The following is a 56,914-nucleotide window of genomic DNA, read 5'->3' on the forward strand; positions in this document are numbered from 1 at the left end:
TGAGCGTTGTCATCGACGGTGTCGAGGTCAGTGTTCCCAAGGGCACGTTGGTGATTCGTGCCGCGGAGATGATCGGTATTCAGATCCCGCGGTTCTGCGACCACCCGTTGCTCGATCCGGTCGGCGCCTGCCGTCAGTGCCTCGTCGACGTGGAGGGGCAGCGCAAGCCGCTCGCTTCCTGCACCACGACGGTCACCGACGGCATGGTCGTCCGCACCCAGCTCACGTCGCCCGTCGCCGACAAGGCGCAGAAGGGTGTGATGGAGTTGCTGCTGATCAACCATCCCCTGGACTGCCCGGTGTGCGACAAGGGCGGCGAGTGCCCGCTGCAGAATCAGGCGATGTCCAACGGGCGCGCGGAGTCGCGCTTCGGGGAGGTCAAACGCACGTTCCCCAAACCGATTCCGCTGTCCACGGAGGTCCTGCTGGACCGCGAGCGGTGTGTGTTGTGCGCGCGGTGTACCCGGTTCTCCCAGCAGGTCGCCGGCGACCCGTTCATCGAACTCATGGAACGGGGCGCGCTGCAGCAGGTCGGGATCTACGCGAAGGAACCGTTCGAGTCGTACTTCTCCGGTAACACCGTCCAGATCTGCCCGGTGGGTGCGCTGACCGGTTCGGCGTACCGGTTCCGGGCCCGCCCGTTCGACCTGGTCTCCAGCCCCAGCGTCTGCGAGCACTGTGCGAGCGGGTGCGCCCAGCGCACCGACCACCGGCGGGGGAAGGTGCTGCGCCGGCTGGCGGGCGACGATCCCGAGGTCAACGAGGAGTGGAATTGCGACAAGGGGAGGTGGGCGTTCGCCTACGCCACCGAGCGGGACCGGATCACCGCCCCGCTGGTCCGCGGCGACGACGGCACGCTGGCACCCGCCTCCTGGTCCGAGGCCCTGGCCGTCGCGGCGCGGGGATTGGCCGCCGCGCGGGGCAACGCCGGTGTTCTCGTCGGGGGGCGGTCCACGTGGGAGGACGCCTACGCCTACGCGAAGTTCGCGCGAACAGCGCTCGGCACCAACGACATCGACTTCCGCAGTCGCGCGCACTCCGGCGAGGAGTCCGAATTCCTGGCGGCCCGGGTGGCGGGGCAGCGATTCGCGGTCACGTACGAGGATCTCGACGCCGCGCCGGTCGTCCTTCTCGCGGCGTTCGAGCCGGAGGAGGAATCACCGATCGTCTTTCTGCGGCTGCGCAAGGCCGTGCGGGCGAAGGCCGTTCCGGTCTACTCGATCGCGCCGTACACGTCCCGTGGCCTGGAGAAGATGTCCGGCCGGCTGCTGCGGTCCGCCCCGAATGCGGAGGCGGAAGTGCTCGACGGTCTCCGCACGGGTGATCTGGAGCCCGGTGTCACCGAGCTGCTGCGCAGGCCGGGTGCGGTCATCGTGGTCGGGGAGAGACTCGCCGGGGTGCCGGGGGCGCTGTCCGCGGCGGTGCGGCTGGCCGACGAGACCGGGGCCCGGCTGGCCTGGGTGCCGCGCCGGGCCGGCGAACGCGGCGCACTGGAGGCGGGCGCGCTGCCCGGACTGCTCCCGGGTGGCCGACCGGTGGCCGATCCGGAGGCGCGGCGGCAGGTCGCGTCCGTGTGGAACATCGCGGATCTGCCGGAGACGGCAGGCCGGGATACCGCGGGCATCCTCGCCGCGGCCGAGGCGAAGACGCTCGGGGCGCTCGTGATCGGCGGTGTCGAGGCCGACGATCTCCCCGACCCGCAGGCCGCGTTGGCCGCCGTCGAGTCGGCAGGTTTCGTGGTGAGTCTGGAACTGCGGCACAGTGCGATCAGCGAGCGCGCGGACGTGGTGTTCCCCATCGCACCGGTCATGGAGAAGCCGGGCACCTTCCTCGACTGGGAAGGGCGCGCACGCGATTTCGACGCCGCCCTCCGCGCCACCGGGTCGATGCCCGATCAGCGGGTGCTGCACGCGATCGCCGGCGAAATGGGTGTCTCGCTCGGTCTTCCGGACGCCGCGACCGCACGGCGCGAACTGGAGAGGCTCGGCGCCTGGGACGGAGAATTCCCGGATCCGCCCGGCCACCCGCACCCGCCGCGGCGGGAACCCGGGCCGGGGGAGGCGGTGCTCGCCACCTGGCGGATGCTGCTCGACTCGGGACGACTGCAGGACGGGGAACCGCACCTGGCGGGCACTGCCCGGACGCCGGTCGTGCGGATGTCCGCGGTCTCGGCGGCCGAGTCGGGTGCCGGTGACGGAGATCCGGTCACCGTGACGACGGAACGGGGCGCCGTCACGCTGCCGTTGGTGATCACCGACATGCCGGATCGAGTGGTGTGGCTGCCGCTCAACTCGCCCGGATCCGCTGTCTACCCGCAACTGGCTGCCCGGGCGGGGAGCGTCGTGAACGTCCGCCGCGCGGCCGGCACCAACGGGATCGTCCCGGGAGGTGCGCTGTGACGATCGAGGGCGTCTACCCCGACCCGGCTCTGTTCGGGCACGACCCGTGGTGGCTGGTGCTCGGCAAGGCCCTGGCCATCTTCGTGTTCCTCGTCCTCACCCCGCTTCTGACGATCCTGGCCGAACGCAAGGTCATGGCGTGGATGCAGATGCGCGTCGGCCCGAACCGGGTCGGCCCGCGGGGCATGCTGCAGAGCCTCGCCGACGGCATCAAGCTCGCACTGAAAGAGGGGATCGTCCCGAAGGGTGTGGACAAGCCGATCTACATCCTGGCGCCGGTCATCGCCGCGGTACCTGCGTTCATGGCGTTCGCCGTGATCCCGTTCGGGCCGGCGGTGTCGATCTTCGGGCACTACACGCCATTGCAGTTGACGGACCTCCCGGTGGCCGTCCTCTACGTCCTCGCGGCCACGTCGATCGGCGTCTACGGCATCGTGCTCGCCGGCTGGGCGTCCGGTTCCACGTACCCGTTGCTGGGAGGGCTGCGCTCGACGGCGCAGGTGATCTCGTACGAGATCGCGATGGCGTTGTCGTTCGCGGCAGTCTTCCTGGACGCCGGAACGATGTCCACGTCGGGCATCGTCGCCGCCCAGGAACACACCTGGTACGTCTTCCTGCTGCTGCCGTCGTTTCTCATCTACGTCACGTCGATGGTCGGCGAGACCAACCGGGCGCCGTTCGATCTGCCCGAGGCGGAAGGCGAACTGGTCGGCGGGTTCCACACCGAGTACTCCTCGCTAAGCTTCGCCATGTTCATGCTCGCCGAGTACGTGAACATGGTGACGGTCTCGGCGCTCGCCACCACGCTGTTCCTCGGCGGCTGGCATGCCCCGTTCCCGCTGAGCCTGTGGGACGGCGCGAATTCCGGCTGGTGGCCGGTGCTGTGGTTCACGCTGAAGGTCTGGGGCTTCCTGTTCGTGTTCGTCTGGCTGCGCGCCACGTTGCCCAGGCTGCGGTACGACCAGTTCATGGGTCTCGGCTGGAAGATCCTGATCCCGATCTCGCTGGTGTGGGTCATGATCGTCGCCACCGTCCGGGCCTTCCGCAACGAGGGATACGACGCCCGCTCGATCGCGCTCGTCGTCGCGGGCCTCGTCGTGGCCCTCGTCGTGGTGGTGCTGTTGTGGAAGCGGCTGCGCCCGGGCCGCGTCCCCGCGCCCGAGAAGCCGGTCGAGCCGCGGGGACGCGCCGAACTGTCCCCGGAGACACTCGAACCGTTCGACCCCATGGCCGGTGGATACCCGGTTCCGCCGATGCCGGGTCAGACGCTGCCTGCGTTCCGGCGCACCCCCGTCTCCGTCACCGGCGCACACTCCACCGGTCCCACCCAGGAGAACAGCGATGACTAAATTCCTCGGCCCCATAGCGGGTTTCGGCGTGACCTTCTCGACGATGTTCAAGAAATCGAATACGGAGTTCTACCCCGAGGAGAAGGTGCCGACGGCGCCCCGCTACCACGGCAGGCATCAGCTCAACCGTTACGCGGACGGACTGGAGAAGTGCATCGGGTGCGAACTGTGTGCCTGGGCGTGCCCCGCCGACGCCATCTACGTGGAGGGCGCCGACAACACCGACGAGGAACGCTTCTCGCCCGGCGAGCGGTACGGCCAGGTGTACCAGATCAACTACCTGCGCTGCATCGGGTGCGGGCTGTGCATCGAGGCGTGCCCGACGCGGGCGCTGACCATGACCAACGAGTACGAGATGGCCGACGACAACCGGGCCGGCCTGATCTACGAGAAGGACCGGCTGCTGGCCCCGCTCGAGCCCGGCATGGTCGAGTCGCCGCACCCGATGGCCCCGGGCGCCACCGCCGAGGACTATTACCGCGGCACCGTGACCGGGGGAGCGGCGGCTGCGGCGCAGGACGAGTCCGAGGTCGACGACACGGCGGGGGACAGGCCGTGATCGAGGGAGGAGAGCCGACGTGGTGAACACGATGCCGTCCGCGGTCCAACTGGTCGCGGAACCCTTCACCCAGACCTCGACGGGCGAGGGTGTGCAGTTCTGGGTCCTCGCGACCGTGGCGGTGATCGGCGCGCTCGGAGTGGTCAGCGCAACCAAGGCCGTCTACTCGGCGATCTTCCTAGCGACGACCATGATCATCCTCGCCGTGTTCTACATCGCCCAGGGCGCACTCTTCCTCGGCGTCGTACAGATCGTGGTGTACACCGGCGCGGTCATGATGCTGTTCCTGTTCGTGCTCATGCTCATCGGTGTCGATTCCTCCGAATCCCTCGTCGAGAACCTCCGCGGTCAGCGGGTAGCCGCGATCGCGGCCGGGCTGGGATTCGGTCTCCTGCTGATCGGCGGCATCGGCAGCGCGTCCGTCTCCGCGTTCACCGGTCTCGATCAGGCCAACGCCGCGGGCAACGTCGAGGGGCTGGCCGAACTCGTGTTCGTCCGGTACGTGTGGGCTTTCGAACTGACCGGTGCGTTGCTGATCACCGCGACCATCGGTGCGATGGTGCTGGCCCACCGGGAGCGTTTCGAGCGGCGGAAGGACCAGCGCGAGCTGTCCCAGGACCGCGTCCGGGAGGGGGCCCGGGTCACGCCGCTGCCCAGTCCGGGTGTGTACGCGCGGCACAACGCGGTCGACATACCGGCGTTGCTGCCCGACGGCACGTTCTCCGAGCTGTCCGTCAGCCGGTCGCTCGAACGGCGGCCGAGCCTGCCCGCTCGGGCGCTGGGCACCGCGGACGTCGCGACCCCCGACCCCGGTGCGACCGACGAGGGGGATCGGCGATGAACCCCGAGAACTACCTCTACCTGTCGGCGCTGCTGTTCACGATCGGCGCGGCCGGGGTGCTGATCCGGCGCAACGCGATCATCGTGTTCATGTGCATCGAACTGATGCTCAACGCCTCGAACCTGGCGTTCGTGACGTTCGCCCGGATGCACGGCAACCTCGACGGCCAGGTCTTCGCGTTCTTCACGATGGTCGTCGCGGCCGCCGAGGTCGTCGTCGGTCTGGCGATCATCATGACCATATTCCGTTCCCGCCGTTCGGCTTCCGTCGACGACGCCAACCTCCTCAAGAACTGACGGGTCCCCGATGACGCACATCCTCGAGAAGGTGACTTTGCCCGACGACGACGCCCCGATCGGCGGTGCGGCATGAGCGGAACGCTCTCGTCGGCCGTGTGGCTGCTGCCGGTTCTGCCCCTCCTCGGCGCCGCCGTGCTCCTGCTCGCGGGCCGCCGCAGCGACGCGTGGGGCCATCTCCTCGGCTGCGCGACGGCATTGGTCTCCTTCGCGCTCGGCGTCGTCTTCTTCGTCGACATGCTGGGCAGGGACGCCGCCGAGCGGGTCGTGCACCAGACCCTGTTCAGCTGGGTGCCGATAGGCGAACTCCAGGTGGATTTCGGTCTCCAACTCGACCAGCTGTCCGTGTGCTTCGTGCTGCTGATCACCGGGGTGGGTTCGCTGATCCACATCTACTCGGTCGGCTACATGGCGCACGATCCGGAGCGTAGGCGATTCTTCGCCTACCTCAACCTGTTCCTCGCGGCGATGCTGCTGCTGGTGCTGGCCGACAACTTCCTGGGCCTGTACGTCGGATGGGAGGGCGTCGGTCTCGCCTCGTACCTGCTCATCGGGTTCTGGCAGTACAAGCCGTCCGCGGCGGCGGCCGCGAAGAAGGCGTTCGTGGTCAACCGCGTCGGCGACATGGGCCTGGTCCTCGCGATCATGATCATGTTCTCGACTTTCGGCTCGATCGAATTCGCCGACGTGTTCACGCGTGCCGACGCCGCGAGCGAGGGGGTGCTCACCGCGATCGGGCTCGCGCTGCTGCTCGCCGCCTGCGGCAAATCGGCGCAGGTCCCGTTGCAGTCCTGGCTCGGTGACGCGATGGAGGGCCCGACACCGGTGTCGGCGCTCATCCACGCCGCGACGATGGTCACGGCGGGTGTGTATCTGATCGTCCGGTCCAACGCGATCTTCGACCTGGCCCCGAATGCCCAGCTCGCCGTCGTGATCGTCGGTGCGGTGACCCTGCTGTTCGGCGCGATCATCGGCTGCGCGAAAGACGACATCAAGAAGGCGCTGGCGGCATCCACGATGAGCCAGATCGGGTACATGGTGCTGGCCGCCGGTCTGGGACCGGCCGGATACGCGTTCGCGATCATGCTGCTGCTCACCCACGGCTTCTTCAAAGCCGGCCTGTTCCTCGGCGCAGGCTCGGTGATGCACGGCATGAACGACGAGGTGAACATGCGCCGCTACGGCGGTCTGCGCACCGTCATGCCGATCACGTTCGTCACGTTCGGGCTGGGATACCTGGCCATCATCGGGATTCCGCCGTTCTCCGGCTTCTTCTCCAAGGACAAGATCATCGAAGCGGCGTTCGCCGCCGAGGGCGTTCAGGGCGTCGTCCTCGGAACGGTCACGCTGCTCGGCGCGGGACTCACCGCCTTCTACATGACCAGGGTGATGCTGATGACCTTCTTCGGACAACCGCGGTGGGCTTCCGGGGCGGGCGAGGGGAAGGGGGATGTTCCCGTCGCCGACCCACACGAATCGCCAGGGGTGATGACGGTACCGATGATCCTGCTGGCGGTGGGCTCGGTCGCCGCCGGCGCCCTACTCGCCGTCGGCTCCTCCCTGCAGCACTGGCTGGAACCGGTGGTCGGCGCCCACCACGGCGAGCCCGTCCTGCCCGTGTGGGCGATCACCGCACTCACGCTGGTGGTGGTGCTCGCGGGAGTCGCGGTGGCCTACCGGCAGTACGCCCGGCAGCCGATCCCCGAGGTCGCGCCGGCCGACGTCACCGCGTTCACTGTCGCGGCCAGGAAGGACCTGTACGGCGACGCGTTCAACGAGGCGGCGCTGATGCGTCCCGGGCAGGAACTGACGCGAACACTCGTCACCGTCGACGGAAGCGGAGTCGACGGTGCCGTCAACGGGTTCGCCGCGCTCGTCGGCGGAACGTCGATGCGGGTGCGGCGTCTGCAGACCGGGTTCGTCCGGTCGTACGCGCTGTTCATGTTCGCGGGGGCGGCCCTTCTGGTCGCCACGATGCTGGTGAGGCTGTGGTGAGCGGCTTCCCGTGGCTGACCGCCCTCTGGGTGCTGCCACTCGTCGGCGCCGGTGTGGTCCTGGCATTGCCCGTCCACAAGCGCGCGCTCGCGAAATCCGTCGCCGTGGGCGTGTCCGTGGTGGTGCTGTGCCTGGCCGTCGTGCTGGCGATCCGGTTCGATCCGACCGGCGAGCAGTACCAGTTCGTGGAATCCCACGCGTGGATCCCGGCGTTCGGCACCCGGTACATCCTGGGCCTGGACGGCATCGCGCTCGTCCTGGTGCTCCTCACCACCATTCTGGTGCCGCTGCTGCTGCTGGCGGGGTGGAACGACGGTGACACCGCACCCGACTACGGGCAGCGGCGGATGGCACACACGTACGTGGCGCTGACGCTGATGGTCGAGGCGATGGTGATCGTGTCGTTCGCCGCCCTCGACGTCCTGCTCTTCTACATCTTCTTCGAGGCCATGCTCATCCCGATGTACTTCCTGATCGGAGGATTCGGCGGGGTGGGGAGGACGTACGCCGCGGTGAAGTTCCTGCTCTACAACCTGTTCGGCGGCCTGATCATGCTGGCCGCGGTCATCGGGGTGTACGTGGTGACGGCGCGCCAGGACGCCTTCGGCGGCGGCACCTTCGACTTCCGGGTGATCGTCGCCGAAGGGCTGGACGCGGACCCCGGCGTGCTGAAGGCACTGTTCCTCGGTTTCATGTTCGCGTTCGCGGTCAAGGCGCCGTTGTGGCCGTTCCACACGTGGCTGCCGGGCGCCGCGGTGGAAGCCACCCCTGCGAGCGCGGTGCTCATGATGGCCGTCGTCGACAAGGTCGGGACGTTCGGCATGCTGCGGTACTGCCTTCAGATGTTCCCCGAGGCGTCCGCGTACTTCGCGCCGTTCGTCACGGTGCTGGCGGTGATCGGAATCATCTACGGCGCGGTACTGGCCATCGGTCAGACCGACGTGATGCGACTGATCGCCTACACGTCGATCTCGCACTTCGGGTTCATCATTCTCGGCATCTTCGCCATGACGAGCCAGGGACAGGCCGGTTCGACGCTGTACATGGTCAACCACGGCATCTCGACCGCGGCGCTGTTCCTGATCGCCGGGTTCCTGGTGTCGCGGCGCGGCACCCGCCTCATCGCCGACTACGGCGGCGTGCAGAAGGTCGCGCCGGTGATGGCAGGGACGTTCCTCGTGGCGGGCCTCGCGACGCTGTCGCTGCCGGGCCTGGCACCGTTCATCAGCGAGTTCCTCGTCCTGGTCGGCACGTTCTCGCGCTACCAGATCGCCGCCGTGGTCGCGACTTTCGCGCTCGTCCTCGCCGCGATCTACGTGCTGTGGCTCTACCAGCGGATGATGACCGGGCCGCTGAAGGAGGGCAACGAGACCGTCCGCGACCTCGTGCGCCGTGAGATCGCGGTCGTGGCGCCGCTGATCGCCCTGCTGCTCGTCCTCGGCGTCTACCCCAAACCCGTGCTGGATGTCATCACCCCCGCGGTGAGCCACGTCCTCGTCACCGTCGGTCAGCACGATCCTGCACCTACCGTCGCCGGGCAGGACCCACAGGGAGGCACACACCGATGAGTACCTCCGACTTCGTACTCGCCCAGTCCACGACGCTGCGCGCGCCGGACATCGAATACGGTCAGCTGGCACCCATGTTGATCGTGTTCGGCGTGGCTGTCGCCGGTGTGCTCGTCGAGGCGTTCCTGCCCCGGCGTGGCCGCTACTCGAGCCATCTCGTCCTCGCGCTCGGAGGACTCACCGCCGCGTTCGTGGCCGTCGTCATGCTCGCCGGGACCCGCGACTCCACCGTCGCGGGCGCGGTGGCCGTCGACGGTCCGACGCTGTTCCTCCAGGGAACGATCCTGCTGATCTCGATACCCGCGATCCTGCTGATCGCCGAGCGGAGCGTCGACAGTGGGGTCCGAGTGGCGACCGCGGAGGTCACGGCCGCGACCGCCGAGCCGGAAGGCGGAACCGACGCCTTCACCCCGCAGGCGTTCGCCGTCCCCGGCAGCGTCGCCGAACGGGAGGCCACCAAGAACGCCCCCGGGCATACCGAGGTCTTTCCCCTCGCCCTGTTCGCGGTCGGCGGGATGCTCCTGTTCCCGGCGTCCAACGATCTCCTCACCATGTTCGTGGCACTCGAAGTGCTCTCGCTGCCGCTGTACCTGCTGTGCGGGCTGGCGCGGCGTCGCCGTCTCCTGTCGCAGGAGGCGGCCCTCAAATACTTTCTGCTCGGGGCGTTCTCGTCGGCGTTCTTCCTGTTCGGTGTGGCGTTGCTGTACGGCTACGCGGGCACCGTCGAGTTGCCGCGGATCGCGGACGCGCTCGCCCGGGGCACCGACGACAAGACGCTGGCGCTGATCGGTACCGCGCTCCTGTCGGTGGGCTTGTTGTTCAAGATCGGCGCCGTCCCGTTCCACTCGTGGATTCCCGACGTCTATCAGGGTGCGCCCACTCCGATCACCGCCTTCATGGCGGCGGCCACCAAGGTCGCGGCTGTCGGTGCGATGCTGCGCATCTTCTACGTGGCTCTGCCCGACCTGCGCGCGGACTGGCGGCCCGTGATGTGGGGCGTCGCCATCCTCACCATGGTGGTCGGTGCGGTCATGGCGGTCACGCAGAACGACGTCAAGCGGATGCTCGCGTACTCGTCGGTCGCGCACGCCGGGTTCATCCTCACCGGTCTGATCGCGGCCAACCGGGCGGGTCTGTCGTCCACGATGTTCTACCTCCTGGCGTACGGATTCAGCACGCTCGGCGCATTCGCCGTCGTCACCCTGGTGCGGGACAGCCGGGGCGAGGCGACGGACCTGTCGCGCTGGGCGGGGCTGGGGCGGCGTTCGCCACTGGTCGGCGGGGTCTTTGCACTGTTCCTGCTCGCATTCGCCGGAATCCCGCTGACGAGTGGGTTCGTCAGCAAGTTCGCGGTCTTCCAGGCCGCCATCGAGGGCGGTGCCGTTCCGCTCGTCCTCGTCGGTGTCGTCAGCAGCGCGATCGCGGCGTTTTTCTACGTCCGCGTCATCGTCCTGATGTTCTTCTCGGAGCCGCAGAGCGACGCCCCGACGATCGTGGTGCCCAGCATGTTCACCGCCGCGGCCATCGCGGTCGGTGTGGTGGTGACGGTGGTGCTCGGAATACTGCCGCAGGGGGCACTCGATCTGGCGGACCAGGCTGCGGTGTTCTTCCGCTGACGGGTTGCGCCGCCCGGTTCGGCGCGGGTCACGAGTGTCCGATGTGACGGATGTCGTCCAAGTGGCTGGCGGGACCCGTGTGAGTGTGGTGGAATGCAAACCGGACAACATACCGACTGAGCGAGAGTGAATGTCGGAGACACGCCGGAGCGCGACCGATCGGATATGGGGGCCACAGTGCAGATTTCTCGGAGAGACCTGTTCCGGTACGCGGCAGCGGGATCCGCCGTGGCCGGGATCGCGGCGCTCACGTCCACCACGTCCTCGGTCGCCGTCGCGAAGGCGGACAGTCTCGGCATCCTGATCGATTACGCCGGTGGGGTGCCGTCGGCGGACGCCATCCTCGAGGCCGGTTATGCCGGTGCCATCCGCTACGTGTCCGACCGCCGTCCCGGCGCCGAGTGGATGGAAGGCAAGCCGATGCTCGCCGACGAGGCGCAGGCGTTGCTCGACGCGGGACTGTCGGTCGTCTCGTGCTATCAGTTCGGCAAGGGGCCGACGGCCGATTGGCGTGGCGGTCTCGAGGCGGGTAAGCGGCACGCGGAGCGCGGGCTCGAATTGCATCTCGCCGCAGGCGGTTCCGAGGATCGACCCATCTACGCGTCCATCGACGACAATCCCACGCCGGCCGATTTCCTCACCATGATCGCCCCGTACCTCGCCGGGTGGGAGTCGGTGGTCGGCAAGGCGAACACCGGCATCTACGCCAACTCGAAGACGCTGGATCTGGCGGTGCTCGCCGGGCTCGGGTCGTGGTACTGGCAGCACGACTGGGGCACCCCCGAGGGGTATGTCCACCCGTCGGCGCACCTGCACCAGTACGAGATCGACGCGAGCAGCGTCGACGGGGTCGGCATCGATCTCAATGACATCCTCGAGCCCGACTATGGCCAGTGGTGACCGGCTAGGCCGCCGGTTGCCCGCCCATCCGGGTGAGCCATTCCCGGGCGTCGTCGGGTAGTGTGCCGGCGGCTTCCGCTGCGCGGCACCACTTCTTGGCCGCGGCGAGGAAATTCATCGGGTTGTACGCGTCTTCCTCGCGTGACCACAGGTTGTCGCCGGCGTAGTGCAGGATCGTGATGTTCGCTGCGGCGTGCTCCGAACCGTCGCCGGGATCCTCCATGGGGTTGTCGATCTCGCAGATGACCCATCCGCGGTCCTCGTCGATCACGTACCAGTTCGCCGGGAATGCGGTCATCCGGCTTCCGGGGAAGGCCGACATGGTGCGCGTGACCCATTTCCGAATGGCCTCGCGTCCGTCGAAGTCTCCGAAGGCGTGCTCGACGTACGTGGCGTCTTCCGTGAAGAGGTCGGCGAAGCCGTTCCAGTCTCCGAGTTCGACGCAGCGGCTGACGGTTCGCTGGTAGTGCGCGAAGGCCTCTTCGAGCTCGGCACGACTCCACGGCATGTGTGCATCCCCTTCTCTCGCCCGGCACCCGAGTGAGCGCCTCCGGAAATAAGAACACGTTTCAGTTCGTGGGTGGGGCATTTTCCGGTGGGTGGGACGGCGTGAAACGCTCCTCGGCGCAACTCCGATTACCTGTTGTCACTCTTTTCACTCTGGAACCTGGAGGTTTTCCCATGGAGCTGCTCGTCAATTTCGTGTACACCGTCGCCTCGGTCCTCTATACCGCGCTGTTCGTGAACGGATCCTGATCTGGATGTGCACACTACACACCTTGTGTATGGCGCACAGTAATGCCTCGGGCAGAATGACGGTAACTAGTGGAGGTGTCGGTGTCCGAACGCGACGAGGTGGCGGCTGCTGTCGAGAACGAATTGACATTGCTGTCGCGCTATCACGCCCATGCGCAACGGGCGGGATTCCAACTCGACCGTTCCGCCTACCTCCTCCTCGGGCGCCTGGAACTGGAACATCCGCTCAGCCTGAAACAGCTCGCCGAAGCCTTCCGGCTCGACATCTCGACGATCAACCGGCAGATCGGCGCCTTGCTGAAGCGTGGCCTCGTCGAACGCGTCCCCGACCCGGACGGGGGAATGGCCCGCAAGGTCGAGGCCACCGCGCTGGGGCTCGAACAGCTTCACGCCGACCGGGCGCTGGGCCGAAAAGGCGTAGAGCGCATCATCGCCGAGTGGAGCGACCACGACCGGGGCGAGCTGCGCCGGTTGCTGACGAAGTTCAACGGCGAAATCGAGAAGTACGACGGCAACTCCTGGCCGCGCACCGGGCGGACGCCCTGATCTGACATCGTCAGGACTGGACGTGCGCGGTCGCGTCCCGGGCGAGGTCCGGTTCCTCGGCGATGACTGTGAGGTGAGGGTGTTCCGGCGGCGAGTCGTGCCACCCCTTCCAGGACATCAGGGACCACCGCGACAGTCCCGACAGCGCAGACCCGAGGCTGGCGAACGAGGCGGTGCTCAGTGCCGAGCCCGCCGACCCGACCGACCCGATCGAGAGCACCGAGCCGACACTCCCGATGGACAGGATCGAGTAGGCGGAGCCGATCGAGAGAATCGACCCCTCCGAACGGATCGACAGTATCGAACGCCGGGCGTGTCGCGATCGCAGTGAGTGATCTGGTGTGTGATGCGTCGAGGGCATTCCTCGGTCTACCACGGTGGTGCCGTCGGCAAACAGAGAAGCGGTGCAGACATGAGTGAAGGGCCCTTCCGGATCTTCCGGAGGGCCCTTCGCTCGTCAGCTGTGAAGAGTTACGCGACCTGGAACATGCCGACCGTAGGGAGGAAGCTGCACGTGATCGGCGCGGCGCCCTCTTTCTGCGTGGTCAGTCCACCCGACACGACTGCGAGGACGCGGCCGGGGCCGGTGTCCGCGATCGCCGACAGGGTTGCCGGTCCGTCGGGGTTGATCTTGGCCTCGTTGGTGAGGTTCTGGGTGGCGCGGCGCTGGTTGTCCAGGTTGATCCACGTCACGGTCAGCGGCTCGGGCTGTTCGGCGGCAACGGAACTGGTTCCGAGGGCGGTGAACACGAAACCGGCCTGACCTGCCTTGGGTCCGGGCGGGGGCAGCTGGGCCGGACCGGGGACCGCGAGTGCGGTGCCCACGGAGTCGGCGCCCTCTCCGATGCAGCCCTTGCCGATGGTCGGGTAGAGGAACTGCGCGATGACGGGTGCGTTCTCCTGCGGGATCTCGGGGCCGCCGCCGCCGCTGCCGTCGAGGAACGTGATGACGCGCTCGAGAGTGGACTTGAGCTCCGGCGGGATGCCGGGGGACTCGAGGAGGATGCGGGCCTGGTCCAGGATCGCGTCCTGAGGTCCTGCGGCGATGTCTTCGGTACCAGCGGCTGCGCCGATGATCGCGGGTGCGAACGAGGCGAGCATCTCCACAGGGACGCCTTCGGGCACGGGCGGCGGCGTCGGCTGCGCATTCGCCTGGGCCGGCACTGCCATAGCGGCTGCTGCGGCAACAGCGAGAGCAGTTACTGCTCTGCGCATACCTCGGGTTCGAAGCACGGTCTCCCCATCCTTAGTCATAACAGCGTGGACGACAACTCAATCCACGTCTGACGGCTCGGGGGGTCACTCTATGTACAGCGCCCCCGGGTTGTACAGCTCACGAGTTCGTTCACCGATAGCTGCGGCATCCCGGTGGGAGTGTATGGCATACAGACCCCGACGGTGATCTTCCGGTGACCATAGCTTGTGGCACGTGTGATTCGTGTGATTGGTGATGCAACTGTTACGCGCGGCTACGGACACCTCGGGGCCCGCGGCGGGCGCCGTCTACGCTGTGCGGGACCGTTTCGGGATCGGCTGAGACATCTACACACCTCACGGGGAGAGCACCACACTGTGTCCGACCATGCAGCGTCCGACGACGGAGCAGCCTCCGACGACCCGTCATCCGAGCGTTCTCCCACGTCGTCCCGGGGAGCGTCCGCCCTGCACGGCCTGTTGCGGTGCGCGCCTGTGCTTCTCGTGCTGTCGGTGCTCGGGCGCATGGCGTGGACGCTGTTGAGTCCCAACGGGATGAACCTCGTCGACCTGCACGTCTACGTCGACGGTTCCGAGGCGCTCCGCGGTGGCAGTCTCTACGACTTCACCTATTCGAAAGTGACACCGGACTTTCCGCTGCCGTTCACCTACCCGCCGTTCGCCGCGCTGGTCTTCTTTCCGCTGCACTACCTGCCGTTCCCGCTGGTCGGGGTCGGCTGGCAACTGCTCACCATCCTCGCCCTGTACGCGCTGGCGCGCATGAGCCTCGGGCTGGTGCTCGGTGACGCCGCGCGCAGCCCGCACTGGCGGGCGGTCGCGGTGCTGTGGACCACAGTGGGGGTGTGGGTGGAACCGGTGCGCACCACGCTGGACTACGGCCAGATCAACGTGTTCCTCGCGCTGCTCGTGATGACCGCGGTCCGCAGCTCCCGGTGGTGGCTGTCCGGTGCGCTCGTCGGTTTCGCCGCCGGGATCAAATTGACCCCGGCGATCACCGGCCTCTACTTCCTGATGCAGCGCCGGTGGAAGGCCGCGGTCTTCTCGGGCGTCGCGTTCGCCGCGACCGTCGGAGTCAGCTATCTCCTGATCGGTTCGGAGGCGCGGGAGTACTTCACCCACCTGCTCGGTGACGCCGATCGCATCGGGCCGGTCGGCTCGGTGTGGAACCAGTCCCTGCGCGGCGCGTTGTCGCGGCTGCTCGGGTACGACGTCGAGACGGGCGCCCTCTGGCTGCTGGCCGTGACGGTCACGGTGGTCCTCGCCGCCCTGGCCTGGCGGGCGATCGCCCGGGACGATCGGCTCGGCACCCTCGTCATCGTCGAGTTGCTGGGGCTGCTCGTCTCACCGATCTCGTGGTCACACCACTGGGTGTGGGTCATTCCGATGCTGATCTGGCTGCTGCACGGCCCCTACGGATCGATGCTGGGCACCCGGATCCTCGCCGGGTACTGGCTCGTCACGACCCTCATCGGCGTGCCGTGGGTGCTCAGCTTCTTCCAGGACTCGATCTGGCTGATCTCCCGGCCCGCGGTACTCGCGTGGCTGGGCACGGTCGACGTGGTCGGCGCGTTCGGTGTCTACGCCTGGGTGGCCTACGCCGGGCGCCGCACGAAGCGTGCCGTGGCCGCCGCCCCGGTCAGCCCGCCAGTGAGTCGATCTGCGCAGCAAGATCCAGATCCAACTGCGTGAGCCCGCCCGCGGAATGCGTCGACAGGGTGTAGGTGACCTTGCGCCACCTGATGTCGATGTCCGGATGATGGTTGGCGGCCTCCGCCGCCTCCGCGACCTTCCGGACCAGCTCGACGGCTTCGGGGAAGGTCGGCGACTCGACGGTGCGGACGAGGGAATCACCCGCCCGCCGCCACCCGGGCAGTTCTGCGAGCGCGGTGTCGATCTCTCCGTCTGACAGCAACTCGGCCATACCCCATGATGGTGCGGTGCCAGTGGAACGTGCAAGGCCTGTCGACCACGCCGGAGAGGTGGTGGCGGCCGCGATCATCGTCGACGGCCGGCTGTTGCTCGCGCAGCGGACGCGGCCCCCGGAACTCGCGGGACTGTGGGAGCTGCCCGGCGGCAAGGCGGAGCCGGGGGAGACCGCCGAGGACGCGCTGCGCCGCGAACTGCGGGAAGAACTCGGGATCGAGGTGTCGGGCGGCGACCGGATCGGCGACGACGTGCCGCTACCCGACGGCCGGGTGCTCCGCGCGTACCGGGTGGAACTGGTGTCGGGAACACCCGTCGCGCTCGACCACGCGGAACTGCGGTGGGTGGACGGACGGGAACTGGGGGAGATCGACCTCGTCGGCAACGACCGCGGGTGGGTGCCGGACCTACGGCTGCACCTGAACGGTTGGGGCTGACCTCAGGCCGCGCGGGCCTTCTTGAGCCCCTTCTTCAGTTCCTTCTTGGACGCGCCCTCGTTCTCGAGTTTCTTCATGCGCATGATGACCACCGGGCACTTGATGCAGCGCGTCTTGCTGCGGCAGCACTTCTTCTTCGGCTTGAGACCCGAGACCTTGCTGGCCTTCACCTTGCCCATACGCGGCTCGGCCTTCCTACTACGGGGAACACCGGTATCACCGGCTCCACCCAGGTTAGCTTCCCCTCAGCTTTCGGCCCCGACCCACGCGCGAGACAGGGCGAATTCGACGTGGCGCAGATCACTTTACGCTGGTCGGGCAGGGCTCCCGCAGCCGGCGATGCGCGAAGTAGCCGCTCGGGCGGGTAGTATTCACGTGGCCGCGATGCCTGCACTGGGCGATTTACCATCGCCTCGACGAGGATTCTGAATCGAGATGACAAGGCGGCCGCCAGAAAGCCGTGCGAGGGAACTTTCGCGTGGCCGAATCAACTCAGCCAGGAGAGCCACCGCGTGACCATCACCAGCTTCCGTAACGTTGCCATCGTCGCACACGTCGACCACGGCAAGACCACTCTCGTCGACGCCATGTTGCGTCAGTCGGGGGCATTCGAGGAGCGCGCCGAACTGGTCGATCGCGTCATGGACTCCGGCGACCTCGAACGCGAGAAGGGCATCACCATCCTCGCGAAGAACACCGCCGTCCACAAGCATCACGCCGACGGCAGCGTCACGGTCATCAACGTCATCGATACCCCCGGTCACGCCGACTTCGGTGGCGAGGTCGAGCGCGGCCTGTCCATGGTCGACGGTGTCGTCCTGCTCGTCGACGCGTCCGAGGGCCCGCTGCCGCAGACCCGCTTCGTGCTGCGCAAGGCGCTCGCCGCGTCGCTGCCCGTCATCCTCGTGGTCAACAAGACCGACCGTCCTGACGCCCGCATCGAAGAGGTCGTCTCCGAGAGCCACGACCTGCTGCTCGACCTGGCGTCCGACCTCGACGACGAGGCCGCGGAAGCCGCCGAGCTCGCCCTCGACCTCCCGGTCCTGTACGCCTCCGGCCGCGAGGGCAAGGCGTCCAAGGTTCAGCCCGAGAACGGTCACGCACCGGACGCCGAGAACCTCGACGCCCTGTTCGAGGTGCTCCTCAACTACGTGCCCGCACCCAAGGGCAACGTCGACGCGCCGCTGCAGGCTCACGTCACGAACCTCGACGCCTCCGCGTTCCTCGGCCGCCTCGCGCTGGTCCGTATCCACAACGGCGAGCTGACCAAGGGCCAGACCGTCTCCTGGTGTCGCGAGGTGGACGGCGAGCCCGTCGTCACCAAGGCCAAGATCACCGAACTGCTCGCCACCAAGGGCGTCGAGCGTCAGCCCGCCGAGAAGGCCGTCGCCGGTGACATCGTCGCCGTCGCCGGTTTCCCCGACATCATGATCGGCGACACCCTCGCCGACCTGGAGAACCCGGTCCCGCTGCCGCGGATCACCGTCGACCAGCCCGCCATCTCGGTGACCATCGGCACCAACACCTCGCCGCTCGTCGGCCGGGTCAGCGGACACAAGCTGACCGCCCGCATGGTGAAGTCGCGTCTCGACCAGGAACTCGTCGGCAACGTCTCGCTCAAGGTCCTCGACATCGGTCGCCCCGACGCCTGGGAGGTTCAGGGCCGTGGTGAGCTCGCGCTCGCCATCCTGGTCGAGCAGATGCGCCGCGAGGGCTTCGAGCTGACCGTCGGCAAGCCGCAGGTGGTCACCCGTCAGGTCGACGGCAAGGTGCACGAGCCCTTCGAAGAGCTCACCATCGACAGCCCCGAGGAGTACCTCGGCGCCATCACCCAGCTCCTCGCCAACCGCAAGGGCAAGATGGTGCAGATGGCCAACCACGGCGCGGGGTGGGTCCGGATGGAGTTCATCGTCCCGTCGCGCGGCCTGATCGGCTTCCGTACCGACTTCCTCACCGAGACCCGCGGCACCGGCATCGCGAACGCCGTGTTCCACGGCTACGCGCCGTGGGCCGGCGAGATCCGCGCCCGCCACACCGGCTCGCTCGTCTCGGACCGCACCGGTTCGGTCACCCCGTTCGCGATGATCCAGCTCGCCGATCGCGGAACGTTCTTCGTCGAGCCCGGCGCCGACACCTACGAGGGCATGGTCGTGGGCATCAACCCGCGCCAGGAGGACCTCGACATCAACGTCACCCGCGAGAAGAAGCTGACCAACATGCGTCAGTCCTCCGCCGACGTGATGGAGACCCTCGCCAAGCCCATCAAGCTCGAGCTCGAAGGTGCGATGGAGTTCTGCGCCGGCGACGAGTGCGTGGAGGTCACCCCGGAGGTCGTGCGCGTGCGCAAGGTGCACCTGTCGGCCACCGACCGTGCCCGTGAGCGTTCACGCTCCAAGGCCCGCGACAAGGCGGCCCTGTAGTCGGCACGTCCGACCACGTCATACACAACCGGGCGAATGTACCTTCGGTCGATCGTCGGCCGAAGGTACATTCGCTCGTGGGTTTCCGGAGCCTTCCGGTATCTCTGAGGAAAGGCGGCGCGGTGGTTGCTGGGGGTCGACTCGCGAGAGTTCGAGGAGTTCGGGGCCGTAGGCGCGGGAACGGTGCGGCGGTGACCGCGCTCCTGCTGGCAGTGTCGACGGCGATGCTCACGTCGTGCACCGCCGATCCGCCCCCGCCGGTCGAGAGCACCGACAGCCCCAAGCCGACGGTGTCGCCGACCGAGAAGCAGCCCGTCGTCGTCGCCATCGACGACGTGGGCAGCGGATTCAACCCGCACCTCCTGTCGGACCAGTCGCCGGCGAATTCCGCGGTCAGCGCCCTCGTGCTGCCGAGCCCGTTCCGGCCGGTGCCCGATCCCGCCCGCCCGGGCGGCAACACCTGGATTCCCGACTCCTCGCTCGTGATCTCCGCGGACGTCACGTCGCAGGAACCGTTCACCGTCACGTACCAGCTGCGGAACGAGGCGCAATGGTCCGACGGCGCGCCCATCGCCGCCGAGGACTTCCGCTACCTGTGGCAGCAGATGATCAGTGCCCCCGGCGTGGTCGACCCCGCCGGCTACGAGCTGATCGAGGACGTCAGGTCGTCCGGTGGCGGCAAGACGGTCAGCGTCGTCATGAAGGCCGCCTACCCGGCGTGGCGTGAACTCTTCACCGACCTGCTGCCGTCGCATCTCATCAAGGATTCCCCCGGTGGCTTCGCGACCGGACTGTCCGAGAACATCCCGGTGTCCGGCGGGCACTTTCACATCAAGTCGATCGACCGCGGACGCGACGAGATCCTGCTCGAACGCAACGACCGGTTCTGGGACAAACCGGCGACGCCCGACCAGATCCTGATGCGCCGCGACGGCACCCCGTCGCAGCTCGCCGGCTCGATGCGCAACAACGACACGCACATCGTCCAGATTCACGGGGGGACAGCCACTTCCGCCCAGCTGGCGGCGATCCCGACGGTGCGGACGGGTTCGTCTTTCCAGCCGCGCGGACTCGACCTCACGCTGAACGGCCGGGTTCCCGAACTCGCGGACGTCCGGGTGCGGAAGAGTCTTCTGGAGCTGCTGGACACCGAACTGCTCGCCGTCGTCGGCGCCGGCAGTGAGTCGGCGGCGGTCCCGGCGCGCTCGCAGGTCTACGCCCCCTCCGATCCCGGTTACACCGCGACCGCAACCGCACGGCCGGGTCGCGAACAGGTGCTCGCGCAGCTGGCCGAGTACGGATACGTCGCCGAAACACCCACGGGCACCGTCGTTCCCGCAGGCGCGGCGCCGTCGACCCGGCTCGTCCGCGACGGCGTCCCGCTGACGCTCGTCATCGGGACACCCGAGGGTGACGACACCGCCAGCGCGGTCGCCAACACGGCCGCCGACCAGTTGCGCGGTGCCGGCGTCGACGCCACCGTGACGTCGCTGCCCGCCGAGGAGTTGTACGGGGAGTCGCTGAGCAAGGGCGAGATCGGGGCGGTCGTGGGTTGGTCGCGCGCCGGATCCGACCCGGCGACGGCACTGGCCTCCCGTCACAGTTGCCCGCCCGCAGTGGTCGCGGCGACCCAGCCGAACACCGAAACCACCGACCCCGAACGTGATTCGGTTGCGGAGGCCGAGGCCCCGTCGAATCTGTCGGGAGTGTGCGACCCCACCCTTCAGCCGTCCATCGACGCCGCGCTGCGGGGGGTCGGTGATGTGCCGCAAACTCTCGCCGACGCCGACCGCAAACTCTGGGATCTGGCCGCGGTGCTGCCGATCATGCAGGACCGCACACTCGTCGCGGCGGGACCCGGCGTCGACGGGGTGTCGCTGTCGGGGGCCGTGCCGGTCGGAATATTCAGTGACGCAGCGGACTGGAGCAGGATCAAGGAATGAGTGAGCGGCGACTTCTGCTGGTTCATGCCCACCCCGACGACGAGACGCTCACCACCGGCGGCACCATCGCGCGCTACGCCGCCGACGGCGCCGACGTTCACGTCCTGACGTGCACGCTCGGCGAGGAAGGCGAGGTGATCGGCGAGGAGTGGGCGCAGCTGGTCGCCGACGCCGCCGATCAGCTCGGCGGTTTCCGGATCGGCGAACTGACGTCCGCGCTGTCGTGTCTCGGTGCGGGAAGGCCGCGGTTCCTTCTGGGGGCGGGGCACTTCCGTGATTCCGGCATGGCGGGCACGGCGTCGGCGGCCGACCCGCGCGCGTTCGTCAACGCCGACCGCGACTCCCTGACCGCCGCGATAGTGGCGGTCATCCGGGAACTGCGGCCACACGTCGTGGTCACCTACGACCCGGACGGCGGGTACGGGCACCCCGACCACATCCAGGTGCACACGGTCACCACCGCGGCCGTCGAGGCGGCGGGTTCGGCGCAGTACCCGGACTGCGGCGAACCGTGGGAGGTCGCGAAGCTGTACTGGACGGTGACCGAGGCGAGCGCGCTCGAGTCGGGAATCTGCCGTATCGGCGACATCCCCGACGGCTGGCGGTTGCCGGAGCCCGGCGAATTGCCGAGCGTTCCGGACGCCGACGTGACGACGGTGATCGACGTGCGGGCCGTGCTCGACGCGAAGAGGGAAGCGCTGTCGGCGCACGCCACCCAGGTGACGGTGGCGCCGAGCGGCACCGAGTACGCGCTCTCCAACGACATCGCACAGCCGATTCTGGCGGAGGAGCATTTCGTGCTGGTCCGTGGCGCCGCCGGGGAGCGGGACGCCGACGGCCGGGAGCGGGACCTCTTCGGTGGCATCGGTCACTGACCGTAGGTATCTGTGACGAGAGTTACGTATTACACTGTGTCCCACGTCACGCAGCGGCCCCGGTCGAGTCCGCGTGACACCCGTCAGGAGAGGCGATAGATGTACAACTGGGATGTTCAGAACGCCATCGTCGCGTTCGTCGATACGCTCCGGCCGTCGTGGCCGGCCCAGCACGACCTGTACTACAGCGTGCTGTACGGATTCGCCGACATGCAGAGCCATTTGCTGACCCTGCTGGGCTACCCGCCCGTCGCCTGATCCACTATTGACACATGACCGTCGGCACCGCAGCGAAACCCGGGCACCTCGATGTTCTGGGGAGGGTCACCCTCACGCTGCTGGTGTTCGACGGTTTCCTGTGCGCCGTCCTCTCGGTGCTCTTCCTGCCCACCTACCTCGGCGCCACCCCGTTCCCGATCAGCATCCTCGCCGCCGCGGTCGCCAACCTGGCGCTGGTGATCGCAGCCCGGTCGACGACCGGCCGGGTGGGCACGGGAGTGCTGCCGCTCGCGGGGTGGGGGTTCGGTTTCCTGCTCTGCATGTTCGGCGGTCCGGGCGGCGACGTGCTCATGCTCGCGTCCGTCTGGACGCTCCTGCTCCTGTTCGGATCGCTGGTCCCGGCAGCGGTCTACCTGTGGAAAGTCAGCGCGAAGGCGGCCTTCGGATCTGTTTCGCCGACGGTGCGCGAGGGTACGCGATAGCCACCAGCAGCCTGCTGAAGGAGCATCGCGATGGCAGATCAGAACTTCACGACCGACGACGCCGGCATCCCGGTATCGAGTGACGAACATTCGCTCACCGTCGGGACGGACGGGCCCATCCTCCTCCAGGATCATTACCTGATCGAGAAGATGGCGCAGTTCAACCGCGAACGCGTCGCGGAGCGGCAACCGCACGCGAAGGGAGGCGGGGCGTTCGGACGGTTCGAAGTCACCGAAGACGTTTCCGCCTACACGAAAGCCGACCTCTTCCAGCCCGGAAAGAAGACGGATCTGCTGATCAGGTTCTCGTCCGTGGCCGGCGAGCGCGGCAGCCCGGACACCTGGCGCGACCCACGCGGATTCGCCCTCAAGTTCTACACCGACCAGGGCAACTACGACATGGTCGGAAACAACACACCCGTCTTCTTCATGCGCGACCCGATGAAGTTCCAGGACTTCATCCGTTCGCAGAAGCGGCGTGCCGACAACAACCTCCGCGACCACGACATGCAGTGGGACTTCTGGACGTTGTCCCCGGAGTCGGCGCACCAGGTCACGTGGCTCATGGGCGACCGCGGCATCCCGCGCACCTGGCGGCACATGAACGGGTACTCCAGCCACACGTACATGTGGGTGAACGCCGCGGGCGACAAGTTCTGGGTGAAGTACCACTTCAAGACCGACCAGGGCATCGAGTTCTTCACGCAGCACGAGGGCGACCAGATGGCGTCCATGGACACCGATTACCACACGCGGGACCTGTGGGAGCACATCGAAGGCGGCGAGTACCCGAGCTGGACCTTGAACATGCAGATCATGCCGTTCGAGGATGCCGACGACTACCGGTTCAACCCGTTCGACCTCACCAAGGTGTGGCCGCACGGCGACTACCCGCTGATCCCCGTCGGCAGGATGACACTCGACCGCAACCCCACGGACTACCACTGCGAGATCGAGCAGGCCGCGTTCGAGCCCAGCAACCTGGTCCCCGGCATCGGCCCGAGCCCGGACAAGATGCTCATCGGCCGGCTGTTCTCCTACCCGGACGCCCACCGCTACCGCATCGGCGCCAACTACAAGGAGCTGCCCGTCAACAGGCCGCACGTACCCGTCCGCTCGTACTCGAAGGACGGCAACATGCGGCACCACAACCCCGGGGATCCGGTCTACGTGCCGAACTCCAAGGGCGGCCCGCATGCCGACCCGTCGCAGGTCGGGGCGACCGCCACCTGGTACAGCGCCGGCGACATGGTCCGCTCTCCGTACGCGCTCCACAGGGAGGACGACGACTGGGGTCAGGCCGGGACGATGGTCCGTGAGGTACTCGACGACGCCGCCCGGGACCGCCTGGTGGACAACATCGTCGGGCACCTGCTGAACGGGGTCACCGAACCGGTCCTGGCGAAGGCGTTCGAGTACTGGCGCAACGTCGACAAGACCCTCGGCGATCGAATCGCCGACGGTGTCGGGAAGAAACAGTCGGAGACCGACCCCAAGGCGGGCGAACAGGCCAATGCGGCGCGCAGCAGCGCGCAGGCGAAGGCCTAACTCTCGAACGCCACCGGGTGCCGGGGCTGATACAGCATCATCTCGCCCGCACCGGGAATCTGCAGCGACGTGGTGAGGCCGTACCCGTCGTCGCGGATCCCGCGGGTGAACCCGGCGCCCTTGGCCTCGAGTTCCGCGACGGTCAATTCGATGTCGTCGCACATCAGCGAGATCTCGTGGTGCGGCCGAGTGGACCACGGCTCACCGCCCCGCTCGTCCGAGGTGGGGTGCACACCCAGCTCGGACGGTCCGGTGCGGAAAATCAGCCACCCGCCGCCCGCATCGACATGTGACCAGCCGAGCACGTCGCGGAAGAAGTCGCGGGCCGCCTCGGCGTCGTCGGCGTAGACCAATGTGTGCACAGCAGTGATCATGTGGGCAGCTTAGTGCGATTCGTCCGTCACACTGGGAGAATGTCGAATGACGAACTTTCCGGACTGACCATCGCCGTTACCGCCGAACGCCGGGCCGCCGAGTTCATCACGCTCCTCGAACGGCACGGGGCCGCCATCGTCCACACACCGGCCATCCACGTGCTGCCAGTCGTCGACGACACCGATCTGCGGTCCCGCACCGCCGACATCATCGCGTCGCCGCCGGACCTCCTCGTCGTCAGCACCGCCGTCGGATTCCGCGGATGGCTGGACGCGGCGCGGGCCTGGGACGAGGAGGACGCACTGCTCGCCGCCCTGCAATCGGCGCGGATCATCACCCGCGGTCCCAAGGCGAAGGGCGCCGTCCGCGGCGTCGGCCTGCGCGAGGAGTGGTCGCCGGAAACCGAATCGTCCGAAGAGGTGCACGAACACCTCGTCGCCGAGGGCGTGCGCGGTCTACGAGTCGCGGTCCAGTTGCACGGCACCATCACCGAATGGGAACCGATGACCGACCTGAGCGTCTCCCTCGCCGGCGCCGGGGCCGAAACGGCGGCCGTGTCGGTGTACCGGTGGATCAGACCCGAGAACCAGCAGCCGCTGCTCACACTGCTCGATCAGATCATCCGAGCCGAGGTCGACGCCGTCACCTTCACCAGCGCACCCGCCGTGTCGTCGCTCCTCAGCACCGCGAAGGACACCGACCGCGTCGAGGCCCTCCTGCACGCTTTCGCAGGTCCGGTCGCACCCGTCTGCGTCGGCTCGGTGACCGCCTCGCCCCTCACCGCCCTCGGCGTCGACACCATGCAACCCGCCCGCCCCCGGCTCGGCAGCATGGCCAAATACATCATCGAGGAACTCCCGAATCGGCAACATGTGGGGTGAACGGCACTGTCGGCGTTTCCGACAGGTCGGATGTACCGTTCGCCCCCGGAGGGGTGGTCACCCGATCAGCCCGGCCACGCGGGCGGCGTCGGACAACACAGATTCGAGCATGGCGGGGGTGAGGCGGCCGGTGAAGGTGTTCTGCTGGCTGACGTGGTAGCAGCCGAACAGGTGCAGGGGACGTTCGGCGCCGGGGAGTTCGACGTGCGCGCCGTGCCCGAACTTGGGGCGCGGCCGGGGGACGGCCCAGCCGGCATCGTCGAGGACGGGGAGCAGCGACTGCCAGCCGAAGCCGCCGAGCACGATCACCGACCGCAGGTGAGGTTGCAGGATGCGTAGTTCGGCGTCGAGCCAGTGGCGGCAGTTGTCGCGTTCCACCGGGGTGGGCTTGTTCGCGGGCGGTGCGCAGTGCACCGGGGACGTGATGCGGACGCCGAACAGTTCGAGGCCGTCGCCGATGTGGGTGGCGGTGGGCTGGCTCGCCAGTCCCACGGCGTGGAGTGCGGCGTAGAGGAAGTCGCCGCTGCGGTCGCCGGTGAACATGCGCCCGGTGCGGTTCGCGCCGTGGGCGGCGGGGGCGAGACCGACGATCAGCAGGGACGCATCGGGTGGGCCGAATCCGGGAACCGGACGTCCCCAATAAGTTTCGTCGCGGAACGACGCACGCTTCTCGCGTGCGACCGTCTCCCGCCACTCGACGAGGCGGGGGCAGGCTCGGCATTCGATCAGCTGGGCGTCGAGACCGGCGATGTCGGTCAGCGCCGCGCCCACACGTCACCTCCGCCGGGTGTCACCGACTCGACGAGCGACCACGCCTGGTCGGCAGGCAGATCGATCACCAGATATTTTCCGGTGCCTGCGGGTGTGGCGGCGATGATGGTCGCCACCCCGGCCCGCCGCTGGAAGAATGACTGCCGGACAGTCCACCCGATGATCCCGTCGGCTTCGAGGCTGTCCCGGGCGCGGTCGAGGGAGCCGCTGCGGGTGATCAGCCACCCGGGGAGCACCGCATGTCCGAGGCCGCGGTACCGATCCCACGCCAGCACCACCCCGCCGACGGCGAGCGCGACGATCGCGGCCCACGCGGCCCAGAACACGGGCCGATCGAGGATCACGAAGACCAGGGCGACGGCGAGCGCGATCTCGGCGGGGATCAGGGCCCGTGTGTAGCGCCGCCGCTGCGCGACCGGCCCGTGCGAAGTGAGCGGTGCTGCGGCCTGACGGTGGTCGCCGATGACGGTGGCCATCACCCGTTCCGCTTCCGCGCGCGGTGCCTGGGGGAGCAGGAGTGACGACTCCCGTCTCGCGGCGCTGACGCCGGTCATGACGGCATCCAGCCGGGCGCCGCCGGCGAGCCGGAGGAGGAGCGGTTCCTCGAGGGTCGTCCCGCGCAGGCGGGCGCGGTCCAGGGTGGTCTGGCGGGTCTTCAGCAGGCCGTGGCTGACGTGCAGGGTGCGGCCGGTGTCCGTCAGCGTCATGTTGCCGTACGTCAGGAGGTACCGGATGCAGGCCAGGGCGCTGGCGGCGATCAGGAGGACGACGATCCCGACGACGACGGCGATGGCGACCCCGACGCGCTCAGCGGATTCGATACCCTCGGCCACCGTCGACGAGCGGGCGATCTTCGCGCCGATCCCGTACTGGAACGCGAGACCGACGATCGCCGCGATCGTCACCACGCCGGTCACCGAGAACGGGGCGTAGCGGACCCAGGCCGGTGTCCAGTGGCCGATCTCGGTGACCGCGGGCTCCTGCGCGACCGCGGTCGGCTCGACATCGGGGGAGGGTTGCCGGGCGAGGAGTGTGGCCCGCAGGTCGGGAACCAGCCCGGTGGAGAGGGCGTTGAGTTCGAACTTCGCCGCGTCGGGTTTGGAACCCACCTGCTGGCCGGTGCCGATGCGCACGATCGACAGCCCGAGCAGGCGATGCAGGACCCCCGCCTCCACGTCGACGGACCGGATGCGGTTGCGCGGTACCGACAGCAGGCGTTTGCGGAACAGGCCCTGCCGCAGTTGCACGTGGACCGGGCCGATGCGGTAGCTCGTCGTGAACCAGCGCGAGATGCCGAACACCACGAACACGACGATGGCGACGAGACTCCACACGTGGTTGCCGCTCTGGGTGCCGATCACCAGCGAAATCAGCAACACGGGCAGCAGTTTGACGATCTCGTCGACCGGGTGGACGAGTAGCATCCGGCGGTCCAGGCGCAACCAGGGCTGTTCCTCCTCGGCGGCGACCGCGGCCTCGCCGTGCGCGATGGGAGGAGCGATTCCCGGTTCCGGTGCCACACTCATGTGGCGTCACCGACATTGGTACCCGCGATCTCGGTGAGCCGCGTGACGGTGCGGTCGGCGGTGTCCTGATCGAGGGCGGAGATCTTGACGGCACCGGCGGACGACGCCGTCGTGACGGTGACGGTCGCCAGCCCGAGCATGCGGTCGATGGGTCCGCGTTCGGTGTCGACGGTCTGGATGCGGGAGATAGGCGCGATGCGACGTTCCTGAGTGAACCAGCCGCTGCGGGTGTACACCGCGGTGTCGCTGATCTCCCAGCGGTGCACCCGGTACCGCCAGAGCGGGACGACGGCGACGTGGAGGACCGCGAGCACGACGGTGATCGCAAGGACCGTGACGTGCACCCACACCGGCCACCAGTGGAAGACGAGAGCGACCGCTTGCACGACGAAGAGCGGAAGCCAGAGCAGGGCGGCGTTGATCGCCCACAGTTGCTTGGCCTTGGGGCTGGGCCGCCACAGCGGGTCCGCCATCGCGACGGTGGTGGGCACACTCATGACCCTACTTTGGCCGTGCCCCGGCATTCTGTCGAGAACCGACCTATCGTGGGAGAACCCCCCCGAAGTGAAAGGAGCGCAGACATGACGTCATTCGATGCGGCCGATTCTCCGGAGGTACCCGAGGCAGACCGGCTGGAGCAGGAACTCGCCGTGGACGACGACAGTTCCGACGAGGTCGAAGAAGTGTCGTCACTGGAGGTGAACGAGGCGGACGTGGCCGAACAGAGCCGGGCGGTTCCGGTCGACGAGGACTACCCCCGCGGGTAGCGATCCGCACGTTCGCGGGAGTCTGGGTGGCAGTGGTCGTCGTCGATGGCGCATGATCGCTGGGTGACCCATTCAGGTGAAGAATCCGGCCGGCCCACGATGCTTCCCATGCCCGGTGTTCCGGCACCAGCTCCGTCCGGCGCGTCTGCGCAGGAAGTGGCTCCCTCCGCCTCCGCCATGCGGCGGGTGCTGCGACGTGCCCGCGACGGCGCCACTCTGAACGTGGACGAGGCGACGACCCTGCTGCAGGCCCGCGGCGACGACCTGGCCGACCTGTGTTCGTCGGCGGCGAAGGTTCGGGATGCCGGGTTGCTGGCGGCGGGCAGACCCAGGGCCGTCACGTATTCGCGCAAGGTGTTCATTCCGCTGACGCGGTTGTGCCGGGACAAGTGCCACTACTGCACGTTCGTGACCGTGCCCGGCAAGTTGCGGGCCGAGGGGCGCGGCGCGTATCTGGAACCGGACGAGGTGCTGGAGATCGCCCGGCAGGGCGCCGAATTGGGCTGCAAGGAAGCCCTCTTCACCCTCGGTGACCGTCCCGAGGATCGGTGGCCGGAGGCCAAGCAGTGGCTGGACGAGCGCGGCTACGATTCGACGCTGGACTACCTGCGGGCGATGTCGATCCGGGTGCTCGAGGAGACCGGGCTGCTGCCGCACCTGAACCCGGGTGTGATGAGCTGGGAGGAGATCTCCCGCCTCAAGCCGGTGGCCCCGTCGATGGGCATGATGCTCGAGACGACGTCCACCCGGTTGTTCACCGACAAGGGCGAGTGCCACTACGGCAGCCCCGACAAGGATCCGGCGGTGCGGTTGCGCACGCTCACCGACGCCGGGCGGTTGAGTGTGCCGTTCACGACGGGCATCCTGGTGGGCATCGGCGAGACCGTGCGGGAACGGGCGGAATCGATCATGGCGATCCGCAAGTCGCACAAGGCGTTCGGGCACGTTCAGGAAGTGATCGTCCAGAACTTCCTCGCCAAGCCCGACACCGCGATGCGCGACGCCCCGGACGCGGGTCTCGAGGAGTTCGCCGCGACCATCGCCGTGTCCCGGCTGCTGCTCGGCCCGGGGATGCGCATCCAGTCACCGCCCAACCTGGTGTCGAACACCGAATGCCTGGCGTTGCTGGGTGCGGGTGTCGACGACTGGGGCGGCGTGTCGCCGCTGACCCCGGACCACGTGAACCCGGAGCGGCCGTGGCCGAACCTGGACACCCTGGCCGCGATCACCGCCGAGGCCGGGTTCGAGCTCACCGAGCGCACGGCGGCGCAGCCGCAGTTCGTGCTGGCCGGCTCGCCGTGGATCGATCCGCGGATCACCGGGCACGTGCAGGCCCTCGCGGACCCGCACACCGGGCTGGCCAAGCTCGACACGAAGCCGGTCGGGTTGCCGTGGCAGGAGCCGGACGAGTCCTGGGAGTCGACGGGCCGGGTGGATCTGAACACCGAGATCGACACCGACGGCCGCAACACCGAGACGCGCAGCGACCTCGGCAGCGCGTTCGGGGACTGGGAGACCGTCCGCGAGCAGGTGCTGGAGTTGAGCGGCCCGGTCCGGGTGGACACCGACGTCCTCGCGGCGCTGCGCAGCGCCGAGCGCGATCCGGCGGGCTGCACCGACGACGAATACCTGGCGTTGGCGACGGCCGAGGGTCCGGGGCTCGAGGCGATGGTGGCGCTGGCGGATGCCCTCCGCAAGGACGCCGTCGGCGACGAGGTGACCTATGTGGTGAACCGGAACATCAACTTCACCAACATCTGCTACACCGGCTGCCGCTTCTGCGCGTTCGCGCAGCGCAAGGGTGACGCGGACGCGTTCACCCTGTCCACCGACGAGGTCGCGGACCGCGCCTGGGAGGCCCACGTCGCGGGCGCGACCGAGGTCTGCATGCAGGGCGGCATCGACCCGGAACTCCCGGTCACCGGGTACGCCGATCTGGTGCGCGCGGTGAAGGCGCGGGTGCCGTCGATGCACGTGCACGCGTTCTCCCCGATGGAGATCGTCAACGGCGCCTCCCGCGGCGGGCAGAGCATCCGGGACTGGCTGACGGAACTGCGCGAGGCCGGTCTGGACACCATTCCCGGCACGGCCGCGGAAATCCTCGACGACGAGGTGCGCTGGGTGCTCACCAAGGGCAAGCTGCCCACCGCCACCTGGATCGAGGTGGTGACCACGGCGCACGAGCTGGGTCTGCGGTCGAGTTCGACGATGATGTACGGGCACGTCGACAACCCGACTCACTGGGTCGGGCATCTGCGGGTGCTGTCCGGAATCCAGGACCGGACAGGCGGATTCACCGAGTTCGTTCCGCTGCCCTTCGTGCATCAGAGCGCGCCGCTGTATCTGGCGGGCGCGTCGCGTCCGGGCCCGACCAACCGTGACAACCGGGCCGTCCACGCCCTGGCCCGGATCATGCTGCACGGGCGGATCCCGAACATCCAGACCAGCTGGGTCAAGCTGGGGGTCACGGGCACCCAGGTGATGTTGCAGGGCGGCGCCAACGACCTCGGCGGCACCCTGATGGAGGAGACCATCTCCCGGATGGCGGGTTCGGAGCACGGCTCCGAGAAGACCGTCGCCGAACTGCGGGCCATCGCCGAGGGAATCGGCCGCCCGGCACGCGAACGCACCACCACACACGCCCGACGCGAGGGAAGGACACCGGCCGCATGAGCGAGACGGATCGGCTGGGCGACGACACGGTCGTCGGCATCCTGGATCGCGCCGCCCGGGGCATCAATCCCGTGCTCGATCTGGCCCTCACGGATCCGTTCGGTATCAAGCGCCGGACGTTCACCTTGACAGCGGAGGACAGGGGCGCCGCGGAGGCGCTGCTCGACGGGATCGCCTGGGTTCTCGACACCGTGCAGTTCCCGGGGACGGCGTCGTGGGAGAAGGCGAGCGACGACGAGCGGGCACGGTGGTGGGTGACGAGGATCGGCGCGCTGAACACGATCGCGGTCGCATTCCCGGGCATGTTCGGGGTGCTTCTCAATCGACTCCCGATCCAGGACGTGCTCGGGTTCGCGAATCAGGCCGTCGTTCTCGTCGCCGTCGCCCGGGAATACGGCATGACGAACCGATCCGACCAGGTGGACCTGCTGGCGTCCGTGCTCTGCCGGCGTGACACCGACGCGTCTGCGGTGCTCGCCGATACGACGCGATCCGATTCGGCGGACGGCGAGTCCGTGTGGCGCCCGTTCGGGCTCATCGGCGCGCTGTGGCGTACCGGGCGCACGGTGCGCGCGCTCAGTGACGAACTCGACAAGCGTCCTGCGCCGGGCTCGACCTACTCGCTGCTGGGCAATATCCCGGTGGTCGGTGTGGTGGCCGGGTATCTCGGTGAACGGGGAGCGCTGGTGAGAGCCGCGAAGCAGGGCGAGCAGTGGATCGCGTCCCGCGCGCCGCTGCCCGCGACGGTACGTTTGGTCAGGTAACCCTCACCGCAGAGGGGTCCGCCGGGCAGGCGATAATAGTTTCTTCCGCGGGGTACAAGCAGCCCGTACCTCGCGTTTACTCGTGTCAGAAAGGCAGGGAGAGCGGCAGTGCCCTACACGATTGCTGAACCGTGCGTGGATGTGTTGGACAAGGCGTGTATCGAGGAATGCCCCGTCGACTGCATCTACGAGGGCGGGCGGATGCTCTACATCCATCCGGACGAATGCGTGGACTGCGGCGCCTGTGAACCCGTCTGCCCCGTCGAAGCCATCTTCTACGAAGACGACGTCCCGGACCAGTGGAACGGCTACATCGCCGCGAACGTCGACTTCTTCGACGACCTCGGTTCTCCCGGCGGCGCGGCGAAGCTGGGCAAGGTCGACTACGACCCGCCGTTCGTCAAGGCTCTGCCCCCCATGGGCGAGGACTAGATGTGCCTCGTATCCCGGTAGCCACAGCACTTCCCGACTTTCCGTGGGACTCGCTCGAATCGGCGAAGGCGAAAGCCTTCGCCCACCCGGGTGGCATCGTCAACCTGTCGGTGGGGACCCCCGTCGATCCGGTCGCCCCGATCATCCAGGACGCGCTGACCGCGGTCGCCGAGGTTCCGGGATATCCGACGACGCACGGCACCGAGGAGCTGCGGAACGCCGCGGTGGAGGCGCTGCGCCGCCGCTACGGCATCACCGGCATCGATCCGGCTGCGGTGCTGCCCGCGATCGGCACGAAGGAGCTCATCGCCTGGCTGCCACGCCTTCTCGGGCTCGGCGCAGACGACCTGGTGGTCATTCCGGAACTGGCGTACCCGACCTACGAGGTCGGTGCGCTCCTCGCGGGTGCGCGGGTGATCCGGGCCGACGGTCTCAACCGGCTCGGTCCGGAGGGTGCGTCGCTGATCTTCGTGAACTCGCCGTCCAACCCCACCGGCAAGGTGCTCGGTCTCGGGCATCTGCGCAAGGTGGTCGACTGGGCGCGCAGCCGGGGCGCCATCGTGGCGTCCGACGAGTGCTACCTGGGGTTGACCTGGGAAGGTGAAGCCCTCTCGATCCTCGACGAGCGGGTGAACGACGGCGATCTCACCGGGCTCCTCGCGGTGCACTCACTGTCGAAGACGTCCAACCTCGCGAGTTACCGCGCGGGGTTCGTCACCGGTGACCCGGCGTTGGTGGCCGAACTTCTCGAGGTCCGCAAGCACGCGGGCATGATGGTGCCGTTGCCGATCCAGTCGGCGATGACCGCCGCGCTCAGCGACGACGACCACGAGAACGAGCAGCGTGAGCGGTACCGCCGTCGCCGCGAGATCCTTCTCGCAGCGGTGCGCGGCGCCGGATTCACCGTCGACAACTCCGAAGCCGGGCTGTACCTGTGGGCGACCCGCGGCGAAGCCTGCCGGGACACCGTCGAGTGGTTCGCCGAGCGGGGCATTCTCGTGGCGCCGGGGGAGTTCTACGGTCCCGGTGGCGGCACCCACGTGCGCATCGCCCTCACGGCCAGCGACGAACGAATCGCGGCCGCGGCCGAACGACTGGTCTGACCCGAGTCGGCACGTACGGAGCGGTCACGGTGAAAGTATTGGGCCGTGACCCTCGACGACGTCGCCGACGAACTGTACGGCCTCGACCCCGGTGAGTTCGTCGAGGCGCGCACCGCGCGGGTGACCGCGGCGCGGGAGAACAAGGACCGCGCACTGGCGACCGAGATCGGGAAACTGCGGAAGCCGACGGTCGTCGGCTGGCTCGTCAACCTGCTGGCCCGCGAGCTACCCGACGAGGTCGGCGCGCTCCTCACCCTCGGTGACGCCCTCCGCGACGCGCAGCGACACCTGTCCGGCCCGGACCTTCGGCGGCTGAACACGCAGCGGCAGCAGGTGGTGCGGGCGTTGGCGCGCAAGGCCGGTGAACTCGCCGCCGAGCGAGGCCGGACGGTCGGGGAGGACGCACTGCGGGATGTCGGTCAGACCCTGCACGCCGCACTCGCCGACGCCGAGACCGCCGAACAGGTGCGGCGTGGCCGGGTGGTGACGGCGGCGAGCTACAGCGGTTTCGGTCCGGCCGGACTCTCCGTCGTCCAGGGAAAGACGGCGAAGAAGACCTCGACGTCCGAACCCGCCACCACGCCCCCGGCCGACAAGCCGGGGAAGAAGTCGAAGAAGAAGCCGGTGGAGCGGGACCGCGACGCCGAACGCGCAGCGGCCGAGGCCGAACTGGCGGACGTCACGTCCCGGGCCGAGGAGGTCCGCGGTGAACTGACCGACGCGAGAACGGAACTGGAGAACGCGCGGTCGACGCTGACGGAGATCGACCACCGGATCGAGGAACTGCGCGCCGAACTCGAACACGCCGAGCAGGAGCGGCAGTTCACCCGGAACGCGGAGAAAGCGTCGGCGGAGGCGGTGCACCGGGGGGAACGAGACCTCGACGCGGCGGAGCGGCGCGTCGAGGAAGCCCGGCGTGCAGTCGACGGTCTCGGCTAGGACGTCCGGAACTTGACCTGCAGCGCACTCGAGGTTCTAGCGTGAATTCATGTCCTTCACTCAGCAGGAACTCGATTATCTGGCCTCACAACGCCTGGGCCGGCTCGCGACGATTCAGCCGAATGGCACGCTGCAGGTCAGTCCCGTCGGCTTCCACTACAACGCCGGCACATCCACGATCGACATCCAGGGCTACAACATGGCGGCGAGCCGCAAGTTCCGCAACGTCGCCGACAACGGGAAGGTGGCGTTCGTCGTGGACGACGTGCCGTCGGTCGACCCGTGGCGGGTCCGCTGCGTCGAAATCCGCGGGCGCGCCGAGGCCCTCGACGCCGATGCCGCCCAGGCGAACGATCTCGGCGGACCGACCATTCGCATCCGCCCCGAACGGATCATCAGCTTCGGGCTCGGCCCCACCGATCAGGACGTCCATCAACTCGTGTCGAACGCACGCGACGTGTAGAGGCGACTTACGCGACGTCCGGTCGGTAGCCGGCTGTGAGGACGGCGACCGTGGACGGCGGTGTCAGGACGGTGGCGGTGCCGGTCGGCCGGTTCGCCGGAGTCCCGTATCCCTCGGCCGACCACGGGACGACCGTGTCACCCAGCACGACCGCGGGTCCGCCGTCGGACAGCGCGAACGCGCCGTCGGGCAACGACGACCACGGGGCCTCGTGCGTGCGCTGGCCGGAACCGACCAGTCGTTCCCCGTGCAGCCGGGCGTCCATCTGGTCCGCCCCGGGCAGCCCACCCCCGTGTGCCGACTGCCACGCGACGCGAAAGTCGTTGTACCGCTCGCGTCGGCACAGGGCGCACGGCCGGTGCCCGGCCGCGAGGGCCACCGCCTCGTCGTGGAAGAACAGGACCGTGTAATGGCCGTCGCTCCACTGGGCGACGGTGCGGGCCGGGTAGTCCGTGACGCAGATGATCCACCGCTTGCCTGCATGGTTGCGCACGACGGTGTGCCCCCGGTGCAGGCAGCCCCGGTTTCCCATGAACCGGCCGCGGAGTGGAATCGCGACGATCTCGGATCGGGGTGACACGCGATTCCGTTCGGCCATGTGCCGATGGTAGCCAGCCGACCCGCGCGTCAAAACCGGATGAGTACCCCCGTCCGGCGCTAACCTGGGCTCAAGGGTTCCGCTCGGACGGGTGTCCCCGTTCGCCCGCGGTCCCCGGTCACAGTTCCTCACGATCTGAGGGCAGGAGGCAGGCAGCATGGACGCCATCACCCAGGTTCCGGTGCCCACCAACGAGCCGGTCCACACGTACGCGCCGGGCAGTCCCGAACGTTCCCGAGTGCAATCCGCACTCACCGACATCGCCACCAATCCCGTCGACATCCCGCACGTGATCGGTGGCAAACACCGGCACGGCAACGGCGAGCGCGTCGACGTCGTGCAACCCCACCGGCACGCCGCCGTGCTCGGCACGCTGCGCAGCGCGACCCACGACGACGCGTCGGCGGCGGTCGAGGCGGCCACGGCCGCGGCACCGGACTGGCGGGCACTCTCGTTCGACGACCGGGCCGCGGTCATCCTGCGCGCCGCCGACCTGCTGTCCGGCCCGTGGCGAGAAACGCTCGCCGCGGCGACGATGCTCGGCCAGTCGAAGTCGGTCCAGCAGGCGGAGATCGACGCACCGTGCGAGCTGATCGACTTCTGGCGCTTCAACGTTCACTTCGCACGCCAGATCCTGGCCGACCAGCCGATTTCCTCACCCGGGGTGTGGAACCGGCTCGAATACCGTCCGCTCGAGGGCTTCGTCTACGCCATCACGCCGTTCAACTTCAGCGCGATCGCGGGCAACCTGCCGACCGCGCCGGCGTTGATGGGCAACACGGTGATCTGGAAGCCGTCGTCGACGCAGACCGTCGCCGCGTACTGGACCATCAAACTGCTCGAGGCGGCGGGAATGCCTCCGGGTGTGATCAATCTGCTCACCGGCAGCGGGCAGGCGGTCTCGGAAGTGCTGCTGAGCGACCCCCGCCTCGCGGGTATCCACTTCACCGGTTCGACCCGGACGTTCCAGCGCTTGTGGAGCGAGGTGGGCGCGAACATCGGGAAGTACGCCGGCTACCCCCGGCTGGTGGGGGAGACCGGCGGCAAGGACTTCGTGGTCGCGCACGCCTCGGCCGACGAGGACGTGCTGCGGACGGCACTGGTCCGCGGTGCGTTCGAATACCAGGGCCAGAAGTGTTCGGCCGCCTCACGCGCCTACGTCCCGAAGTCGCTGTGGCGGCGGATGCGGGACACGTTCACCGCGGAAGTCGACGCCCTCACCTACGGTGACGTGACGGATCTGGAGAACTTCGGCGGGGCCCTCATCGACCGGCGCGCCTACGACAAGAACGTCGCGGCCATCGAACGCGCCCGCGGCGCTACCGGTCTCGAGATCGCCGTCGGCGGCAAGTACGACGACAGCGTCGGCTACTTCGTCCGCCCCACCGTGCTCCTCGCGGAGGATCCTGCCGACGAGGCGATGACCACCGAGTACTTCGGTCCGATCCTGACGGTGCACGTGTACGACGACTCGGCCCCGAACGCGTTCGCCGACGTGCTCGCCGAGGTCGACTCGGCGGCCCCGTACGCGCTGACCGGCGCGGTGATCGCCGACGACCGCCAGGCCGTCGAACAGGCGACGTCGGCTCTCCGGTTCACTGCCGGCAACTTCTACGTCAACGACAAGCCGACCGGTGCCGTCGTCGGGCAGCAGCCGTTCGGCGGGGCCCGCGCCTCGGGCACGAACGACAAGGCCGGGTCCAAGCTCAACCTGCTGCGGTGGGTGTCGGCCCGCACCATCAAGGAGACGTTCGTCCCGGCCACCGATTACCGATATCCGCACATGGGGTCGGAATGAAAGCGCCCACGGTTCTGGCGAATCCGCTGCGCCCGGCGATCCTCGCGGCGGCCCGGTCGTCCCGAGTCAAACGGGCGGTCACCGGCGCCCCGGTCACGCGGAAGCTCGTCGACCGTTTCGTCGCGGGGGAGAACCGGGAGTCGGCGCTCGCGGCCGTTCGGGAGATCCTCGATTCGGGCCGGTCGGTGTCGATCGACTTCCTCGCCGAAGACACGCGAGACGTCGCGGGAGCCCAGGCGACGGTCGACGAATATCTGGCGCTCGTCGCCGACCTCGGTGCGCTACCGGAAACGGCGGACGGAACTTCGGGTGTTCGCCGCCTCGAGGTGTCGATGAAATTGTCGGCGCTCGGGCAGGCGCTCGCCGGCGACGGTCGCAGGATCGCCACCGACAACGCCCGCACGATCTGCGCCGCCGCGGAGGCGGCGGGGGTGTGGGTGACCGTGGATGCCGAAGACCACACGACCACCGATTCGACGCTGGCGATCGTGCGCGAACTGCGCAACGACTACCCCTGGCTCGGTGCGGTGGTGCAGTCGTATCTGCGACGCACCGAGGACGACTGCCGCTCCCTCGCAGGCCCCGGGTCGAGGGTCCGGCTCTGCAAGGGGGCGTACCGGGAACCCGAGTCCGTGGCCTTCCAGGACCGCGCTGCCGTGGACGCGTCGTATCTGCGATGCCTGGGGATCCTCATGGACGGGTCCGGGTACCCGATGGTGGCCTCGCACGATCCGGCCGTCATTGACGCGGTCGCCCCGCTGGTCGGGCGCACCGGCCGCGCCGCGAACGCCTACGAGCACCAGATGCTGTTCGGGATCCGGGACGTCGAGCAGCGTCGGCTCGCGAACGAGGACAAGCAGGTTCGGGTGTACGTGCCGTACGGAAGTCAGTGGTACGCGTACTTCATGCGGCGACTGGCCGAGCGTCCCTCGAACCTGCGGTTCTTCCTGCGCTCGGTGGTCACCCGGGACTGACCGGCGCGGTCGCGGATCGGTTCCCGTGGGGGTGTGTCGTTGTAGAGTTTCGCGGTGACGACTTCAGGCGGGGGATGGACCAGCGCGGTCCTCTTCGCCGTCGTTCTCGTCCTCGCGACGCTGCTCGGTTCGACGCGCATCGGCGAGGTCCGGCTCACCCGTCCGCCGCGCACCGCGGTGGTGCTGTGGTTGCTGATCGCCGTGCCGTCGCTGCTGCAGATCGTCGTCCCCGCCGTCCTCGACGCCCTCGAGCGTGACCCCACCCAGATCCGGGACCACCAGTGGTGGCGGATCGTCACGTCGGTTGCGGTGCAGGACGGGGGACTGGCCGGAACCGCGGTGAATCTGCTCGTTCTCGCGTGGGTCGCCCCGCTCGCGGTCCGGGTCTGGGGTGGAGTGCGGGCGGTCCTTCTGTTCGTGGCGAGCCAGATCATCTTCGGCCTGTTCACCGCGTTTCTGTTCCCGTCGCCGGGGGCGGGCAACTCGGGTGCCACGCTTGCGCTGGCCGCGTCCCTCGCCGGTCTGGTGGTGATGCAGTCCAAGGAGTGGCGAGCACTCGCCGCGAGCGGCGGCATCGTCGCCGCCGGTGTCCTGCTGGTGGTCGTCGACGACGCCCACGGATTGGCTGTGCTGACCGGGGCGCTGCTGGGTGCGGCACTGGCCACCGTCAGTCCGCCACCGGGAGACCCACCGGACCGCGTCCGGGCCCTGTGAGAGGCTGTCGATGTGCTGCTGCGATCTCTGAATCCTCTGGCCGTCGCCCAGGGCGACGACATTCCCGACGCCATCCGGATCGGCGACGCCACCCTGTCGCGCGGTGACGTGCTCGGTGCGGCGACGTCCGTGGCCGAGCGTGTGGCACGCGCGGATCGGGTCGCGATCCTCGCCACCCCCACCGTCACCACCGTCCTCGCCGTCGTGGGCTGCCTCATCGCCGGTGTGACCGCGGTGCCGGTGCCGCCCGATTCCGGTCCCGCCGAACTCGAGCACATCCTGCGTGATTCCGGTGCGCAGGCGTGGCTCGGTGAGGCGCCCGCGGACACGGCCGGGCTGCCCGTCGTTCCGGTCCGCGTCCACGCCCGGTCGTGGCACAGCTACCCGGAACCGCCCGAGTCGGGCATCGCGTTCGTGCTCTACACGTCCGGCACCACAGGACCCCCCAAGGGAGTGCTGATCAGCAGGAAGGCCATCGCCGCCGGCCTCGACGCCCTCGCCGACGCCTGGCAGTGGACCCGCAACGACACACTGGTGCACGGACTTCCGCTGTTCCACGTCCACGGACTCATCCTGGGTGTGCTGGGACCGTTGCGTATCGGCAGCCGTCTCGTCCACACGGTCAAGCCCACCCCGGCGGCCTACGCCGCCGCACACGGAACGATGTACTTCGGTGTCCCCACGGTGTGGGGTCGCATCGCCGACGACCCCGAGTCGGCGCGCGCGCTGTCGGGTGCGCGACTGCTGGTGTCGGGCAGCGCCCCGCTGCCCGTGCCGGTGTTCGAGAAGCTGCACGAGCTGACCGGGCTCGCACCGATCGAGCGGTACGGCATGAGCGAGACGATGCTCACGCTCAGCACCAGGGCCGACGGCGAGCGTCGCCCGGGGTGGGTCGGAGTGCCGGTCCGCGGCGTCGAGACCCGGCTGCGCGACGAGCGCGGCGGCGACGTTCCCCACGATGGCGAATCCATCGGCGGACTGCAGGTGCGGGGTCCGATGCTCTTCGACGGCTATCTCGGCAAGCCCGACGCGACGGCCGAATCGTTCACGGACGACGGCTTCTTCAAGACCGGCGACGTCGCCGTCATCGACCCGGACGGGTTCCACCGCATCGTCGGCCGCGAATCCACGGACCTCATCAAGTCGGGTGGATTCCGGGTCGGGGCAGGGGAAGTGGAGACATCTCTCCTCGGCCACCCGAGCGTGCGGGAAGCCGCGGTGGTCGGCCTCCCGGACCCGGACCTCGGCCAGCGGCTCGTGGCCTTCGTGGTGGGGGACGACGTCTCGGAAACCGAGCTGATCGAGCACGTGGCCACCGAACTGTCGGTGCACAAGCGGCCCCGCGAGATCCGTGTCGTCGAGTCGCTTCCGCGGAACGCGATGGGCAAGGTGCAGAAGAAGCAGCTGTTCTGAAATCGGTAAGGTGGCGTGCGATACCGGCCCAACACGGATTGGCAGGCGCACAGTGAGTGTCGAGAGCATCGTCCAGAGCACCCGAATCGTCCTCGCCTCCCGGCCGGACGGCGCGCCCACCACCGACAACTTCCGGCTCGAGGCGGTGAACCTCCCCGACCCCGCCGAAGGCCAGGTGCTGATCCGCGTCATCTACCTGTCCCTCGACCCGTACATGCGCGGCCGGATGAGTGCCGCGGAGTCCTACGCCGACCCGGTCGAGATCGACGAGGTCATGGTCGGTGGCACCGTCGGACAGGTGGTCGACTCCCGGCACCCGGATTTCGCAACCGGTGACTACGTTCTCGGGTACGCGGGCTGGCAGTCGCACGCCGTGGTCGACGGCAACCAGCTCCGCACACTCGACCGCCGCGCCGCGCCGTTGTCGACCGCCGTCGGAGTTCTCGGCATGCCCGGCTTCACCGCGTACTCCGGCCTGTTGAAGATCGGGCAACCGAAGGCAGGCGAGACGGTGGTCGTCGCGGCGGCCAGCGGTCCGGTCGGCTCGGCGGTGGGGCAGATCGCGAAACTGAAGGGCGCCCGGGCCGTCGGGATCGCGGGCGGACCGGAGAAGTGTGCCTACCTGCTGGACGAACTCGGATTCGACGCCGCCGTCGACCACCGGTCACCGAACTTCGCCGAGGAACTGCGCGCCGCGTGCCCCGACGGCATCGACGTCTACTTCGAGAACGTCGGCGGTGCGGTGGCCGCGGCCGTGCTGCCGCTGCTCAACCTGTATGCGCGAGTTCCCGTGTGCGGCCTGATCGCGCAGTACAACGACACCGAGACGCCCGAGGGGCCGGATCGGCTGCCCGGCTTCTTCACCCGGGTGCTGGTCAAGAGCCTCACGATCCGCGGATTCATCCAGCGCGAGTTCGTCTCCGAGATGTACGCGGACTTCCAGCGTGATGTGTCCGGGTGGATCCGGGACGGGCGATTCGCCTACCGCGAGGACATCGTCGACGGGCTCGAGAATGCGCCCGCGGCGTTCATCGGTCTGCTCCGGGGCAGCAACTTCGGCAAGCTCGTGGTCCGGGTCGCCGAGGAGGACTAACGGGCCGTATTCGCCCTGGACACGGCGCTGTCGTGATACAACGGTGACAGAAGCGAACCCTCGTTATGTTTGCGTGATGTCGATGATGCGGGAGTTCGGTGTCATCCACATAGGGGAGTGATCAGATCTATGACGAATCATAGTTCGGGGCCCGGTTCGCAGATCCTCGTCGACGGCAGGCCCGCCTCCGCCCCGCTGCGCGACACGCTGACGGTCGCGCAGAAGCTGGTCCGGCATTTCGCCGACAACGTGACCCCCTGCGGTTCACTGCCCGGCGAACAACTGCAGAGCGACGTCATGGATTTCACGATCGTCTGCCTCGGTCTCGGTATCCAGATGCTCGACGAGGGCATCAGCCCGACGGACGAGGACCTCGCGGAGGTGCGTAACAGTTCCGCGCGCTGGGCCCGCGAGGGGTTCCCGTTGAAGCTCGTGCTCCGCATTCTCCACGAAGGCATCCAGGAGGCCGGCGACCTCGTCGCCTCGAACGCCCGCAAGGAAGACCTGCCCGAACTCCTGGTCATCCAGAAAGTGATGTTCACGCTCCTCGAATGCGTGACCGTCGCCGCCACGACCAGCTACGTGGAGGAACTCGAAGCCGTCAACAGCGAACGCGACGGTGCCGCGGTCAACCTCGTCACGGCGCTGCTCAGCGGCAGAAAGGCGGCGACCGCCGCGCGGCACGCGGGTGTGGAGCTGGCCGACGAGTACGTCGTGCTGGGGCTGTCGATTCCGTCGCATCCCACGGAGGCCGTGACCCACCGGCGCAAAGCCGTCGTCGCCCGGCAGAAACTCCGCCGGTTGCAGATCGAGCTGGCGGACGCCGCGGGTGGTGCCGCCCTCTGTTCGCTGAGCCCGGACGGCGGAACACTGTTGCTGCCGGGCTCGCCCGAGCGGGCCTGGATGGTGTCGCTGCTCGACCGCATCGGAGCCGCCGCCGGAGTTCCCCTCACCGCGACGGCGACGCGGGTCCGCACCGCCGGTATCCCCGCGGCCGCGGACCAGGTCCACGAACTCCTCGGCCTCGCCCACCAGCTGGCGCTGGAACCGGGCCTCTACGAAATGGACGATCTGGCGCTCGAATACCAGCTCACCAGGCCCGGGCCCGGCCGGACCCACCTGGCGCGGCTCCTCGAACCGTTGCAGGGCTCACCCGAACTGATCGAGACGCTCGAGGTGCACATCGGCCACGATCTCAATCGGCAGCGCACCGCGAAACAGATGCACCTTCACACCAATACGGTGGACTACCGTCTCAAGCGGGTGGCGCAGCTGACGGGCTGCGATCCGACCCGCCCGTCCGGACTGCGGCAGATCCAGGCCGCGCTCGTCGCCCGCAGGCTCGAGGTCGAGCAACCCGATCGCTGACATCGCCCTGATCCGGCCGCCCGCCACCGGCGCAGCGTCGTACGCTGCACCGTTCGCTACGATGTGGGCCGGATCATATTCGGTCCGGGTGTGTCGGTGGTCGTCTCGTGACCGAAATGTTAGGGAGGCAGGCGATGGCCGGAGGGCGTCATTCGAGCGCGGGACAGGAACGCGGTGGTCGCTCGCCCGGGTTCTACGCGGTGTGCGCCGCTGTCGTGCTCGGACTCGTGGCCTCCGTGGTCGTCGTCGTGCAGGCGGTGCGCTCCTGGGCCGACGACTGTGATCAGGTCACCGACTACACCCTCGCCGCCGACCCGAGCATCGTGCCCGCCCTGAGCAGCATCCTCGGCGAAGCGAACGACACCGACCTGGGCTGCGCGAACGTCGCCGTCAGCGCCGCGACGTCCGGCGACATCGCGGGACGACTCGGCAAGGGAACCGACGCCCCGGACCTCTGGATCCCCGACACCGGCGCCTGGGTGGGCAAGGCGGCACTCACCGCTGCCGGTCCGGTCGAGGTGATGACGGGGTCGATCGCATCCTCGCCCGTTGTCCTGGCCTCCCGCGAGGAGGACGCCCCCACGTCGCCGACGTGGCTCGCCGCCCTCCAGATCAAGGACATCCAGCTGGGCAACCCCCTCGTGACCGGGGTCGCGCAGGCTCCGATCAACGCGGCACTCGCCGAGGGCCAGGCCGACCCCGTGTCTGCGGGGACGGTGCGGGCCGCGCTGGTCCCGCTCGCGCAGGAGGAGAGTGCTCGTACCGCGGATGAGCCCATCGGTGAGGAGATGCTGCAGGGAGTCGTCGACAACGGTGGAGTCGCCGTGGCCACCGAACAGTCCGTGCTCGAATTCTCCGACGGTGACGGCGCACCCTCGCTCACCGCGACGGTGCCCCCCACGGGCAGCAATTTCATGAACTTTCCTCTCGTCGTCACCTCGCCGGCCCCCGACCGGCACTACCGGGCCACCCAGGTGGCACGTGCCGTCGCCGCTGTTCTGGGCGGTGAGGAGGCCCGTGCGGTACTCGCGGAGAACGGATTCCGCGGACCCGACGCAAGCCCGCCGGCCGGCGACCGTGGCGTCGGCCGAGTCACCAAGCTCGCGCTCGAGGACGAGTCGGCGCTACAGGACGCCCTCGGCGGGTGGGCGTTGATGGCGCTGCCCATCCGCACGCTCGTCGCGATCGACGTATCGGGGTCGATGGAGACCCCCGCAGGGAACCGGTCGCGCATGGACCTCACGGTCGATGCGGCGCTCGCCGGCAATGCGATGTTCCCGGACAGCGTGTCCGCCGGGTTGTGGGCGTTCTCGCAGGGGCTCGGCGGGGGACCGCAGGACTACAAGGAGATGGTCCCGATCCGCCGCTACGACACGGTGGTCGACGGCCTCACACAGCGCCAGCTGATGGCGCAGCAGGCGGGGAAGGTCGACGGGCTGATCGGCGGCGGCACCGGCCTGTACGACACGACGCTGGCCGCGTTCCGGACGGTGCAGGAGACGTACGACCCGCGCGCCGTGAACAGTGTGATCATCCTGACCGACGGCGCCAACGAGGATCCGGACTCCATCACGAAGGAACAGCTTCTGAGCATCCTGCAGCGCGAGACGGATCCGGCGCGGCCCGTCATCATCGTGACGATCGGCATCACCGGCGACGCCGATGCGGCCACACTCGCCGAGATCTCGCGGGTCACCGGAGGGTCGAGCTACGTCGCGAAGGATCCCGCCGACATCGCCAACGTGTTCGTCAACGCGCTGGCCGCGCGCGGTCGCAGCTAGCGGAATTCCGTTCCGGCGCAGTCGGACTTTTGAGGCCGCACCCCTAGCCATTTATCGGGTGGTAGTGCTTTGGTGAAAGGGGGAGTCGGACTCAATCGAGGAGCTCGTCATGGCCAAGCCGTTCAGAGGTGTCGTCAATCTCGATATCCGGGACTCGATCCCGGATTGGGGTCCGTACGAGCAGCCGAAGGCGCCGCCCGGTTCGCCGAACGTCCTCTACATCGTGCTCGACGACGTCGGTTTCGGAGCGATGGGCTGCTACGGCGGGCCGATCGAGACCCCGAACATCGACCGGATCGCCGCGAACGGTCTGCGGTACGGCCAGTGGCACACCACCGCCCTGTGTTCCCCGACGCGATCCTGCCTGCTGACGGGGCGTAACCACACCACCAACGGGATGGCGTGCATCAGTGAGTGTGCTGTCGGATTCCCCGGTGGGAACGGGCACATCCCTCCCGAGTGCGCCACCCTCGCCGAGATCCTGGTCGAGCAGGGCTTTTCCACCGCGATGGTCGGCAAATGGCACCTGTGTGCCGAGGACGAGATGAACCTGGCATCGACGAAACGGAACTGGCCGGTCGGCCGCGGCTTCGAGCGCTTCTACGGCTTCCTCGGCGCGGAGACGAACCAGTGGTATCCGGATCTCGTGCACGACAACCATCCCGTCGAGCAGCCCGCCACCCCGGAGCAGGGCTACCACTTCAGCGTCGACATCACCGACCACGCGCTCGACTACCTCGGCGACGTCAAGGCAATTGCCCCGGACCGGCCGGTGTTCCTGTACTACGCACCCGGCTGCGCGCACGCACCGCACCATGTGCCCCAGGAGTGGTCCGACCGCTACCGCGGCAGGTTCGACGACGGCTACGAGGCGATGCGCGAGCGGACCCTGGCCCGGCAGAAGGAGATGGGCCTCGTACCTCCGGACACCGAGTTGCCGCCGCTCAACCCGATCGGCACCCCCGACTCCCGCACCGGACCCGACGGCCAGCCGTTCCCACCGCTGGACTTCACCCGCCCCTGGGACACCCTGTCCGACGACGAAAAACGGCTCTTCGCGCGCATGGCCGAGGTGTACGCCGGTTTCCTCTCGCACTGCGACGACCAGATCGGCCGACTGCTGGCCTACCTCGAGGAGATGGAGCAGCTCGACAACACCATCATCGTGGTGGTCTCCGACAACGGCGCCAGCGGCGAGGGCGGACCCAACGGTTCGGTCAACGAGAACAAGATCGCCAACAGCGTGCCGGACGATCTCGCCGAGAATCTGAACAAGCTGGACCAGCTCGGCGGCACCGAGACCTACAACCACTACCCGAACGGGTGGGCGATGGCCTTCAACACCCCGTTCAAGATGTGGAAACGCTACTCGTTCAACGGCGGCACCAGCGATCCGTGCATTTTGTCGTGGCCCGCCGGGATCGAGGCCCGCGGCGAGACCCGCGACCAGTACCACCACGCCATCGACATCGTCCCGACGCTGCTCGACTGCCTGGGTGTCGAACTCCCCGAGACGGTGAAGGGGTACACCCAGCACCCGATCCAGGGTGTGAGCATGCGCTACAGCTTCGACGCCGGCACCATCCCGACCGCCAAGCACACGCAGTTCTATTCGATGCTCGGCGGAAGGGGGATCTGGCACGACGGCTGGAAGGCCGTCACCACCCACCCGACGCTGAGCGGGTGGAGTCGTTTCCCGGAGGACACCTGGGAGCTGTACCACACCCAGGTGGACCGAGCCGAACTCCACGACCTCGCCGCCGAGGAACCCGGCAGACTCGCCGAGCTCGTCGGGCTGTGGTTCCACGAGGCCGGCGCGAACCAGGCGCTGCCGCTCGACGACCGCTCGCCCGTCGAACTCCTCACCACCCCACGTCCGCAGCTCGCACCGCCGCGCAACCGCTACGTCTACCGACCCGGCGGCGCGGAGGTACCGGAGGCGGTGGCGGTCAACCTCCGTAACCGCTCCTACTCGATCGGGGCGCTCGTCGACCTCCCCGAACCCGGTGCCTCGGGAGTGTTGTTCTCCCACGGTGGCAGGTTCGGTGGGCACTCGCTGTACGTCAAGGACAACCGGCTGCACTACGTGTACAACTTCCTCGGCAGCGATCAGCAGAAGATCGATGCGACCGAGGACCTGCCGACCGGGGAGAACCTCATACTGGCCGCGTCGTTCGAGAAGGACGGTGAGGACCCACCCGGGACCGCCCACGGGGTCCTGAGCCTGTACTACGGCGACCGCAAGGTCGGCGAGGGCCGAATCCGAACGCAGCCCGGCAAATTCAGCATCGGAGGCGGCGAGGGTCTCAATGCCGGCCGGGACAGCGGCGAACCCGTCACCGACGACTACCCGGGTGCGTCGCCGTGGGCCTTCACCGGTGGGACGTTGAACCGAATTGCGATCGACGTCAGCGGCGAACCGTTCGTCGACCTCGAACGCGAAGCCGCGGCCATGCTCTCCCGCGAGTGAGAGCGGAAGGGCCATGACGGAACCCCTTCCGAGCTGGCGTGAGGGTGATGGCAAGGCGGCCATCGTGGGATTCGTCGGGCGGGTGACGGCGGAGGGCGTCCCCGTGGAGGATCGGATCGCGGTCTTCGACAACGACGGCACTCTGTGGTGTGAGAAGCCGATGCCCATTCAGCTCGACTTCATCCTGCGCCGTCTCGTCGTCATGGCCGAGCACGATGAGGATCTTCGCACCCGTCAGCCCTGGCAGGCCGCCTACACGCAGGATTACGGCTGGTTGAACGACGTCATCAGGCGGCACTACAGCGGCGACGACAGCGGCGTGAGAGAACTCGCCGCCGGTGTGCTGACCGGTTTCGCCGATGTAACCGTGGAGGAATTCGAGGCCGGGGCGGACCGGTTCCTGCGCACCGCACGGCATCCCACCCTCGACCGCGACTACCTGGCGTGCAGTTACGCACCGATGGTGGAGTTGCTCGACTACCTGGCCGTCAACGGATTCCGCAACTACATCGTGTCCGGCGGTGGCCGCGATTTCATGCGGCCGATCAGTCACGACGTGTATGGCATTCCGCGGCAGCGGGTCATCGGCAGCGGGGTGTCACTGGCCTGGAAGCACGACGGCAGCAGCGGCGTGATCGTCCGCAGAGCGGAGGCGGACGTCCTCGACGACGGACCCGAGAAGCCGGTGCAGATCTGGAACCGGATCGGCAGGCGACCCCTGCTGGCGGCGGGAAACAGCAACGGGGACATCCCGATGCTGCAATTCTCGGAGGCGCCGGACCGGCCGTCGCTGCGGTTGCTGCTGCGCCACGACGACGCCGCCCGCGAGTTCGACTACGTCGCGGGCGCCGAGGAGGCGCTCGAACTGGCCGGAACCCAGGACTGGACCGTCGTCAGTATCGAAAACGACTGGGCAACGGTGTTCCCGCCGCAACTCGAATAGTCCGGGGAATCCTCGTGGGTTGGCCGCGAATCGGGGAATCGACGCCTAGCGTGATGCATGGCACGACCGGGCCCCGATTGCGCACCCTCCCGAACAGGAACACTCCATGGACACTGTCAGGTTCTTCGAACTCGCAACGGAAGTGTTCGAAGTGCTCGGTGTCCTTGCGATGGTTGTCGGGTTTCTCTTCGCCTTCTTCCTCGCGGTCCGCGCGTGGAGGCGGACCGGGGACGGTGCTCAGGCGTTCAAGACCCTGCGGGAGTCGCTGGGAGGCGCGATTCTGCTCGGCCTGGAATTGCTCGTCGCGGCCGACATCGTCAAGACGGTCACGTCCACACCGTCGCTGACCGATGCCGCCGTCCTGGGGGTGATCGTGCTGATTCGCACCGTGCTGAGCCTGTCCATCGAGATCGAGATCGACGGTGTCGCACCGTGGCGGAAGGCGTTCGTGACCGGACCGCAGGTGCTCGCCCACGCGGCGCGCTCGTCCGCGGGGCAGGAGCCGAGTTCGGGCCGGTGAGTCGCCGGCCCGAATCGGTCACACCGTCTGCGAGCGCTGGCGTAACCGGGTGTTGAGCACACCGAGTGCCGCGATGACGAGGAACAGGACGCACGTCGAGATCAGCTGGGTGCGGGCATCGGAGTCGAAGAGCATGAGCACGACGAAACCGCCGAGCATTGCGAGAGTGAGGTAGCTGAGCCACGGGAACAACCACATCCGCACGGTCAGCTTGCCCTCGCGTTCGAGCCGCGGGCGCAGCCGCAGATGCGAGACGACGATGAAGATCCAGATGACCAGCAGCGCCGAGCCGACGGCGTTCAGGAGAAGTCCCAGGAGGTCGTCGGGCAGCCACCAGTTGAGCAGGACGCTGACGAAACCGAAGAACACCGACAGCAGCACCGCGTTGAGGGGCACTCCGGAATTCGAGATCCGGGCCATGAACGCGGGACCGTCGCCGCGCCGGGACAGCGAATACGCCATCCGCGACGTGCCGTAGATGTTGGCGTTGAACGCCGACAACAACGCGACCACGACCACCAGTTCCATGAACCCGGCCACGTACGGGATGTGCGCCTGGTTGAGGACGGCCACGAACGGTCCGCTCTTCAGGTCCGAGGAATCCCAGGGAAGGACGAGGACCATGATCGAGATCGAGCCGAGGTAGAAGACGCTGATGCGCCAGACGACGCTGCGCATCGCCACGGCGATGGACCGCTCAGGGTCCTCGGATTCGGCGGCGGCGATGGTCACGATCTCGATGCCACCGAACGCGAACGCGACGACAAGCAGTCCCGCGGCGACGCCGGCGAAGCCCTCGGGCATGAAGCCGCCGTGGCCGAAGAGGTTGGTGGTGCCCACCGGTTCGGTGTCCGGCAGCAGGCCGAACACCAGCAGCACGCCGATCACCAGGAACGCGATGATGACGGTGACCTTGATGGCCGCGAACCAGAACTCGAACTCACCGAAGTTGCTGACCTTCGCGAGGTTGACCGCCGCGAAGAAGATCACGAACACGAGGGCGACGACCCACTGCGGAACACCCGGTAGCCAGCCGCTCACGATGCCGGAGGCGCCGGTGATCTCGGCGCCGAGAACCATGATCAGCATGAACCAGTAGAGCCAGCCCATCACGAATCCGGCCCATTCGCCGATGCCGATCCGCGCGTAGTGCGAGAAGGACCCGCTGGCGGGGATCGCCGCTCCCATCTCGCCGAGCATGCGCATCACGAACACGACGATGATGCCGGCGAGCAGGTAGGAGACGAGGACGGCGGGACCGGCGGTCGCGATACCGACACCGGTACCGAGGAACAGTCCGGCACCGATCGCGGAACCGAGGCCCATCATCGTGAGGTGACGGACCTTCAGGCCCCGGCCCAGGGTGCTGGTCGAATCGGTCATGGTGTCGGGTGTTCGCGAACCGCTCACTGCGTCAGTCGTTTGCGTGCAGAGCGGCGTTCAGTTCCACGCCGGTGCCCTTCCACGGCACGACCTCGACGGCTCCCGACACGGAGTTGCGACGGAACAGCAGGTTGGACTGGCCGTTGAGTTCCTTGGCCTTCACGACGGTGCCGTCCGGCCCGGTGACCTTGGTTCCCGCGGTCACGTACAGGCCGGCCTCGAGGACGCAGTCGTCGCCGAGCGAGATGCCGAGACCGGCGTTGGCGCCGAGCAGGCAGCGCTTGCCGACGGAGATGGTCTCCTTGCCGCCACCGGACAGGGTGCCCATGATCGAGGCGCCGCCGCCCACGTCGGATCCGTCGTCGACGACGACGCCCGCGGAGATACGGCCTTCGACCATGGAGTTGCCGAGCGTGCCGGCGTTGAAGTTGACGAAGCCCTCGTGCATCACGGTGGTGCCGCTGGCCAGGTGGGCGCCGAGGCGCACGCGGTCGGCGTCGGCGATGCGGACGCCGGACGGGACGACGTAGTCGACCATGCGCGGGAACTTGTCGACACCGAACACGGTGACCACACCGCGGATGCGCAGGCGCGACCGCACCTTCTCGAAGCCCTCGACCGCGCAGGGGCCGAAGTTGGTCCACACCACGTTGGACAGCAATCCGAACAGACCGTCGAGGTTGACGCCGTGCGGGGTCACGAGGCGATGCGAGAGGAGGTGAAGGCGCAGGTAGGCGTCGTGTGCGTCGGCCGGCGGCGCGGACAGGTCGGCGATGGTGGTGCGCACCACGACCTGGTCGACCTCACGCGCTTCGTCGGGTCCGGCGAGGAGTGCCAGATCGGAGGGGATGTCGCCACCCTCGATCCGCACGGTGCCCGCGTCGTCGAAGTTTCCCAGCTCGGGTGCCGGGAACCAGGTGTCGAGGACCGTGCCGCCGACGGTCACGTTGGCGATGCCTACTGCTGATGCTCCCTGTGTGCTCACGGCAGTAGAGGTTACTGCCTCATTACTCGGGCATTCCCAGCGGTCGTTATCGGGGCGTGATCGAATCGAAACCGAGCGGGTTCCGGGCGGGTGGGGGAGTATGCACGGGGCACGTGGGACACACCGGGAAAGGTCGTGGCAATGCGCATTTCGAGGTTGGGTCGATTCGTCGGAGGCGGCCTGCGGGCGGCGGCAGCGGGCGCACTGCTCGCGGGAGTCGTGTCGGTGGTGGCGCCGCAGACCGCGTCCGCCGCCCCGGTGTGCCCGGGCGCCGGTCAGGCGCCGGTTCTCGTGGGGCGGGTGCCGGGTGCGGCGCTCGAGGGAGTCGCCGTGGACGGCGGGGGTCGCCTCTACACGACGGACCTCGTGAGCGGACGCGTGTTCCGCCTCGACGCCCCGGGAGCCCCCGCGGTCCCGGTCGCGACGGTGCCGGACGGCGGGGCCGGGGCGCTGGCCTGGGCGTCGGACGGCTCACTGCTGGTGGGATACGGCGCGGACGCCCGCGTGTTCCTCGGCGACATCCTGCGTCCGGGCGCGATCGCGAAGCTGAACACCGCGACCAACGTGCTCACCCCGTTCGTATCGGGACTGAGCGCGGCCAACGGACTCGATGTCGCCGCCGACGGAACCGCATACGCCACCAACGACTTCGGAACCCAGATCGGGCGGGTGTTCGCCGACGGGCGGGTGGAACCCAACTGGGCGACGCTGCCCAGCGCCAACGGTGCGGTGCTCGGCGCGGACGATCGGTACCTCTATGTGTCGCGGACGTTCGTGAATCCGGGTGTGAGCCGGATCCCGCTGGCGAACCCGCGAGCGCCCGAGAGCATCCTCGACCTGTCCGGTCTCGACACGTTCGCCGCGCCCGACGGCCTGGCCATGGACTCGCGAGGCCGTCCGGTGGTCCCGGCCAACGTGCGCGGCGAGATCTGGCGCCTCGACTCGCCGGGGCAGTACTGCGTGCTGGCGTCCGGTCTGCCGACGTCGAGCATGGTCGTCTACGGGCAGGGGTCCGGCGGCTTCTCGGCGGGACGGCTGTTCCGCATCGGTTTCGACGGTGCGATCTACGAGATCCCCGGCGGCGTCGACGGGTAGCAACACCCGAGCGGGCGGACGGGTCGGCTTAGGGTGGACGGGTGAGCCCACTCGACCTCCACGCCGATCCCATCGACCTCACCGCCGCCCTGGTGGACATCCCGAGCGTCTCGCACGACGAGTCGGCGATCGCCGCCGCCGTCGAGTCGGCGCTGCGGGAGCAGACCACCGGTTTCGAGATCATCCGCAACGGCAACGCCGTGCTCGCCCGGACCGATCGGGGACTGCCGAGCCGGGTGATGCTCGCCGGTCACCTGGACACGGTGCCGATCGCGGACAATGTGCCCTCCCGGCGTGAGGGTGATCTGCTGCACGGATGCGGAACGGTCGACATGAAGTCGGGCGACGCGGTGTTCCTGCACCTCGCCGCCACCACCCGGAACCTCGCGCACGATCTGACCCTGGTGTTCTACGACTGCGAGGAGATCGCAGCCGTGCACAACGGGCTCGGACGGATCGAACGCGAGATCCCCGACTGGCTGCGCGCGGACGTCGCGATCCTCGGCGAGCCGACCGGAGGTCTCATCGAGGCGGGGTGTCAGGGCACGTTGCGGGTGACGCTGACCACCCGCGGCACCCGCGCGCACTCCGCGAGATCGTGGCTGGGTGACAACGCGATCCACCGCTTCGCCCCGGTCCTGCAGCGGCTGTCGGACTACACGGCGCGGTCGGTGGACATCGACGGCTGCGTGTACCGGGAAGGGTTGTCCGCCGTGCGGATCTCGGGCGGCGTCGCGGGCAACGTGGTTCCCGACGCGGCGGAGATGGACGTGAACTTCCGCTTCGCCCCCGACCGCAGCGCCGAGCAGGCCATCGACCACGTGCGGGAGGTCTTCGACGGCCTCGAACTGGGTTTCGAGGTCACGGACCTGTCGCCGGGAGCCCTGCCCGGGTTGAGCGATCCGGCGGCTGCGGCCCTGATCGAGGCGGCGGGCGGCGAGTTCCGCGCCAAGTACGGGTGGACGGACGTGTCACGGTTCTCCGCCCTCGGCATCCCGGCCGTCAACTACGGCCCCGGCGATCCGAACCTCGCACACAAGCGGGACGAGCACGTGCCCGTCCAGCAGATCACCGACGTGACGACCGTGCTGCGCGCCTATCTGAGCGCCCCGTGACTGCCCGGTGCCCCGAACGGGCCACCCGCTAGCCTGGGGCGCATGGCACCCGAGAAGAACAGTCACGGCCGGAAGTCCTCGTCCGTGAAGCACCGGGGTCCGGTGCAGTTGAGGCGCGCCCGCAAGGCCGACACCACCACCACCGACGAGCGGTTGCTCGACGAGCGGGGCTCGACCGACTGGGTGCACACCGACCCCTGGCGGGTACTGCGGATCCAGAGCGAGTTCATCGAGGGGTTCGGTGCCCTGGCCGAGGTGCCGCGCGCGGTCACCGTCTTCGGTTCCGCTCGCACTCCGGACGGCCACCCGGAGTACGAGGCGGCACGGGCGCTGGGTGCCCGCCTGGCCGAGGCCGGCTACGCCGTCATGACCGGCGGCGGCCCCGGCGTCATGGAGGCGGCCAACCGCGGCGCCAGCGAATCGGGTGGTTACTCCATCGGCCTCGGCATCGAGCTGCCGTTCGAGGAGGGCCTCAACGAGTGGGTCGACCTCGGCATCAACTTCCGCTACTTCTTCGCGCGCAAGACGATGTTCGTGAAGTACTCGCAGGCGTTCATCTGCCTGCCCGGCGGGTTCGGGACGCTCGACGAGCTGTTCGAGGCGCTGACTCTGGTGCAGACGCGCAAGGTCACGAGATTCCCGATCGTCCTGTTCGGCACCGAGTACTGGTCCGGGCTCGTGGACTGGTTGCGGGGAACTCTCCAACGCAGCGGCAAGATCTCGGAAGGTGACGTCAATCTCTTGCACGTCACGGACGATGTGGAGGAAGCGGTGCAGATCGTCATACGGTCGCAGCAGGGTGTCGACGAAGCTGCCCTGCTCGGGACGGAGGACCAGTGGTGATACCGGAAACTGTTCCACCGCGGTCGTTCTCGGTGTGCGTCTACTGTGCGTCCGGTCCCGTGGACGACCACTTCCTGGAACTCGCGTCCCGGGTGGGTACCGAAATCGGAAAGCGCGGTTGGCAACTCGTGTCCGGCGGCGGCAACGTCTCGATGATGGGCGCGGTGGCCGAGGCTGCCCGCGCGGCAGGGGCGACAACCGTCGGTGTCATTCCGAAAGCTCTGGTGCACAGAGAAGTCGCCGACGTCGACGCCGACGAGCTGGTGGTCACCGACACCATGCGCCAGCGCAAGCAGATCATGGAGGACCGGGCGGACGCGTTCGTCACGCTGCCCGGCGGTATCGGCACGCTGGAGGAGCTGTTCGAAACGTGGACCGCGGGCTATCTCGGTATGCACGAGAAACCGGTGGTCCTGCTCGATCCGCACGGTCACTATACGGGGCTGCTCGACTGGCTCGACGGACTGCGGGGCGGCGGTTTCGTGGCGCAGCGCGCCCTCGACAGGCTGCTCGTCCGGGTCGATGTCGGGGAGGCGCTGGACGCCTGCGTCTCCTGAGGCGCCGCCCGGTCCGCGTCGTGGCGCACGTTGTTACCGTGCAGTAAGGTGACCTGACTCATACTGCAGGCCTGAGGGGATGTCATGCGTTCTGAAGCTCGTTCGACGATCGGGGTGGTCGACCTCGCGAGGCGGTTGCCGGCCATGATTCCGGAGCTGCCGATCATGGCGAAGGGGGTCCTCGGCCTGATCCGGACCCCCGACGCGAGGGAATCGATCGGCCTCGTCTTCCAGCGCGCTGCCGCCGCGCACCCGCGCCGCACGTTCCTGCGGTTCGAGGGCGAATCGCTGAGCTACCGGAATGCCAACGTCCGCGTGAACCGGTACGCCCACGTGCTCGCCGACCTCGGAGTGGCACGCGGGGACGTCGTCGGGATCCTGGGGAAGAACTCGCCCGAGACGCTGCTCATCGCACTCGCCGCGGTCAAGCTCGGCGCCGCCGCCGGGATGCTGAACCACAACCAGCGCGGAGACGTGCTCGCGCACAGCATCTCGCTGCTCGACAGCCGGGTCCTGGTGGTGTCCGAGGCGTGCGGCGAGGCCATGGACTCGCTCGACGAACCGCCTGCCGTGCCCTCGGTGCTCTACTTCGACGACCTCGACCGGCTCGCCGAGAAGGCCGCAGACGACAACCCCGAGGTGTGCGAGCAGATCCAGGCCCGGGAGAAGGCCTTCTACATCTTCACCTCCGGCACCACGGGACTGCCGAAGGCCAGCCTGATGAGCCACTTCCGCTGGCTCAAGAGCATGTCCGGGCTCGGCAACATGGGCGTCCGGCTGCGTGGCAGCGACGTCCTGTACTGCTGCCTGCCGCTCTATCACAACAACGCGCTGACGGTGTCGCTGTCCTCGGTGCTCGGATCGGGTGCGACGCTCGCACTGGGCAAGCAGTTCTCGGCGTCCAAATTCTGGGCCGACGTCGAACTGAACCGGGCTACCGCGTTCACCTACATCGGCGAACTGTGCCGGTACCTGCTGAACCAGCCCGAGAAGCCCGGCGACCGCGACAACTCCATCCGGCTGATGGTCGGCAACGGTCTCCGCCCGGAGATCTGGTCCGAGTTCACCACCCGGTTCGGGATCTCCCGGGTGGCCGAGTTCTACGGCGCCAGCGAGTGCAACATCGCGTTCGTCAACGCCCTCAACGTCGACCGGACGGCAGGCATCTGCCCCCTGCCGCACGCCGTGGTCGAGTACGACGAGGACAGCGGATCGCCCCGGCGGCACTCCGACGGCAGGCTGCGGAAGGTTCGCACCGGCGACGTCGGACTGCTGCTGTCGAAGGTCACGGACCGGGCGCCGTTCGACGGATACACCGACGAGGAGGCCACCGACAAGAAGCTCGTCCGCGACGGCTTCGACGACGGCGACTGCTGGTTCGACACCGGCGACCTGGTGCGCAGGCAGGGCTGGTCGCACGTCGCGTTCGTCGACCGGCTCGGCGACACGTTCCGGTGGAAGGGGGAGAACGTCGCGACCACCGAGGTGGAGGGCGCGCTCCTCGCGCATCCTGCGGTCGAGCACGCCGTCGTCTACGGCGTCGAGATCCCCGGGACCGACGGTCGCGCCGGGATGGCCGCGGTGACGTTGCACGAGAACGAGAAGTTCGACGGTTCCGACGTCGCGGAGTTGCTGTTCCAGCGGCTGCCGTCGTACGCGGTGCCGCTGTTCGTCCGCGTCGTCGACTCGTTGGAACAGACGTCGACGTTCAAGAGCCGCAAGGTGGAACTCCGCAAGGAGGGCTACGACGTCGAGGACACCGACACGCTGCACGTGCTGTCCGGGCGCAGCGACGGGTACAAGCCCTCATACGACGGGTACGTCGACGAAGTGGCGAAGGGTTCGCTCCCCAAGGGGTAATGCGGCTACGCCGCCCGTGAGTACTTCTTAACCGCCCGCCGTTAACAAGTACTCACGGGTGGTGTCGATTTCGCTGCGTGCAATATTGGTGACATGGCCGAGACAGACGTACCGCCCGCGCCCGACCACCTGTCGCCCACGCTGTGCGGGCGCCCCGTGGCGGTCGATCGTGCGCTGGTGATGGCCATCGTGAACCGGACACCCGATTCGTTCTACGACCGCGGTGCCACGTTCACCGATTCCGCCGCCCTGTCGGCGGTCGACCGGGCTGTGGACGAGGGTGCCGACCTCGTCGACATCGGGGGCGTGAAGGCCGGACCGGGTGACGTCGTCGATGCGGCGGAAGAGACCCGACGGGTGGTGCCGTTCGTGGCCGCGATCCGCGAGCGCTACCCGGAGTTGCTCATCAGCGTCGACACCTGGCGCAGCGACGTGGCCCGGCTGGCCGTCGCGGAGGGCACCGATCTCATCAACGATACGTGGGCAGGCGCCGACCCTGCGCTCGTCGAGGTGGCCGCGGAGACGGGCGCCGGCATCGTCTGTTCGCACACCGGGGGAGCGGTTCCGCGGACCCGGCCGTTCCGCGTCCGCTATGCCGACGTCGTCGCGGACGTCCTCCGGGAAGTGGTGTCGGCCGCCGAGAACGCCGCCCGGCTGGGTGTGCCCGCCGACTCGATCCTCATCGATCCGACCCACGACTTCGGGAAAAACACCTATCACGGGCTCGAGTTGTTGCGGCGAGTGGAAGATCTTGTAAATACCGGATGGCCAGTGCTCATGGCGCTGAGCAACAAGGACTTCGTCGGGGAGACTCTAGGGGTAG

Annotated in this window: 54 protein-coding genes (2 of these 54 cut by a window edge); 42 read left to right on the plus strand and 12 right to left on the minus strand. The window is 68.3% G+C overall.

Annotated elements, in window-relative coordinates; translation table 11 throughout:
* The 9 genes from RHA1_RS28895 to RHA1_RS28935 form a co-directional block, all read left to right on the plus strand.
* Positions 1-2,399 carry the 3' portion of an NADH-quinone oxidoreductase subunit G gene (locus tag RHA1_RS28895; protein ID WP_011597999.1) on the plus strand. 79 nt of this gene lie to the left of the window's left edge, so 2,399 of the gene's 2,478 nt are visible here — the last part of the coding sequence; its start codon lies off the left edge, out of view; the stop codon is at positions 2,397-2,399.
* Complete coding sequence (gene nuoH / locus RHA1_RS28900; RefSeq protein ID WP_009479167.1) at positions 2,396-3,748, plus strand: NADH-quinone oxidoreductase subunit NuoH; 1,353 nt, start codon at positions 2,396-2,398, stop codon at positions 3,746-3,748. Before RHA1_RS28895 ends, nuoH begins: the two co-directional genes overlap by 4 nt.
* Positions 3,741-4,307 (plus strand): NADH-quinone oxidoreductase subunit NuoI, encoded by a 567-nt coding sequence (gene nuoI, locus RHA1_RS28905; RefSeq protein WP_011598000.1) that lies wholly within the window; start codon positions 3,741-3,743, stop codon positions 4,305-4,307. Before nuoH ends, nuoI begins: the two co-directional genes overlap by 8 nt.
* A gap of 31 nt (positions 4,308-4,338) precedes the next feature.
* Entirely contained in the window at positions 4,339-5,148 is an 810-nt protein-coding gene (locus tag RHA1_RS28910; RefSeq protein ID WP_011598001.1) for an NADH-quinone oxidoreductase subunit J, read from the plus strand.
* Positions 5,145-5,444, plus strand: a complete 300-nt coding sequence (gene nuoK / locus RHA1_RS28915; RefSeq protein ID WP_005239116.1) for an NADH-quinone oxidoreductase subunit NuoK — start codon at positions 5,145-5,147, stop codon at positions 5,442-5,444. Before RHA1_RS28910 ends, nuoK begins: the two co-directional genes overlap by 4 nt.
* A 72-nt stretch (positions 5,445-5,516) precedes the next feature.
* Positions 5,517-7,439, plus strand: a complete 1,923-nt coding sequence (gene nuoL, locus RHA1_RS28920) for an NADH-quinone oxidoreductase subunit L (RefSeq protein ID WP_011598002.1) — start codon at positions 5,517-5,519, stop codon at positions 7,437-7,439.
* Positions 7,436-9,007 carry an NADH-quinone oxidoreductase subunit M gene (locus RHA1_RS28925; RefSeq protein ID WP_011598003.1) on the plus strand — a complete coding sequence of 524 codons (1,572 nt, stop codon included), beginning with the start codon at positions 7,436-7,438 and terminating at the stop codon, positions 9,005-9,007. Before nuoL ends, RHA1_RS28925 begins: the two co-directional genes overlap by 4 nt.
* Entirely contained in the window at positions 9,004-10,623 is a 1,620-nt protein-coding gene (gene nuoN, locus RHA1_RS28930; protein WP_011598004.1) for an NADH-quinone oxidoreductase subunit NuoN, read from the plus strand. Before RHA1_RS28925 ends, nuoN begins: the two co-directional genes overlap by 4 nt.
* Positions 10,624-10,788: 165 nt before the next feature.
* Entirely contained in the window at positions 10,789-11,523 is a 735-nt protein-coding gene (locus tag RHA1_RS28935; RefSeq protein WP_016883331.1) for a DUF1906 domain-containing protein, read from the plus strand.
* Between the two features lie 4 nt (positions 11,524-11,527).
* On the opposite strand, the gene RHA1_RS28940 is transcribed toward RHA1_RS28935, so the two are convergent.
* Positions 11,528-12,031: a nuclear transport factor 2 family protein gene (locus RHA1_RS28940; RefSeq protein WP_011598006.1), complete on the minus strand. Its 504-nt coding sequence runs from the start codon at positions 12,029-12,031 to the stop codon at positions 11,528-11,530.
* Between the two features lie 323 nt (positions 12,032-12,354).
* Here RHA1_RS28940 and RHA1_RS28950 point away from each other — a divergent pair, with 323 nt between their 5' ends.
* Positions 12,355-12,825, plus strand: coding sequence for a MarR family winged helix-turn-helix transcriptional regulator (locus RHA1_RS28950; RefSeq protein ID WP_016883330.1), 471 nt, complete (start codon positions 12,355-12,357; stop codon positions 12,823-12,825).
* A 10-nt stretch (positions 12,826-12,835) separates the two neighbouring features.
* Here the strand turns inward: RHA1_RS28950 and RHA1_RS28955 are convergent, their stop codons facing one another.
* Together RHA1_RS28955 and RHA1_RS28960 are read right to left on the minus strand one after the other, a co-directional pair.
* Positions 12,836-13,186 carry a hypothetical protein gene (locus RHA1_RS28955; RefSeq protein ID WP_009479177.1) on the minus strand — a complete coding sequence of 117 codons (351 nt, stop codon included), beginning with the start codon at positions 13,184-13,186 and terminating at the stop codon, positions 12,836-12,838.
* Positions 13,187-13,296: 110 nt separating this feature from the next.
* Positions 13,297-14,079: an Rv1157c family protein gene (locus RHA1_RS28960; protein ID WP_192815081.1), complete on the minus strand. Its 783-nt coding sequence runs from the start codon at positions 14,077-14,079 to the stop codon at positions 13,297-13,299.
* A 318-nt stretch (positions 14,080-14,397) separates the two neighbouring features.
* Between RHA1_RS28960 and RHA1_RS28965 the strand changes: the two genes are divergently transcribed.
* The gene (locus RHA1_RS28965; RefSeq protein ID WP_011598009.1) at positions 14,398-15,729 is read left to right on the plus strand and encodes a mannosyltransferase; all 1,332 of its coding nucleotides are present in this window, start codon (positions 14,398-14,400) and stop codon (positions 15,727-15,729) included.
* Here RHA1_RS28965 and RHA1_RS28970 read toward each other — a convergent pair.
* Positions 15,677-15,961: a 4a-hydroxytetrahydrobiopterin dehydratase gene (locus tag RHA1_RS28970; protein ID WP_011598010.1), complete on the minus strand. Its 285-nt coding sequence runs from the start codon at positions 15,959-15,961 to the stop codon at positions 15,677-15,679. The genes RHA1_RS28965 and RHA1_RS28970 overlap by 53 nt on opposite strands.
* A 58-nt stretch (positions 15,962-16,019) precedes the next feature.
* Here RHA1_RS28970 and RHA1_RS28975 point away from each other — a divergent pair, with 58 nt between their 5' ends.
* Complete coding sequence (locus RHA1_RS28975; RefSeq protein ID WP_016883328.1) at positions 16,020-16,400, plus strand: (deoxy)nucleoside triphosphate pyrophosphohydrolase; 381 nt, start codon at positions 16,020-16,022, stop codon at positions 16,398-16,400.
* Between the two features lie 2 nt (positions 16,401-16,402).
* Here RHA1_RS28975 and RHA1_RS50650 read toward each other — a convergent pair whose 3' ends face one another.
* Positions 16,403-16,579, minus strand: coding sequence for a hypothetical protein (locus RHA1_RS50650; RefSeq protein WP_005253649.1), 177 nt, complete (start codon positions 16,577-16,579; stop codon positions 16,403-16,405).
* Between the two features lie 333 nt (positions 16,580-16,912).
* Here RHA1_RS50650 and typA point away from each other — a divergent pair, with 333 nt between their 5' ends.
* From typA to RHA1_RS29010, 6 genes are all read left to right on the plus strand, one after another.
* Positions 16,913-18,820, plus strand: a complete 1,908-nt coding sequence (typA, locus tag RHA1_RS28985; RefSeq protein ID WP_009479182.1) for a translational GTPase TypA — start codon at positions 16,913-16,915, stop codon at positions 18,818-18,820.
* 122 nt (positions 18,821-18,942) lie between these two features.
* Complete coding sequence (locus tag RHA1_RS28990) at positions 18,943-20,763, plus strand: ABC transporter family substrate-binding protein (RefSeq protein ID WP_011598012.1); 1,821 nt, start codon at positions 18,943-18,945, stop codon at positions 20,761-20,763.
* The gene (mshB, locus tag RHA1_RS28995; protein WP_011598013.1) at positions 20,760-21,638 is read left to right on the plus strand and encodes an N-acetyl-1-D-myo-inositol-2-amino-2-deoxy-alpha-D-glucopyranoside deacetylase; all 879 of its coding nucleotides are present in this window, start codon (positions 20,760-20,762) and stop codon (positions 21,636-21,638) included. Before RHA1_RS28990 ends, mshB begins: the two co-directional genes overlap by 4 nt.
* Positions 21,639-21,737: 99 nt before the next feature.
* Positions 21,738-21,896 carry a hypothetical protein gene (locus RHA1_RS50655; protein WP_005239161.1) on the plus strand — a complete coding sequence of 53 codons (159 nt, stop codon included), beginning with the start codon at positions 21,738-21,740 and terminating at the stop codon, positions 21,894-21,896.
* Between the two features lie 14 nt (positions 21,897-21,910).
* Positions 21,911-22,339 (plus strand): hypothetical protein, encoded by a 429-nt coding sequence (locus tag RHA1_RS29005; protein WP_009479185.1) that lies wholly within the window; start codon positions 21,911-21,913, stop codon positions 22,337-22,339.
* A 30-nt stretch (positions 22,340-22,369) separates the two neighbouring features.
* Positions 22,370-23,887: a catalase gene (locus tag RHA1_RS29010; RefSeq protein ID WP_009479186.1), complete on the plus strand. Its 1,518-nt coding sequence runs from the start codon at positions 22,370-22,372 to the stop codon at positions 23,885-23,887.
* Here RHA1_RS29010 and RHA1_RS29015 read toward each other — a convergent pair.
* Entirely contained in the window at positions 23,884-24,261 is a 378-nt protein-coding gene (locus RHA1_RS29015; RefSeq protein ID WP_011598014.1) for a VOC family protein, read from the minus strand. The two genes, RHA1_RS29010 and RHA1_RS29015, sit on opposite strands and share 4 nt — an antisense overlap.
* A gap of 39 nt (positions 24,262-24,300) precedes the next feature.
* Here RHA1_RS29015 and RHA1_RS29020 point away from each other — a divergent pair, with 39 nt between their 5' ends.
* Positions 24,301-25,143: a uroporphyrinogen-III synthase gene (locus tag RHA1_RS29020; protein ID WP_041812160.1), complete on the plus strand. Its 843-nt coding sequence runs from the start codon at positions 24,301-24,303 to the stop codon at positions 25,141-25,143.
* 57 nt (positions 25,144-25,200) lie between these two features.
* On the opposite strand, the gene RHA1_RS29025 is transcribed toward RHA1_RS29020, so the two are convergent.
* Genes RHA1_RS29025 through RHA1_RS29035 form a run of 3 tightly spaced genes read right to left on the minus strand, consistent with a single transcriptional unit; the run spans position 25,201 to position 27,937 of the window.
* Positions 25,201-25,914, minus strand: a complete 714-nt coding sequence (locus RHA1_RS29025) for a uracil-DNA glycosylase (protein WP_009479189.1) — start codon at positions 25,912-25,914, stop codon at positions 25,201-25,203.
* The gene (locus tag RHA1_RS29030) at positions 25,899-27,440 is read right to left on the minus strand and encodes a PH domain-containing protein (RefSeq protein WP_011598016.1); all 1,542 of its coding nucleotides are present in this window, start codon (positions 27,438-27,440) and stop codon (positions 25,899-25,901) included. Before RHA1_RS29030 ends, RHA1_RS29025 begins: the two co-directional genes overlap by 16 nt.
* Complete coding sequence (locus tag RHA1_RS29035; RefSeq protein WP_050787412.1) at positions 27,437-27,937, minus strand: PH domain-containing protein; 501 nt, start codon at positions 27,935-27,937, stop codon at positions 27,437-27,439. The genes RHA1_RS29030 and RHA1_RS29035 overlap by 4 nt, the downstream gene beginning before the upstream one ends.
* An 84-nt stretch (positions 27,938-28,021) precedes the next feature.
* Here RHA1_RS29035 and RHA1_RS29040 point away from each other — a divergent pair, with 84 nt between their 5' ends.
* The 7 genes from RHA1_RS29040 (at position 28,022) to RHA1_RS29070 (ending at position 34,581) form a co-directional block, all read left to right on the plus strand.
* Positions 28,022-28,207 carry an Rv3202a family protein gene (locus RHA1_RS29040; RefSeq protein WP_005239177.1) on the plus strand — a complete coding sequence of 62 codons (186 nt, stop codon included), beginning with the start codon at positions 28,022-28,024 and terminating at the stop codon, positions 28,205-28,207.
* Between the two features lie 45 nt (positions 28,208-28,252).
* Positions 28,253-30,880 carry a bifunctional FO biosynthesis protein CofGH gene (locus RHA1_RS29045; protein ID WP_011598018.1) on the plus strand — a complete coding sequence of 876 codons (2,628 nt, stop codon included), beginning with the start codon at positions 28,253-28,255 and terminating at the stop codon, positions 30,878-30,880.
* Positions 30,877-31,644 (plus strand): hypothetical protein, encoded by a 768-nt coding sequence (locus RHA1_RS29050; protein ID WP_011598019.1) that lies wholly within the window; start codon positions 30,877-30,879, stop codon positions 31,642-31,644. Before RHA1_RS29045 ends, RHA1_RS29050 begins: the two co-directional genes overlap by 4 nt.
* Before the next feature lie 108 nt (positions 31,645-31,752).
* A complete protein-coding gene (fdxA, locus tag RHA1_RS29055; protein ID WP_005263360.1) occupies positions 31,753-32,076 on the plus strand; it encodes a ferredoxin in 324 nt (107 codons plus the stop codon).
* Between the two features lie 2 nt (positions 32,077-32,078).
* On the plus strand, positions 32,079-33,179 hold the full coding sequence (gene dapC, locus RHA1_RS29060; protein ID WP_011598020.1) for a succinyldiaminopimelate transaminase: 1,101 nt from the start codon (positions 32,079-32,081) through the stop codon (positions 33,177-33,179).
* A 45-nt stretch (positions 33,180-33,224) separates the two neighbouring features.
* A complete protein-coding gene (locus RHA1_RS29065) occupies positions 33,225-34,118 on the plus strand; it encodes a hypothetical protein (RefSeq protein ID WP_011598021.1) in 894 nt (297 codons plus the stop codon).
* 49 nt (positions 34,119-34,167) lie between these two features.
* Positions 34,168-34,581 (plus strand): PPOX class F420-dependent oxidoreductase, encoded by a 414-nt coding sequence (locus tag RHA1_RS29070; protein ID WP_009479195.1) that lies wholly within the window; start codon positions 34,168-34,170, stop codon positions 34,579-34,581.
* 7 nt (positions 34,582-34,588) lie between these two features.
* Here RHA1_RS29070 and RHA1_RS29075 read toward each other — a convergent pair whose 3' ends face one another.
* Entirely contained in the window at positions 34,589-35,179 is a 591-nt protein-coding gene (locus RHA1_RS29075) for a hypothetical protein (protein WP_041812163.1), read from the minus strand.
* 157 nt (positions 35,180-35,336) lie between these two features.
* Here RHA1_RS29075 and pruA point away from each other — a divergent pair, with 157 nt between their 5' ends.
* From pruA to RHA1_RS29125, 10 genes are all read left to right on the plus strand, one after another.
* The gene (gene pruA, locus RHA1_RS29080) at positions 35,337-36,977 is read left to right on the plus strand and encodes an L-glutamate gamma-semialdehyde dehydrogenase (RefSeq protein WP_011598023.1); all 1,641 of its coding nucleotides are present in this window, start codon (positions 35,337-35,339) and stop codon (positions 36,975-36,977) included.
* Positions 36,974-37,951 carry a proline dehydrogenase family protein gene (locus tag RHA1_RS29085; RefSeq protein WP_011598024.1) on the plus strand — a complete coding sequence of 326 codons (978 nt, stop codon included), beginning with the start codon at positions 36,974-36,976 and terminating at the stop codon, positions 37,949-37,951. The genes pruA and RHA1_RS29085 overlap by 4 nt, the downstream gene beginning before the upstream one ends.
* A gap of 54 nt (positions 37,952-38,005) precedes the next feature.
* Positions 38,006-38,665: a rhomboid family intramembrane serine protease gene (locus RHA1_RS29090; protein WP_011598025.1), complete on the plus strand. Its 660-nt coding sequence runs from the start codon at positions 38,006-38,008 to the stop codon at positions 38,663-38,665.
* A gap of 12 nt (positions 38,666-38,677) precedes the next feature.
* Positions 38,678-40,078 carry an acyl-CoA synthetase gene (locus RHA1_RS29095; RefSeq protein ID WP_009479200.1) on the plus strand — a complete coding sequence of 467 codons (1,401 nt, stop codon included), beginning with the start codon at positions 38,678-38,680 and terminating at the stop codon, positions 40,076-40,078.
* Positions 40,079-40,130: 52 nt separating this feature from the next.
* The gene (gene curA / locus RHA1_RS29100; protein ID WP_011598026.1) at positions 40,131-41,171 is read left to right on the plus strand and encodes an NADPH-dependent curcumin/dihydrocurcumin reductase; all 1,041 of its coding nucleotides are present in this window, start codon (positions 40,131-40,133) and stop codon (positions 41,169-41,171) included.
* Positions 41,172-41,300: 129 nt separating this feature from the next.
* On the plus strand, positions 41,301-42,539 hold the full coding sequence (locus RHA1_RS29105) for a PucR family transcriptional regulator (protein ID WP_011598027.1): 1,239 nt from the start codon (positions 41,301-41,303) through the stop codon (positions 42,537-42,539).
* A 134-nt stretch (positions 42,540-42,673) separates the two neighbouring features.
* A complete protein-coding gene (locus tag RHA1_RS29110) occupies positions 42,674-44,320 on the plus strand; it encodes a substrate-binding and VWA domain-containing protein (RefSeq protein WP_011598028.1) in 1,647 nt (548 codons plus the stop codon).
* 109 nt (positions 44,321-44,429) lie between these two features.
* Positions 44,430-46,790 (plus strand): arylsulfatase, encoded by a 2,361-nt coding sequence (locus RHA1_RS29115; protein WP_011598029.1) that lies wholly within the window; start codon positions 44,430-44,432, stop codon positions 46,788-46,790.
* A 13-nt stretch (positions 46,791-46,803) separates the two neighbouring features.
* Complete coding sequence (locus tag RHA1_RS29120) at positions 46,804-47,733, plus strand: HAD family hydrolase (protein ID WP_011598030.1); 930 nt, start codon at positions 46,804-46,806, stop codon at positions 47,731-47,733.
* 106 nt (positions 47,734-47,839) lie between these two features.
* Positions 47,840-48,253: a DUF1622 domain-containing protein gene (locus RHA1_RS29125; RefSeq protein WP_011598031.1), complete on the plus strand. Its 414-nt coding sequence runs from the start codon at positions 47,840-47,842 to the stop codon at positions 48,251-48,253.
* Positions 48,254-48,271: 18 nt separating this feature from the next.
* Here RHA1_RS29125 and RHA1_RS29130 read toward each other — a convergent pair whose 3' ends face one another.
* The gene (locus RHA1_RS29130; RefSeq protein WP_011598032.1) at positions 48,272-49,636 is read right to left on the minus strand and encodes an amino acid permease; all 1,365 of its coding nucleotides are present in this window, start codon (positions 49,634-49,636) and stop codon (positions 48,272-48,274) included.
* 31 nt (positions 49,637-49,667) lie between these two features.
* Positions 49,668-50,621: a 2,3,4,5-tetrahydropyridine-2,6-dicarboxylate N-succinyltransferase gene (gene dapD, locus RHA1_RS29135; protein ID WP_011598033.1), complete on the minus strand. Its 954-nt coding sequence runs from the start codon at positions 50,619-50,621 to the stop codon at positions 49,668-49,670.
* A 141-nt stretch (positions 50,622-50,762) separates the two neighbouring features.
* On the opposite strand from dapD, the gene RHA1_RS29140 reads away from it, so the two are divergent.
* From RHA1_RS29140 to folP, 6 genes are all read left to right on the plus strand, one after another.
* Positions 50,763-51,716, plus strand: coding sequence for an SMP-30/gluconolactonase/LRE family protein (locus RHA1_RS29140; protein WP_009479210.1), 954 nt, complete (start codon positions 50,763-50,765; stop codon positions 51,714-51,716).
* A 41-nt stretch (positions 51,717-51,757) separates the two neighbouring features.
* Positions 51,758-52,831: a succinyl-diaminopimelate desuccinylase gene (gene dapE / locus RHA1_RS29145; RefSeq protein ID WP_009479211.1), complete on the plus strand. Its 1,074-nt coding sequence runs from the start codon at positions 51,758-51,760 to the stop codon at positions 52,829-52,831.
* A gap of 42 nt (positions 52,832-52,873) precedes the next feature.
* Entirely contained in the window at positions 52,874-53,674 is an 801-nt protein-coding gene (locus RHA1_RS29150) for an LOG family protein (RefSeq protein WP_016883313.1), read from the plus strand.
* Positions 53,668-54,231: a cytokinin riboside 5'-monophosphate phosphoribohydrolase gene (gene log / locus RHA1_RS29155; RefSeq protein WP_041812166.1), complete on the plus strand. Its 564-nt coding sequence runs from the start codon at positions 53,668-53,670 to the stop codon at positions 54,229-54,231. The genes RHA1_RS29150 and log overlap by 7 nt, the downstream gene beginning before the upstream one ends.
* Before the next feature lie 84 nt (positions 54,232-54,315).
* The gene (locus RHA1_RS29160; protein WP_011598036.1) at positions 54,316-56,091 is read left to right on the plus strand and encodes a long-chain-acyl-CoA synthetase; all 1,776 of its coding nucleotides are present in this window, start codon (positions 54,316-54,318) and stop codon (positions 56,089-56,091) included.
* 93 nt (positions 56,092-56,184) lie between these two features.
* Positions 56,185-56,914: the 5' portion of a dihydropteroate synthase gene (gene folP / locus RHA1_RS29165; protein WP_011598037.1), read on the plus strand. 170 nt of this gene lie beyond the right edge of the window; only the first 730 of its 900 coding nucleotides appear in the window; its start codon is at positions 56,185-56,187; the stop codon falls past the right edge of the window.

This window comes from Rhodococcus jostii RHA1 (assembly GCF_000014565.1).
Classification (GTDB): Bacteria; Actinomycetota; Actinomycetes; order Mycobacteriales; family Mycobacteriaceae; genus Rhodococcus_F; species Rhodococcus_F jostii_A.

Excerpts from the sequence above, each read along its gene's own strand:
- nuoI (WP_011598000.1), top strand. The coding sequence starts at position 3,741 with ATGACTAAATTCCTCGGCCCCATAGCGGGTTTCGGCGTGACCTTCTCG.
- RHA1_RS28910 (WP_011598001.1), top strand. The coding sequence starts at position 4,339 with ATGCCGTCCGCGGTCCAACTGGTCGCGGAACCCTTCACCCAGACCTCG.
- nuoK (WP_005239116.1), top strand. The coding sequence starts at position 5,145 with ATGAACCCCGAGAACTACCTCTACCTGTCGGCGCTGCTGTTCACGATC.
- nuoL (WP_011598002.1), top strand. The coding sequence starts at position 5,517 with ATGAGCGGAACGCTCTCGTCGGCCGTGTGGCTGCTGCCGGTTCTGCCC.
- nuoN (WP_011598004.1), top strand. The coding sequence starts at position 9,004 with ATGAGTACCTCCGACTTCGTACTCGCCCAGTCCACGACGCTGCGCGCG.
- RHA1_RS28935 (WP_016883331.1), top strand. The coding sequence starts at position 10,789 with ATGGGGGCCACAGTGCAGATTTCTCGGAGAGACCTGTTCCGGTACGCG.
- RHA1_RS28940 (WP_011598006.1), bottom strand. The coding sequence starts at position 12,031 with ATGCCGTGGAGTCGTGCCGAGCTCGAAGAGGCCTTCGCGCACTACCAG.
- RHA1_RS28955 (WP_009479177.1), bottom strand. The coding sequence starts at position 13,186 with ATGCCCTCGACGCATCACACACCAGATCACTCACTGCGATCGCGACAC.
- RHA1_RS28960 (WP_192815081.1), bottom strand. The coding sequence starts at position 14,079 with ATGACTAAGGATGGGGAGACCGTGCTTCGAACCCGAGGTATGCGCAGA.
- RHA1_RS28970 (WP_011598010.1), bottom strand. The coding sequence starts at position 15,961 with ATGGCCGAGTTGCTGTCAGACGGAGAGATCGACACCGCGCTCGCAGAA.
- RHA1_RS50650 (WP_005253649.1), bottom strand. The coding sequence starts at position 16,579 with ATGGGCAAGGTGAAGGCCAGCAAGGTCTCGGGTCTCAAGCCGAAGAAG.
- mshB (WP_011598013.1), top strand. The coding sequence starts at position 20,760 with ATGAGTGAGCGGCGACTTCTGCTGGTTCATGCCCACCCCGACGACGAG.
- RHA1_RS50655 (WP_005239161.1), top strand. The coding sequence starts at position 21,738 with ATGTACAACTGGGATGTTCAGAACGCCATCGTCGCGTTCGTCGATACG.
- RHA1_RS29005 (WP_009479185.1), top strand. The coding sequence starts at position 21,911 with ATGACCGTCGGCACCGCAGCGAAACCCGGGCACCTCGATGTTCTGGGG.
- RHA1_RS29010 (WP_009479186.1), top strand. The coding sequence starts at position 22,370 with ATGGCAGATCAGAACTTCACGACCGACGACGCCGGCATCCCGGTATCG.
- RHA1_RS29015 (WP_011598014.1), bottom strand. The coding sequence starts at position 24,261 with ATGATCACTGCTGTGCACACATTGGTCTACGCCGACGACGCCGAGGCG.
- RHA1_RS29020 (WP_041812160.1), top strand. The coding sequence starts at position 24,301 with ATGTCGAATGACGAACTTTCCGGACTGACCATCGCCGTTACCGCCGAA.
- RHA1_RS29030 (WP_011598016.1), bottom strand. The coding sequence starts at position 27,440 with ATGAGTGTGGCACCGGAACCGGGAATCGCTCCTCCCATCGCGCACGGC.
- RHA1_RS29035 (WP_050787412.1), bottom strand. The coding sequence starts at position 27,937 with ATGAGTGTGCCCACCACCGTCGCGATGGCGGACCCGCTGTGGCGGCCC.
- RHA1_RS29040 (WP_005239177.1), top strand. The coding sequence starts at position 28,022 with ATGACGTCATTCGATGCGGCCGATTCTCCGGAGGTACCCGAGGCAGAC.
- RHA1_RS29045 (WP_011598018.1), top strand. The coding sequence starts at position 28,253 with ATGGCGCATGATCGCTGGGTGACCCATTCAGGTGAAGAATCCGGCCGG.
- RHA1_RS29050 (WP_011598019.1), top strand. The coding sequence starts at position 30,877 with ATGAGCGAGACGGATCGGCTGGGCGACGACACGGTCGTCGGCATCCTG.
- RHA1_RS29070 (WP_009479195.1), top strand. The coding sequence starts at position 34,168 with ATGTCCTTCACTCAGCAGGAACTCGATTATCTGGCCTCACAACGCCTG.
- RHA1_RS29075 (WP_041812163.1), bottom strand. The coding sequence starts at position 35,179 with ATGGCCGAACGGAATCGCGTGTCACCCCGATCCGAGATCGTCGCGATT.
- pruA (WP_011598023.1), top strand. The coding sequence starts at position 35,337 with ATGGACGCCATCACCCAGGTTCCGGTGCCCACCAACGAGCCGGTCCAC.
- RHA1_RS29085 (WP_011598024.1), top strand. The coding sequence starts at position 36,974 with ATGAAAGCGCCCACGGTTCTGGCGAATCCGCTGCGCCCGGCGATCCTC.
- RHA1_RS29105 (WP_011598027.1), top strand. The coding sequence starts at position 41,301 with ATGACGAATCATAGTTCGGGGCCCGGTTCGCAGATCCTCGTCGACGGC.
- RHA1_RS29110 (WP_011598028.1), top strand. The coding sequence starts at position 42,674 with ATGGCCGGAGGGCGTCATTCGAGCGCGGGACAGGAACGCGGTGGTCGC.
- RHA1_RS29115 (WP_011598029.1), top strand. The coding sequence starts at position 44,430 with ATGGCCAAGCCGTTCAGAGGTGTCGTCAATCTCGATATCCGGGACTCG.
- RHA1_RS29120 (WP_011598030.1), top strand. The coding sequence starts at position 46,804 with ATGACGGAACCCCTTCCGAGCTGGCGTGAGGGTGATGGCAAGGCGGCC.
- RHA1_RS29125 (WP_011598031.1), top strand. The coding sequence starts at position 47,840 with ATGGACACTGTCAGGTTCTTCGAACTCGCAACGGAAGTGTTCGAAGTG.
- RHA1_RS29130 (WP_011598032.1), bottom strand. The coding sequence starts at position 49,636 with ATGACCGATTCGACCAGCACCCTGGGCCGGGGCCTGAAGGTCCGTCAC.
- RHA1_RS29140 (WP_009479210.1), top strand. The coding sequence starts at position 50,763 with ATGCGCATTTCGAGGTTGGGTCGATTCGTCGGAGGCGGCCTGCGGGCG.
- RHA1_RS29150 (WP_016883313.1), top strand. The coding sequence starts at position 52,874 with ATGGCACCCGAGAAGAACAGTCACGGCCGGAAGTCCTCGTCCGTGAAG.
- RHA1_RS29160 (WP_011598036.1), top strand. The coding sequence starts at position 54,316 with ATGCGTTCTGAAGCTCGTTCGACGATCGGGGTGGTCGACCTCGCGAGG.